General features: G+C 51.1%; 48 protein-coding genes (1 of these 48 running past the window's edge). 35 read left to right on the forward strand and 13 right to left on the reverse strand.

Going from position 1 to position 57,671, the window contains the following annotated elements:
- The 12 genes from ACJHWR_RS17595 to ACJHWR_RS17650 form a co-directional block, all read left to right on the forward strand.
- The coding region (locus ACJHWR_RS17595) for a hypothetical protein (protein ID WP_223963258.1) at window positions 1–96 on the forward strand (96 nt) is incomplete at its 5' end.
- A gap of 135 nt (window positions 97–231) precedes the next feature.
- The gene (ycaL, locus tag ACJHWR_RS17600; RefSeq protein ID WP_001353317.1) at window positions 232–996 is read left to right on the forward strand and encodes a metallopeptidase YcaL; all 765 of its coding nucleotides are present in this window, start codon (window positions 232–234) and stop codon (window positions 994–996) included.
- A gap of 172 nt (window positions 997–1,168) precedes the next feature.
- Window positions 1,169–1,852 (forward strand): (d)CMP kinase, encoded by a 684-nt coding sequence (gene cmk, locus ACJHWR_RS17605; protein WP_000125016.1) that lies wholly within the window; start codon window positions 1,169–1,171, stop codon window positions 1,850–1,852.
- A 110-nt stretch (window positions 1,853–1,962) separates the two neighbouring features.
- The gene (rpsA, locus tag ACJHWR_RS17610; protein WP_000140327.1) at window positions 1,963–3,636 is read left to right on the forward strand and encodes a 30S ribosomal protein S1; all 1,674 of its coding nucleotides are present in this window, start codon (window positions 1,963–1,965) and stop codon (window positions 3,634–3,636) included.
- A gap of 159 nt (window positions 3,637–3,795) precedes the next feature.
- A complete protein-coding gene (gene ihfB / locus ACJHWR_RS17615; protein WP_000167336.1) occupies window positions 3,796–4,080 on the forward strand; it encodes an integration host factor subunit beta in 285 nt (94 codons plus the stop codon).
- A 205-nt stretch (window positions 4,081–4,285) separates the two neighbouring features.
- The gene (locus ACJHWR_RS17620; RefSeq protein WP_000705733.1) at window positions 4,286–6,550 is read left to right on the forward strand and encodes a ComEC family protein; all 2,265 of its coding nucleotides are present in this window, start codon (window positions 4,286–4,288) and stop codon (window positions 6,548–6,550) included.
- Between the two features lie 36 nt (window positions 6,551–6,586).
- Entirely contained in the window at window positions 6,587–8,335 is a 1,749-nt protein-coding gene (gene msbA, locus ACJHWR_RS17625; protein WP_000551270.1) for a lipid A ABC transporter ATP-binding protein/permease MsbA, read from the forward strand.
- Window positions 8,332–9,318: a tetraacyldisaccharide 4'-kinase gene (lpxK, locus tag ACJHWR_RS17630; protein ID WP_000570523.1), complete on the forward strand. Its 987-nt coding sequence runs from the start codon at window positions 8,332–8,334 to the stop codon at window positions 9,316–9,318. Before msbA ends, lpxK begins: the two co-directional genes overlap by 4 nt.
- Before the next feature lie 36 nt (window positions 9,319–9,354).
- Window positions 9,355–10,587 (forward strand): crosslink repair DNA glycosylase YcaQ, encoded by a 1,233-nt coding sequence (ycaQ, locus tag ACJHWR_RS17635; protein ID WP_000056547.1) that lies wholly within the window; start codon window positions 9,355–9,357, stop codon window positions 10,585–10,587.
- A 51-nt stretch (window positions 10,588–10,638) separates the two neighbouring features.
- Window positions 10,639–10,821: a protein YcaR gene (gene ycaR / locus ACJHWR_RS17640; RefSeq protein ID WP_000350058.1), complete on the forward strand. Its 183-nt coding sequence runs from the start codon at window positions 10,639–10,641 to the stop codon at window positions 10,819–10,821.
- On the forward strand, window positions 10,818–11,564 hold the full coding sequence (gene kdsB, locus ACJHWR_RS17645; protein WP_000011612.1) for a 3-deoxy-manno-octulosonate cytidylyltransferase: 747 nt from the start codon (window positions 10,818–10,820) through the stop codon (window positions 11,562–11,564). Before ycaR ends, kdsB begins: the two co-directional genes overlap by 4 nt.
- A 153-nt stretch (window positions 11,565–11,717) precedes the next feature.
- Window positions 11,718–12,611, forward strand: a complete 894-nt coding sequence (locus tag ACJHWR_RS17650; protein WP_000436922.1) for a YcbJ family phosphotransferase — start codon at window positions 11,718–11,720, stop codon at window positions 12,609–12,611.
- Here ACJHWR_RS17650 and elyC read toward each other — a convergent pair.
- The gene (gene elyC / locus ACJHWR_RS17655) at window positions 12,588–13,367 is read right to left on the reverse strand and encodes an envelope biogenesis factor ElyC (protein ID WP_000899600.1); all 780 of its coding nucleotides are present in this window, start codon (window positions 13,365–13,367) and stop codon (window positions 12,588–12,590) included. The genes ACJHWR_RS17650 and elyC overlap by 24 nt on opposite strands.
- 135 nt (window positions 13,368–13,502) lie before the next feature.
- Here elyC and cmoM point away from each other — a divergent pair, with 135 nt between their 5' ends.
- The 7 genes from cmoM to gloC all read left to right on the forward strand — a co-directional run bounded on the left by cmoM (window position 13,503) and on the right by gloC (window position 24,263).
- A complete protein-coding gene (gene cmoM / locus ACJHWR_RS17660; RefSeq protein WP_001298300.1) occupies window positions 13,503–14,288 on the forward strand; it encodes a tRNA uridine 5-oxyacetic acid(34) methyltransferase CmoM in 786 nt (261 codons plus the stop codon).
- Window positions 14,285–15,607, forward strand: coding sequence for a chromosome partition protein MukF (gene mukF / locus ACJHWR_RS17665; RefSeq protein ID WP_001288850.1), 1,323 nt, complete (start codon window positions 14,285–14,287; stop codon window positions 15,605–15,607). The genes cmoM and mukF overlap by 4 nt, the downstream gene beginning before the upstream one ends.
- Entirely contained in the window at window positions 15,588–16,292 is a 705-nt protein-coding gene (gene mukE, locus ACJHWR_RS17670; protein ID WP_001295347.1) for a chromosome partition protein MukE, read from the forward strand. Before mukF ends, mukE begins: the two co-directional genes overlap by 20 nt.
- Window positions 16,292–20,752 carry a chromosome partition protein MukB gene (mukB, locus tag ACJHWR_RS17675; RefSeq protein ID WP_000572762.1) on the forward strand — a complete coding sequence of 1,487 codons (4,461 nt, stop codon included), beginning with the start codon at window positions 16,292–16,294 and terminating at the stop codon, window positions 20,750–20,752. Before mukE ends, mukB begins: the two co-directional genes overlap by 1 nt.
- Before the next feature lie 260 nt (window positions 20,753–21,012).
- Window positions 21,013–22,860 (forward strand): L,D-transpeptidase, encoded by a 1,848-nt coding sequence (gene ldtD, locus ACJHWR_RS17680; protein WP_000926039.1) that lies wholly within the window; start codon window positions 21,013–21,015, stop codon window positions 22,858–22,860.
- A gap of 180 nt (window positions 22,861–23,040) precedes the next feature.
- Window positions 23,041–23,589 carry a YcbK family protein gene (locus ACJHWR_RS17685; protein WP_001295932.1) on the forward strand — a complete coding sequence of 183 codons (549 nt, stop codon included), beginning with the start codon at window positions 23,041–23,043 and terminating at the stop codon, window positions 23,587–23,589.
- A 26-nt stretch (window positions 23,590–23,615) separates the two neighbouring features.
- Window positions 23,616–24,263 carry a hydroxyacylglutathione hydrolase GloC gene (gloC, locus tag ACJHWR_RS17690; protein ID WP_001109455.1) on the forward strand — a complete coding sequence of 216 codons (648 nt, stop codon included), beginning with the start codon at window positions 23,616–23,618 and terminating at the stop codon, window positions 24,261–24,263.
- Window positions 24,264–24,312: 49 nt separating this feature from the next.
- Here the strand turns inward: gloC and aspC are convergent, their stop codons facing one another.
- The 4 genes from aspC to pncB form a co-directional block, all read right to left on the reverse strand.
- Window positions 24,313–25,503, reverse strand: a complete 1,191-nt coding sequence (gene aspC, locus ACJHWR_RS17695; protein ID WP_000462687.1) for an aspartate transaminase — start codon at window positions 25,501–25,503, stop codon at window positions 24,313–24,315.
- Between the two features lie 184 nt (window positions 25,504–25,687).
- Window positions 25,688–26,761: a porin OmpF gene (ompF, locus tag ACJHWR_RS17700; protein ID WP_000977905.1), complete on the reverse strand. Its 1,074-nt coding sequence runs from the start codon at window positions 26,759–26,761 to the stop codon at window positions 25,688–25,690.
- A gap of 601 nt (window positions 26,762–27,362) precedes the next feature.
- A complete protein-coding gene (gene asnS, locus ACJHWR_RS17705) occupies window positions 27,363–28,763 on the reverse strand; it encodes an asparagine--tRNA ligase (protein ID WP_000117881.1) in 1,401 nt (466 codons plus the stop codon).
- 167 nt (window positions 28,764–28,930) lie between these two features.
- Complete coding sequence (gene pncB, locus ACJHWR_RS17710; protein WP_001330062.1) at window positions 28,931–30,133, reverse strand: nicotinate phosphoribosyltransferase; 1,203 nt, start codon at window positions 30,131–30,133, stop codon at window positions 28,931–28,933.
- Window positions 30,134–30,398: 265 nt separating this feature from the next.
- Here pncB and pepN point away from each other — a divergent pair, with 265 nt between their 5' ends.
- Window positions 30,399–33,011 carry an aminopeptidase N gene (gene pepN / locus ACJHWR_RS17715; protein ID WP_000193817.1) on the forward strand — a complete coding sequence of 871 codons (2,613 nt, stop codon included), beginning with the start codon at window positions 30,399–30,401 and terminating at the stop codon, window positions 33,009–33,011.
- A gap of 42 nt (window positions 33,012–33,053) precedes the next feature.
- On the opposite strand, the gene ssuB is transcribed toward pepN, so the two are convergent.
- From ssuB to ssuE, 5 genes are read right to left on the reverse strand one after another with little or no spacing between them, the layout of a single operon-like run.
- Window positions 33,054–33,821: an aliphatic sulfonates ABC transporter ATP-binding protein gene (gene ssuB, locus ACJHWR_RS17720; RefSeq protein ID WP_001090491.1), complete on the reverse strand. Its 768-nt coding sequence runs from the start codon at window positions 33,819–33,821 to the stop codon at window positions 33,054–33,056.
- Window positions 33,818–34,609, reverse strand: coding sequence for an aliphatic sulfonate ABC transporter permease SsuC (ssuC, locus tag ACJHWR_RS17725; RefSeq protein ID WP_000235189.1), 792 nt, complete (start codon window positions 34,607–34,609; stop codon window positions 33,818–33,820). Before ssuC ends, ssuB begins: the two co-directional genes overlap by 4 nt.
- 11 nt (window positions 34,610–34,620) lie before the next feature.
- Complete coding sequence (gene ssuD / locus ACJHWR_RS17730; RefSeq protein ID WP_000055984.1) at window positions 34,621–35,766, reverse strand: FMNH2-dependent alkanesulfonate monooxygenase; 1,146 nt, start codon at window positions 35,764–35,766, stop codon at window positions 34,621–34,623.
- Complete coding sequence (ssuA, locus tag ACJHWR_RS17735) at window positions 35,763–36,722, reverse strand: aliphatic sulfonate ABC transporter substrate-binding protein SsuA (RefSeq protein ID WP_001228572.1); 960 nt, start codon at window positions 36,720–36,722, stop codon at window positions 35,763–35,765. Before ssuA ends, ssuD begins: the two co-directional genes overlap by 4 nt.
- Entirely contained in the window at window positions 36,715–37,290 is a 576-nt protein-coding gene (ssuE, locus tag ACJHWR_RS17740; protein WP_001263917.1) for an NADPH-dependent FMN reductase, read from the reverse strand. Before ssuE ends, ssuA begins: the two co-directional genes overlap by 8 nt.
- A gap of 354 nt (window positions 37,291–37,644) precedes the next feature.
- On the opposite strand from ssuE, the gene ACJHWR_RS17745 reads away from it, so the two are divergent.
- The 9 genes from ACJHWR_RS17745 (at window position 37,645) to zapC (ending at window position 46,269) form a co-directional block, all read left to right on the forward strand.
- The gene (locus ACJHWR_RS17745; protein ID WP_000742542.1) at window positions 37,645–38,184 is read left to right on the forward strand and encodes a fimbrial protein; all 540 of its coding nucleotides are present in this window, start codon (window positions 37,645–37,647) and stop codon (window positions 38,182–38,184) included.
- Between the two features lie 80 nt (window positions 38,185–38,264).
- Entirely contained in the window at window positions 38,265–38,966 is a 702-nt protein-coding gene (locus ACJHWR_RS17750; protein WP_001330060.1) for a molecular chaperone, read from the forward strand.
- Between the two features lie 24 nt (window positions 38,967–38,990).
- Window positions 38,991–41,591: a fimbrial biogenesis usher protein gene (locus ACJHWR_RS17755; RefSeq protein ID WP_012311799.1), complete on the forward strand. Its 2,601-nt coding sequence runs from the start codon at window positions 38,991–38,993 to the stop codon at window positions 41,589–41,591.
- Entirely contained in the window at window positions 41,582–42,652 is a 1,071-nt protein-coding gene (locus tag ACJHWR_RS17760) for a fimbrial protein (protein ID WP_001220303.1), read from the forward strand. The genes ACJHWR_RS17755 and ACJHWR_RS17760 overlap by 10 nt, the downstream gene beginning before the upstream one ends.
- 11 nt (window positions 42,653–42,663) lie before the next feature.
- Window positions 42,664–43,206 carry a fimbrial protein gene (locus tag ACJHWR_RS17765; RefSeq protein WP_001330057.1) on the forward strand — a complete coding sequence of 181 codons (543 nt, stop codon included), beginning with the start codon at window positions 42,664–42,666 and terminating at the stop codon, window positions 43,204–43,206.
- Between the two features lie 7 nt (window positions 43,207–43,213).
- Window positions 43,214–43,729, forward strand: coding sequence for a fimbrial protein (locus ACJHWR_RS17770; RefSeq protein WP_000917661.1), 516 nt, complete (start codon window positions 43,214–43,216; stop codon window positions 43,727–43,729).
- Entirely contained in the window at window positions 43,695–44,432 is a 738-nt protein-coding gene (locus ACJHWR_RS17775) for a fimbrial chaperone (RefSeq protein ID WP_001111476.1), read from the forward strand. The genes ACJHWR_RS17770 and ACJHWR_RS17775 overlap by 35 nt, the downstream gene beginning before the upstream one ends.
- 110 nt (window positions 44,433–44,542) lie before the next feature.
- Entirely contained in the window at window positions 44,543–45,553 is a 1,011-nt protein-coding gene (gene pyrD, locus ACJHWR_RS17780; RefSeq protein WP_001305914.1) for a quinone-dependent dihydroorotate dehydrogenase, read from the forward strand.
- A 173-nt stretch (window positions 45,554–45,726) separates the two neighbouring features.
- Window positions 45,727–46,269, forward strand: coding sequence for a cell division protein ZapC (zapC, locus tag ACJHWR_RS17785; protein ID WP_001295353.1), 543 nt, complete (start codon window positions 45,727–45,729; stop codon window positions 46,267–46,269).
- Here the strand turns inward: zapC and ycbX are convergent.
- Window positions 46,266–47,375, reverse strand: coding sequence for a 6-N-hydroxylaminopurine resistance protein YcbX (ycbX, locus tag ACJHWR_RS17790; protein WP_000224301.1), 1,110 nt, complete (start codon window positions 47,373–47,375; stop codon window positions 46,266–46,268). The genes zapC and ycbX overlap by 4 nt on opposite strands.
- 97 nt (window positions 47,376–47,472) lie before the next feature.
- Between ycbX and rlmKL the strand changes: the two genes are divergently transcribed.
- The 6 genes from rlmKL to rmf all read left to right on the forward strand — a co-directional run bounded on the left by rlmKL (window position 47,473) and on the right by rmf (window position 55,511).
- A complete protein-coding gene (gene rlmKL / locus ACJHWR_RS17795; RefSeq protein WP_001086509.1) occupies window positions 47,473–49,581 on the forward strand; it encodes a bifunctional 23S rRNA (guanine(2069)-N(7))-methyltransferase RlmK/23S rRNA (guanine(2445)-N(2))-methyltransferase RlmL in 2,109 nt (702 codons plus the stop codon).
- Window positions 49,582–49,592: 11 nt separating this feature from the next.
- Window positions 49,593–51,500, forward strand: coding sequence for an ABC transporter ATP-binding protein (locus ACJHWR_RS17800; protein WP_000053127.1), 1,908 nt, complete (start codon window positions 49,593–49,595; stop codon window positions 51,498–51,500).
- Between the two features lie 129 nt (window positions 51,501–51,629).
- Window positions 51,630–52,883 (forward strand): membrane integrity-associated transporter subunit PqiA, encoded by a 1,254-nt coding sequence (gene pqiA / locus ACJHWR_RS17805; protein WP_000333170.1) that lies wholly within the window; start codon window positions 51,630–51,632, stop codon window positions 52,881–52,883.
- Window positions 52,884–52,887: 4 nt separating this feature from the next.
- On the forward strand, window positions 52,888–54,528 hold the full coding sequence (gene pqiB / locus ACJHWR_RS17810) for an intermembrane transport protein PqiB (RefSeq protein WP_000445541.1): 1,641 nt from the start codon (window positions 52,888–52,890) through the stop codon (window positions 54,526–54,528).
- The gene (pqiC, locus tag ACJHWR_RS17815; protein ID WP_000759094.1) at window positions 54,525–55,088 is read left to right on the forward strand and encodes a membrane integrity-associated transporter subunit PqiC; all 564 of its coding nucleotides are present in this window, start codon (window positions 54,525–54,527) and stop codon (window positions 55,086–55,088) included. The genes pqiB and pqiC overlap by 4 nt, the downstream gene beginning before the upstream one ends.
- A 255-nt stretch (window positions 55,089–55,343) precedes the next feature.
- Window positions 55,344–55,511, forward strand: a complete 168-nt coding sequence (rmf, locus tag ACJHWR_RS17820; protein WP_000828648.1) for a ribosome modulation factor — start codon at window positions 55,344–55,346, stop codon at window positions 55,509–55,511.
- Between the two features lie 69 nt (window positions 55,512–55,580).
- On the opposite strand, the gene fabA is transcribed toward rmf, so the two are convergent.
- Together fabA and ACJHWR_RS17830 are read right to left on the reverse strand one after the other, a co-directional pair.
- Window positions 55,581–56,099: a bifunctional 3-hydroxydecanoyl-ACP dehydratase/trans-2-decenoyl-ACP isomerase gene (fabA, locus tag ACJHWR_RS17825; protein ID WP_000227927.1), complete on the reverse strand. Its 519-nt coding sequence runs from the start codon at window positions 56,097–56,099 to the stop codon at window positions 55,581–55,583.
- A 68-nt stretch (window positions 56,100–56,167) separates the two neighbouring features.
- Window positions 56,168–57,671, reverse strand: the 3' portion of a protein-coding gene (locus ACJHWR_RS17830) for a Lon protease family protein (RefSeq protein WP_000156473.1). The gene runs 257 nt beyond the window's last position; the window shows 1,504 of its 1,761 coding nt (coding positions 258–1,761); the start codon falls outside the window, past its right edge; it ends in the stop codon at window positions 56,168–56,170.

Below are 57,671 nucleotides of genomic sequence, written 5' to 3' on the forward strand. Positions count from 1 at the left end.
TTACCGACAAGAAGGGAAAGGGCCTTCCCGAGAGTGGTAAAGGAGAGGCCCTGGAAATACCCCACAGCCCCGAAAAAGAGCCAGTCAGTTGCTTAACTGACTGGCATTACGGCACATTGCCGGCGTTTTTTTTCGGACCTTGTGAGTCATTTTGATTAATGGTAGCGTCGTTTGTCAATGTAAGTTATTGATACATAATATTTATATATGATTAATCAACGGATGATTCACATGAAGAATACTAAATTACTGCTGGCGATTGCGGCCTCTGCAGCTTTACTGACAGGGTGTCAGAATACCCACGGTATTGATACCAATATGGCTATCAGCTCAGGTTTAAATGCCTATAAAGCAGCAACGTTAAGCGATGCTGATGCAAAAGCGATTGCCAATCAGGGCTGTGCCGAAATGGACAGCGGCAATCAAGTCGCAAGTAAATCCAGCAAGTACGGTAAACGTCTGGCAAAAATCGCCAAAGCATTGGGTAACAATATTAATGGCACGCCGGTCAACTATAAGGTTTATATGACCAGCGACGTCAACGCATGGGCGATGGCGAACGGCTGTGTTCGTGTCTACAGTGGCCTGATGGACATGATGAACGACAACGAAATTGAAGGCGTTCTGGGTCATGAACTGGGCCACGTCGCGTTGGGTCACTCGCTGGCTGAAATGAAAGCTTCTTATGCGATCGTTGCCGCACGTGATGCGATTTCCGCTACCAGCGGTGTGGCTTCCCAGCTTTCTCGCTCACAATTAGGTGATATCGCAGAAGGCGCTATCAATGCGAAATACTCCCGCGATAAAGAGTCCGAAGCAGATGATTTCTCCTTTGATCTGTTGAAGAAACGTGGCATCAGCACCCAGGGGCTGGTTGGCAGCTTTGAAAAATTGGCCAGCCTGGATGGCGGTCGCACCCAGTCCATGTTTGACTCTCACCCACCATCAACAGAGCGTGCGCAACACATCCGTGATCGTATCGCCTCTGGTAAGTAAATCATTGTCATCTTTCGGGCTGGTCTTCTGCCAGCCCGCTATAATTGCGCAATAAATCCCCATCTGAATACAGACAAAACTGGTTTTTGCACACAACGTTAACGATTTGTGGCGTCGGCGCGTATAATGCGCGCGGTTATGTTAACGGTACGCCTGTTTTAAGGAGATAAAGATGACGGCAATTGCCCCGGTTATTACCATTGATGGCCCAAGCGGTGCAGGGAAAGGCACCTTGTGTAAGGCTATGGCGGAAGCGTTGCAATGGCATCTGCTGGACTCGGGTGCAATTTATCGCGTACTGGCACTGGCGGCATTACATCACCATGTTGATGTTGCATCGGAAGATGCGCTGGTGCCGCTGGCATCCCATCTGGATGTACGTTTTGTGTCGACCAATGGCAATCTGGAAGTGATCCTCGAAGGGGAAGATGTCAGCGGCGAAATTCGTACTCAGGAAGTGGCGAATGCTGCCTCACAAGTCGCGGCATTCCCACGCGTTCGTGAAGCATTATTGCGTCGCCAACGCGCGTTTCGCGAATTACCAGGCCTGATTGCCGATGGCCGCGACATGGGAACGGTGGTATTCCCTGATGCGCCAGTGAAAATTTTCCTTGACGCCTCCTCGGAAGAACGTGCGCATCGCCGCATGCTACAGTTGCAGGAGAAGGGCTTTAGTGTTAACTTTGAGCGCCTTTTGGCCGAGATCAAAGAACGCGACGACCGCGATCGTAACCGAGCGGTAGCGCCACTGGTTCCGGCAGCCGATGCTTTAGTGTTGGATTCCACCACCTTAAGCATTGAGCAAGTGATTGAAAAAGCGCTACAATACGCGCGCCAGAAATTGGCTCTCGCATAAGCGACCGAATTTGCAGTACCCCCGTTGCAATGGAATGACAGCGGGTATGTTAAACAACCCCATCCGGCATGGAGCTAGGTGGACGTTAAATATAAACCTGAAGATTAAACATGACTGAATCTTTTGCTCAACTCTTTGAAGAGTCCTTAAAAGAAATCGAAACCCGCCCGGGTTCTATCGTTCGTGGCGTTGTTGTTGCTATCGACAAAGACGTAGTACTGGTTGACGCTGGTCTGAAATCTGAGTCCGCCATCCCGGCTGAGCAGTTCAAAAACGCCCAGGGCGAGCTGGAAATCCAGGTAGGTGACGAAGTTGACGTTGCTCTGGACGCAGTAGAAGACGGCTTCGGTGAAACTCTGCTGTCCCGTGAGAAAGCTAAACGTCACGAAGCCTGGATCACGCTGGAAAAAGCTTACGAAGATGCTGAAACTGTTACCGGTGTTATCAACGGCAAAGTTAAGGGCGGCTTCACTGTTGAGCTGAACGGTATTCGTGCGTTCCTGCCAGGTTCTCTGGTAGACGTTCGTCCGGTGCGTGACACTCTGCACCTGGAAGGCAAAGAGCTTGAATTCAAAGTAATCAAGCTGGATCAGAAGCGCAACAACGTTGTTGTTTCTCGTCGTGCCGTTATCGAATCCGAAAACAGCGCAGAGCGCGATCAGCTGCTGGAAAACCTGCAGGAAGGCATGGAAGTTAAAGGTATCGTTAAGAACCTCACTGACTACGGTGCATTCGTTGATCTGGGCGGCGTTGACGGCCTGCTGCACATCACTGATATGGCCTGGAAACGCGTTAAGCATCCGAGCGAAATCGTCAACGTGGGCGACGAAATCACTGTTAAAGTGCTGAAGTTCGACCGCGAACGTACCCGTGTATCCCTGGGCCTGAAACAGCTGGGCGAAGATCCGTGGGTAGCTATCGCTAAACGTTATCCGGAAGGTACCAAACTGACTGGTCGCGTGACCAACCTGACCGACTACGGCTGCTTCGTTGAAATCGAAGAAGGCGTTGAAGGCCTGGTACACGTTTCCGAAATGGATTGGACCAACAAAAACATCCACCCGTCCAAAGTTGTTAACGTTGGCGATGTAGTGGAAGTTATGGTTCTGGATATCGACGAAGAACGTCGTCGTATCTCCCTGGGTCTGAAACAGTGCAAAGCTAACCCGTGGCAGCAGTTCGCGGAAACCCACAACAAGGGTGACCGTGTTGAAGGTAAAATCAAGTCTATCACTGACTTCGGTATCTTCATCGGCCTGGACGGCGGCATCGACGGCCTGGTTCACCTGTCTGACATCTCCTGGAACGTTGCAGGCGAAGAAGCAGTTCGTGAATACAAAAAAGGCGACGAAATCGCTGCAGTTGTTCTGCAGGTTGACGCAGAACGTGAACGTATCTCCCTGGGCGTTAAACAGCTCGCAGAAGATCCGTTCAACAACTGGGTTGCTCTGAACAAGAAAGGCGCTATCGTAACCGGTAAAGTAACTGCAGTTGACGCTAAAGGCGCAACCGTAGAACTGGCTGACGGCGTTGAAGGTTACCTGCGTGCTTCTGAAGCATCCCGTGACCGCGTTGAAGACGCTACCCTGGTTCTGAGCGTTGGCGACGAAGTTGAAGCTAAATTCACCGGCGTTGATCGTAAAAACCGCGCAATCAGCCTGTCTGTTCGTGCGAAAGACGAAGCTGACGAGAAAGATGCAATCGCAACTGTTAACAAACAGGAAGATGCAAACTTCTCCAACAACGCAATGGCTGAAGCTTTCAAAGCAGCTAAAGGCGAGTAATTCTCTGACTCTTCGGGATTTTTATTCCGAAGTTTGTTGAGTTTACTTGACAGATTGCAGGTTTCGTCCTGTAATCAAGCACTAAGGGCGGCTACGGCCGCCCTTAATCAATGCAGCAACAGCAGCCGCTTAATTTGCCTTTAAGGAACCGGAGGAATCATGACCAAGTCAGAATTGATAGAAAGACTTGCCACCCAGCAATCGCACATTCCCGCCAAGACGGTTGAAGATGCAGTAAAAGAGATGCTGGAGCATATGGCCTCGACTCTTGCGCAGGGCGAGCGTATTGAAATCCGCGGTTTCGGCAGTTTCTCTTTGCACTACCGCGCACCACGTACCGGACGTAATCCGAAGACTGGCGATAAAGTAGAACTGGAAGGAAAATACGTTCCTCACTTTAAACCAGGTAAAGAACTGCGCGATCGCGCCAATATTTACGGTTAAGTTTTTACTCAAACTTGAACGCGAGAAAAGCACCTGTCGGGTGCTTTTTTCATTTCTCTAATCTGGAACTGGAAGCTGCCTCGCAGAGTTTTGAGCAGTTTTCACCCTATCGTTAAATTCTTCTGAACGTGCCTCGGGGAACGCAAAACACCCACCAGACAACCGTTCAACAAAGTTGCACACTTTCTATAAACAGGGAGGGTGCATGAAAATAACGACAGTCGGCGTATGCATAATTTGCGGAATTTTTCCGTTGCTGATTTTGCCCCAATTGCCAGGGACAGTAACCCTTGCGTTTCTGACTCTCTTCGCCTGTGTACTGGCATTTATCCCTGTTAAAACCGTCCGTTATATCGCGCTGACGTTGCTGTTTTTCGTTTGGGGCATATTAGCAGCAAAGCAAATTTTGTGGGCAGGAGAAACCTTAACTGGCGCGACGCAGGATGCAATAGTTGAGATCACTGCTACTGACGGCATGACCACTCATTACGGTCAAATCACTCATCTACAAAGTCGACGTATATTCCCTGCGCCAGGCCTCGTACTGTATGGCGAATATCTTCCGCAAGCGGTTTGTGCCGGACAAGTATGGTCAATGAAACTCAAAGTTCGTGCAGTTCATGGTCAACTTAATGATGGCGGCTTTGATAGCCAGCGTTATGCCATTGCCCAGCATCAACCGCTCACCGGCCGTTTTCTGCAGGCAAGTGTCATTGAACCGAATTGTAGCCTGCGTGCACAGTATCTGGCGTCATTACAAACAACGCTGCAACCCTATCCGTGGAATGCGGTTATTCTTGGTTTAGGTATGGGGGAACGGTTATCCGTTCCCAAAGAAATCAAAAATATCATGCGCGATACTGGAACGGCGCATTTAATGGCGATATCGGGATTGCATATCGCTTTTGCGGCGTTGCTGGCTGCCGGACTCATTCGCGGTGGGCAAGTTTTTCTGCCTGGGCGCTGGATCCACTGGCAAATGCCATTAATTGGCGGAATCTGCTGTGCTGCTTTTTATGCCTGGCTGACTGGGATGCAACCTCCTGCATTGCGTACCGTGGTGGCGCTTGCTACGTGGGGAATGCTTAAGTTAAGTGGGCGACAATGGAGTGGCTGGGATGTATGGATATGTTGTCTGGCGGCAATTTTGCTGATGGATCCTGTTGCCATTCTCTCGCAAAGTTTATGGCTCTCTGCCGCTGCGGTCGCGGCACTGATTTTTTGGTATCAGTGGTTTCCCGGTCCTGAGTGGCAACTGCCGCCGGTATTGCGTGCACTTGTTTCCCTCATCCATCTGCAACTGGGAATCACACTCCTGCTTATGCCCGTGCAAATCGTCATATTTCATGGCATTAGTCTGACCTCGTTTATTGCAAATCTATTTGCAATTCCCCTGGTGACATTTATCACGGTTCCGTTGATCCTCGCCGCTATGGTTGTGCATTTAAGCGGGCCGTTAATCCTGGAAGAGGGATTATGGTTTCTTGCCGACCGGTCTTTGGCTTTACTTTTCTGGGGGTTAAAGAGTTTGCCGGAAGGGTGGATCAACATTGCTGAACGTTGGCAATGGCTATCATTTTCCCCATGGTTCTTACTGGTGGTATGGCGATTAAACGCCTGGCGAACGTTGCCAGCAATGTGTGTGGCTGGAGGCTTGCTGATGTGCTGGCCGCTGTGGCAAAAACCTCGACCTGACGAGTGGCAAGTGTACATGCTTGATGTCGGGCAAGGGCTGGCAATGGTGATAGCCAGAAACGGCAAAGCGATTCTCTATGACACGGGACTGGCCTGGCCTGAAGGGGATAGTGGGCAACAACTGATTATCCCCTGGCTCCACTGGCATAATCTTGAACCGGAAGGCGTTATTCTGAGTCATGAACATCTGGATCACCGGGGAGGGCTGGACTCAATATTGCATACATGGCCGATGTTATGGATCAGAAGTCCGTTAAACTGGGAACACCATCAGCCCTGTGTGCGTGGCGAAGCGTGGCAATGGCAAGGATTGCGTTTCAGCGTGCACTGGCCTTTACAAGCTAGCAACGATAAAGGAAATAACCATTCCTGTGTGGTTAAGGTTGATGACGGGACGAATAGCATTCTTCTAACCGGTGATATTGAAGCCCCCGCTGAACAAAAGATGCTAAGCCGTTACTGGCAGCAAGTGCAGGCAACATTGCTTCAGGTACCTCACCATGGCAGTAATACCTCATCATCGTTGCCATTAATTCAGCGAGTGAATGGAAAAGTGGCACTCGCATCGGCATCGCGCTATAACGCATGGCGACTGCCCTCAAGCAAAGTTAAACATCGCTATCAACAACAGGGTTATAAGTGGCTTGATACTCCACATCAGGGTCAAATAACGGTCGATTTTTCAGCGCAAGGCTGGCGGATTAGCAGCCTCAGAGAGCAAATTTTACCTCGTTGGTATCATCAGTGGTTTGGCGTGCCAGTGGATAACGGGTAGAATATGCGGCTATTTCAACAAATGCTGGTTTTTTGAATGCATAACGACAAAGATCTCTCTACGTGGCAGACGTTCCGCCGACTGTGGCCAACCATTGCGCCTTTTAAAGCGGGTCTGATCGTGGCGGGCGTAGCGTTAATCCTCAACGCAGCCAGCGATACCTTCATGTTATCGCTCCTTAAGCCACTTCTTGATGATGGCTTTGGTAAAACAGATCGCTCCGTGCTGGTGTGGATGCCGCTGGTGGTGATCGGGCTGATGATTTTGCGTGGTATCACCAGCTATGTCTCCAGCTACTGTATCTCCTGGGTATCAGGAAAGGTGGTAATGACCATGCGTCGCCGCCTGTTTGGTCACATGATGGGAATGCCGGTTTCATTCTTTGACAAACAGTCAACGGGTACGCTGTTGTCACGTATCACCTACGATTCCGAACAGGTTGCTTCTTCCTCTTCCGGCGCACTGATTACTGTTGTGCGTGAAGGTGCGTCGATCATCGGCCTGTTCATCATGATGTTCTATTACAGTTGGCAACTGTCGATCATTTTGATTGTGCTGGCACCGATTGTTTCGATTGCGATTCGCGTTGTATCGAAGCGTTTTCGCAATATCAGTAAAAACATGCAGAACACCATGGGGCAGGTGACCACCAGCGCCGAACAAATGCTGAAAGGCCATAAAGAAGTATTGATTTTCGGTGGTCAGGAAGTGGAAACGAAACGCTTCGATAAAGTCAGCAACCGAATGCGTCTTCAGGGGATGAAAATGGTTTCAGCCTCTTCCATCTCTGATCCGATCATTCAGCTGATCGCCTCTTTGGCGCTGGCGTTTGTTCTGTATGCGGCAAGCTTCCCAAGTGTCATGGATAGCCTGACTGCCGGTACGATTACCGTTGTTTTCTCTTCAATGATTGCACTTATGCGTCCGCTGAAATCGCTGACCAACGTTAACGCCCAGTTCCAGCGCGGTATGGCGGCTTGTCAGACGCTGTTTACCATTCTGGACAGTGAGCAGGAGAAAGACGAAGGTAAGCGCGTGATCGAGCGTGCGACTGGCGACGTGGAATTCCGCAATGTCACCTTTACTTATCCGGGACGTGACGTACCCGCATTGCGTAACATCAACCTGAAAATTCCGGCAGGGAAGACGGTTGCTCTAGTTGGACGCTCTGGTTCAGGTAAATCAACCATCGCCAGCCTGATCACGCGTTTTTACGATATTGATGAAGGCGAAATCCTGATGGATGGTCACGATCTGCGCGAGTATACCCTGGCGTCGTTACGTAACCAGGTTGCTCTGGTGTCGCAGAATGTCCATCTGTTTAACGATACGGTTGCCAACAACATTGCTTACGCACGGACTGAACAGTACAGCCGTGAGCAAATTGAAGAAGCGGCGCGTATGGCCTACGCCATGGACTTCATCAATAAGATGGATAACGGTCTCGATACAGTGATTGGTGAAAACGGCGTGCTGCTCTCTGGCGGTCAGCGTCAGCGTATTGCTATCGCTCGAGCCTTGTTGCGTGATAGCCCGATTCTGATTCTGGACGAAGCTACCTCGGCGTTGGATACCGAATCCGAACGTGCGATTCAGGCGGCACTGGATGAGTTGCAGAAAAACCGTACCTCTCTGGTGATTGCCCACCGCTTGTCTACCATTGAAAAGGCAGACGAAATCGTGGTCGTCGAGGATGGTGTCATTGTGGAACGCGGTACGCATAACGATTTGCTTGAGCACCGTGGCGTTTACGCGCAACTTCACAAAATGCAGTTTGGCCAATGATCGAAAAAATCTGGTCTGGTGAATCCCCTTTGTGGCGGCTATTGCTGCCACTCTCCTGGTTGTATGGCCTGGTGAGTGGCGCGATCCGTCTTTGCTATAAACTAAAACTGAAGCGCGCCTGGCGTGCCCCCGTACCGGTTGTCGTGGTTGGTAATCTCACCGCAGGCGGCAACGGAAAAACCCCGGTCGTTGTCTGGCTGGTGGAACAGTTGCAACAGCGCGGTATTTGCGTGGGGGTCGTATCGCGGGGATATGGTGGTAAGGCTGAATCTTATCCGCTGTTATTGTCGGCAGATACCACCACAGCACAGGCGGGTGATGAACCTGTGTTGATTTATCAACGCACTGATGCGCCTGTTGCGGTTTCTCCCGTGCGTTCTGATGCGATAAAAGCCATTCTGGCGCAACACCCTGATGTGCAGATCATCGTAACCGACGACGGTTTACAGCATTACCGTCTGGCGCGTGATGTGGAAATTGTCGTTATTGATGGTGTGCGTCGCTTTGGCAATGGCTGGTGGTTGCCGGCGGGGCCAATGCGTGAGCGAGCGGGGCGCTTAAAGTCGGTTGATGCGGTAATCGTCAACGGTGGTGTCCCCCGCAGCGGTGAAATCCCCATGCATCTGCTGCCGGGTCAGGCGGTGAATTTACGTACCGGTACGCGTTGTGACGTTGCTCAGCTTGAACATGTGGTGGCGATGGCAGGGATTGGTCATCCGCCGCGCTTTTTTGCCACGCTGAAGATGTGTGGCGTACAACCGGAAAAATGTGTACCGCTGGCCGATCATCAGTCTTTGAATCATGCGGATGTCAGCGCGTTGGTCAGCGCCGGGCAAACGCTGGTAATGACAGAAAAAGATGCGGTGAAATGCCGGGCCTTTGCAGAAGAAAATTGGTGGTATTTGCCTGTAGACGCACAGCTTTCAGGTGATGAACCAGCGAAACTGCTTGCGCAACTAACCTCGCTGGCTTCTGGCAACTAGTTACGCCGCGGCAGCGTTCGATTGATGGAGTCATGAATGTCGCTGCCGCACCTCTCTCTTGCTGATGCGCGTAATCTTCACCTCGCCGCGCAAGGCCTGTTAAACAAACCCCGCCGTCGAGCGTCGTTGGAGGATATTCCGGCAACGATCTCCCGCATGTCCTTGCTGCAAATCGATACCATCAATATTGTTGCCCGTAGCCCATATCTGGTGCTTTTCAGTCGTCTGGGAAATTATCCTGCCCAGTGGCTGGATGAGTCTCTGGCGCGTGGCGAATTAATGGAATACTGGGCGCATGAAGCCTGCTTTATGCCACGTAGCGATTTTCGTCTTATTCGCCACCGCATGCTGGCACCTGAAAAAATGGGCTGGAAATACAAAGACGCCTGGATGCAGGAACATGAGGTGGAAATTGCACAGTTAATTCAGCATATTCATGATAAGGGGCCGGTACGTTCAGCCGATTTTGAGCATCCTCGTAAAGGGGCAAGCGGCTGGTGGGAGTGGAAGCCGCATAAACGACATCTGGAAGGTTTATTTACTGCCGGAAAGGTGATGGTGATTGAACGGCGCAACTTCCAGCGCGTTTATGATTTAACCCACCGTGTCATGCCTGACTGGGATGATGAGCGCGATCTCGTTTCGCAAACAGAAGCAGAAATCATCATGCTGGATAACAGTGCGCGTAGCCTGGGCATATTCCGCGAACAGTGGCTGGCAGATTACTATCGGCTGAAACGTCCGGCACTGGCGGCTTGGCGCGAAGCGAGGGCTGAACTGCAGCAAATCATTGCTGTGCATGTTGAAAAATTGGGCAATCTTTGGTTGCATGCTGATTTGCTGCCGCTACTCGAGCGTGCGCTGGCCGGAAAGCTCACTGCAACGCACAGCGCGGTACTTTCGCCTTTTGATCCTGTTGTCTGGGATCGCAAACGCGCAGAGCAGCTTTTTGATTTTAGCTACCGGCTGGAGTGCTATACCCCTGCGCCGAAACGCCAGTATGGCTATTTTGTTCTGCCGTTATTACATCGTGGGCAATTAGTTGGGCGAATGGATGCCAAAATGCATCGCCAGACAGGCATCCTTGAAGTTATCTCTCTGTGGTTACAGGAAGGCATTAAACCAACGACAACGCTGCAAAAAGGGTTACGTCAGGCGATTACTGATTTCGCTAACTGGCAGCAGGCAACGCGGGTGACATTAGGACGCTGCCCGCAAGGCCTCTTTACTGATTGCCGCACCGGCTGGGAAATAGACCCCGTCGCATAAATGATTATGATAAGATTTATGCATTCATAACCCGATCCATCTGGAGGAACTATGGATCATCGTCTGCTTGAAATCATTGCCTGCCCGGTTTGCAACGGAAAACTTTGGTATAACCAGGAAAAACAAGAACTTATTTGCAAACTGGACAACCTGGCTTTCCCGCTGCGCGATGGCATTCCAGTGTTGCTGGAAACGGAAGCCCGCGTGCTGACTGCTGATGAGAGTAAATCATGAGTTTTGTGGTCATTATTCCCGCGCGCTACGCGTCCACGCGTCTGCCCGGTAAACCATTGGTTGATATTAACGGTAAACCCATGATTGTTCATGTTCTTGAACGCGCGCGCGAATCAGGTGCCGAGCGCATCATCGTGGCAACCGATCATGAGGATGTTGCCCGCGCTGTTGAAGCCGCTGGCGGTGAAGTATGTATGACGCGCGCCGATCATCAGTCAGGAACAGAACGTCTGGCGGAAGTTGTCGAAAAATGCGCATTCAGCGACGACACGGTGATCGTTAATGTGCAGGGGGATGAACCGATGATCCCTGCGACAATCATTCGTCAGGTTGCTGATAATCTCGCCCAGCGTCAGGTGGGTATGGCGACTCTGGCGGTGCCAATCCACAATGCGGAGGAAGCGTTTAACCCGAATGCGGTGAAAGTGGTCCTCGACGCTGAAGGGTATGCACTGTACTTCTCTCGCGCCACCATTCCTTGGGATCGTGATCGTTTTGCAAAAGGCCTTGAAACCGTTGGCGATAACTTCCTGCGTCATCTTGGTATTTATGGCTACCGTGCAGGATTTATCCGTCGTTACGTCAACTGGCAGCCAAGTCCGTTAGAACACATCGAAATGTTAGAGCAGCTTCGTGTTCTGTGGTACGGCGAAAAAATCCATGTTGCTGTCGCCCAGGAAGTTCCTGGCACAGGTGTGGATACCCCTGAAGATCTCGAGCGCGTTCGCGCTGAAATGCGCTAATTTCACTTCACGACACTCCAGCCAATTTTGGGAGGAGTGTCGTACCGTTACGATTTTCCTCAATTTTTCTTTTCAACAATTGATCTCATTCAGGTGACATCTTTTATATTGGCGCTCATTATGAAAGCAGTAGCTTTTATGAGGGTAATCTGAATGGAACAGCTGCGTGCCGAATTAAGCCATTTACTGGGCGAAAAACTCAGTCGTATTGAGTGCGTCAATGAAAAAGCGGATACGGCGTTGTGGGCTTTGTATGACAGCCAGGGAAACCCAATGCCGTTAATGGCAAGAAGCTTTAGTACGCCCGGAAAAGCCCGACAACTGGCATGGAAAACCACCATGCTGGCAAGAAGTGGGACTGTCCGTATGCCGACTATTTATGGTGTGATGACGCATGAAGAACACCCCGGCCCCGATGTCCTGCTACTGGAGCGGATGCGTGGTGTTTCGGTGGAGGCACCAGCCCGAACACCAGAACGCTGGGAACAACTCAAAGATCAAATCGTTGAAGCCTTACTGGCCTGGCACCGTCAGGACAGTCGCGGTTGCGTCGGCGCGGTCGACAATACTCAGGAAAATTTCTGGCCCTCATGGTACCGGCAACATGTTGAAGTGCTATGGACCACGCTCAATCAGTTCAATAACACCGGTCTGACGATGCAGGATAAGCGGATCCTGTTTCGCACTCGCGAATGTCTCCCGGCATTATTTGAAGGCTTTAACGACAATTGTGTACTGATTCACGGTAACTTCTGTTTACGCAGCATGCTGAAAGATTCGCGCAGCGATCAGTTACTGGCGATGGTCGGACCGGGACTAATGCTTTGGGCACCGCGAGAATACGAACTGTTCCGACTAATGGATAATTCTCTGGCGGAAGATTTGCTCTGGAGTTATCTGCAACGCGCGCCAGTGGCGGAGTCGTTCATCTGGCGGCGTTGGTTGTATGTGTTATGGGATGAAGTTGCGCAACTGGTCAACACCGGACGATTTAGTCGGCGTAACTTCGATCTGGCATCAAAATCACTCTTGCCGTGGCTCGCCTGACGAACCTTTCAGCCATTGCCAGATCCGGCCAAGCGTTTCATAGCCAACGCGGTCGCTATGCATCAACCAAACCGGAGAAGGGATTGCCCGTTCCCACGGATTAAGCGGCGAGTCGATGGCCAACTGATTCGCCGGGGCTGGTAGCGGATTTAACCCTTCCTGCTGAAAAAAGATCATCGCCCGCGGCAGATGTGATGCGGAGGTCACCAGCAGGAAAGGGGCGTCACCAATCGCCTGTTTCACTGCCGCAGCTTCTTCTTCGGTATCTTTTGGCAAATCCAGGGTGATAATTTGCTCGCGCGGTACGCCCAGCGATTGCGCAACTCTGGCACCTACTTCCGCTGTACTCACCGTATTGGTTTTTGCTACGCCTCCCGTGAAGATCAGTTTTGATCCCGGATTTTCGCGCCATAAGCGAATACCTTCATTCAGGCGTGGCAGACTGTTATTGATTAAATTCGAACTCGGTGCCCACTGTGGGTTCCAGGTATAACCGCCTCCGAGCACCACGATATAGTCCACTTTTTGCGAATTATTCCATGTCGGATAGGTGCTTTCGATGGGACGCAGCAGGCGGTCGGCTACCGGTTGCAAACTCAATAACAAGAGCGCCAGCCACCCAATGCTAATAAAAATCTTCCCGGTTTTTTGAAAACGGCTAAACCACAGCAGCGCCAGGCCAGCGCCAATAATCAACAACATCAGCGGAAGTGGCAGCAACATATTGCCAATCACTTTTTTCAGTGTAAAAAGCATCCTTTCTGGTTCCTTTTTTAACCATATAGCAAGGGATCGCCAGCGATATTACACCAGACGGGTTCATTCTCGCCGTGGCTGTGACAAAATAGCGTCTTTATCAGAAAACGTCTTAGCCAACCGGTGGAGAAAGCAATGCAGGATCGCAATTTTGATGATATTGCGGAAAAGTTTTCCCGTAACATTTACGGCACCACCAAAGGGCAGCTTCGACAGGCTATTCTGTGGCAGGATCTCGATCGCGTGCTGGCGGAAATGGGCCCGCAAAAACTGCGTGTGCTGGATGCTGGCGGTGGAGAAGGGCAGACCGCAATCAAAATGGCTGAGCGCGGGCATCAGGTCATTTTATGCGATCTTTCTGCGCAGATGATCGACCGCGCAAAACAGGCGGCAGAAGCAAAAGGTGTGAGCGACAACATGCAATTTATACATTGCGCCGCTCAGGATGTTGCTTCGCATTTGGAAACGCCCGTTGATCTGATATTGTTCCATGCGGTGCTCGAGTGGGTGGCCGATCCCCGCAGCGTATTACAGACCCTGTGGTCAGTGTTGCGTCCAGGCGGCGTGTTGTCGTTAATGTTCTACAATGCGCACGGCTTGCTGATGCATAACATGGTCGCCGGGAATTTTGATTACGTGCAGGCGGGAATGCCGAAAAAGAAAAAACGGACGCTTTCGCCAGATTATCCACGCGACCCGGCGCAGGTTTATCTGTGGCTGGAAGAAGCTGGTTGGCAAATTATGGGTAAGACAGGCGTTCGTGTGTTTCATGATTATCTGCGCGAGAAGCACCAGCAGCGCGACTGCTATGAAGCATTACTTGAATTAGAAACGCGTTATTGCCGTCAGGAACCGTATATTACCCTGGGGCGTTATATTCATGTCACCGCGCGCAAACCGCAGAGCAAGGATAAAGTATGAGTGAATTTTCCCAGACAGTCCCCGAACTGGTTGCCTGGGCCAGAAAAAATGACTTCTCCATCTCGCTGCCGGTAGACCGACTCTCTTTTCTGCTGGCGGTTGCCACGCTGAACGGCGAGCGTCTGGATGGTGAGATGAGTGAAGGCGAGCTGGTGGATGCATTCCGCCATGTGAGTGATGCGTTTGAGCAAACCAGCGAAACCATCGGCGTGCGTGCCAACAACGCGATCAACGACATGGTGCGTCAACGTCTGCTGAACCGCTTTACCAGCGAGCAGGCGGAAGGGAACGCAATTTACCGTCTGACGCCGCTCGGCATCGGCATTACTGACTATTACATCCGTCAGCGCGAGTTTTCTACGCTGCGCCTTTCTATGCAGTTGTCGATTGTGGCGGGTGAGCTCAAACGCGCGGCAGATGCCGCCGAAGAGGGCGGTGATGAATTTCACTGGCACCGTAATGTTTATGCGCCACTGAAATATTCGGTAGCAGAAATTTTCGACAGTATCGACCTGACGCAACGTCTGATGGACGAACAGCAGCAGCAGGTGAAGGACGATATCGCCCAGTTGCTGAACAAAGACTGGCGGGCGGCGATCTCCAGCTGTGAATTGTTGCTTTCGGAAACTTCCGGAACGCTGCGTGAATTGCAGGATACGCTGGAAGCGGCAGGCGACAAATTGCAGGCTAATCTGTTGCGCATTCAGGATGCGACGATGACCCATGACGATCTGCATTTTGTCGATCGTCTGGTGTTCGATCTGCAGAGCAAACTTGACCGTATTATCAGTTGGGGCCAGCAATCCATCGACTTGTGGATTGGCTACGACCGCCACGTACACAAATTTATCCGTACCGCAATCGATATGGATAAAAACCGCGTCTTTGCTCAGCGGTTACGTCAGTCGGTACAAACCTATTTTGATGAGCCGTGGGCGCTAACTTATGCCAATGCCGATCGTCTGCTGGATATGCGTGACGAAGAGATGGCACTGCGCGATGAAGAAGTGACTGGGGAACTTCCTGAGGATCTGGAGTACGAAGAGTTTAACGAGATCCGCGAACAGCTGGCGGCGATCATTGAAGAACAACTTGCCGTGTACAAAACCAGACAAGTGCCGCTGGATCTTGGTCTGGTGGTACGCGAATATCTGTCACAGTATCCGCGTGCACGTCACTTTGACGTTGCGCGCATTGTTATTGATCAGGCGGTACGTCTTGGCGTAGCGCAAGCAGATTTCACCGGACTGCCAGCGAAATGGCAGCCGATTAATGATTACGGAGCCAAGGTACAGGCGCATGTCATCGACAAATATTGAACAAGTGATGCCGGTTAAGCTGGCGCAGGCGCTGGCGAATCCGTTATTTCCGGCGCTGGATAGCGCCTTACGTTCAGGCCGCCATATTGGCCTCGACGAACTGGATAATCATGCATTCCTGATGGATTTTCAGGAATATCTGGAAGAGTTTTACGCGCGTTATAACGTTGAGCTTATTCGCGCACCGGAAGGGTTCTTCTATTTACGCCCACGTTCCACCACTCTTATCCCGCGTTCCGTCTTGTCGGAACTGGATATGATGGTCGGGAAAATCCTCTGTTATCTCTATCTCAGCCCGGAACGGCTGGCGAACGAGGGGATTTTCACCCAGCAGGAACTGTACGACGAACTGCTCACCCTGGCCGATGAAGCGAAACTGCTGAAACTGGTGAACAACCGTTCAACCGGTTCAGACGTTGACCGCCAGAAGTTGCAGGAGAAAGTACGTTCTTCGCTCAACCGTCTGCGTCGTTTGGGTATGGTGTGGTTTATGGGCCACGACAGCAGCAAGTTCCGCATTACCGAATCGGTGTTCCGCTTCGGAGCCGATGTGCGTGCTGGCGACGATCCCCGTGAAGCACAGCGTCGCCTGATTCGTGATGGCGAAGCAATGCCGATTGAAAATCATCTGCAACTCAACGATGAAACCGAAGAGAATCAGCCAGATAGCGGAGAGGAAGAATAATGATTGAACGCGGTAAATTTCGCTCACTGACGCTGATTAACTGGAACGGCTTTTTTGCCCGAACTTTTGACCTTGACGAGCTGGTCACGACGCTTTCTGGCGGTAACGGGGCGGGTAAATCCACCACCATGGCGGCGTTCGTTACGGCGCTGATCCCCGACCTGACCCTGCTGCATTTCCGTAACACCACGGAAGCCGGGGCCACCAGCGGTTCGCGCGATAAAGGTCTGCACGGTAAGCTGAAAGCGGGTGTCTGTTATTCGATGCTCGACACCATTAACTCGCGCCACCAGCGCGTGGTGGTCGGTGTGCGTCTGCAACAGGTTGCCGGACGCGATCGTAAAGTGGATATCAAACCGTTTGCCATTCAGGGTTTACCGATGTCGGTGCAGCCGACACAACTGGTGACCGAAACCCTGAGCGAACGTCAGGCGCGCGTGCTGCCGCTTAACGAGCTGAAAGACAAGCTCGAGGCGATGGAAGGCGTGCAGTTTAAACAGTTCAACTCCATTACCGATTACCACTCGCTGATGTTCGATCTGGGCATCATCGCGCGTCGTCTGCGCTCAGCGTCTGACCGTAGTAAATTCTATCGTCTGATCGAAGCTTCGCTGTACGGCGGGATCTCCAGCGCCATTACGCGCTCTCTGCGCGACTACCTGTTGCCGGAAAACAGCGGCGTGCGGAAAGCGTTCCAGGACATGGAAGCGGCGCTGCGCGAAAACCGCATGACGCTGGAAGCGATTCGTGTCACCCAGTCGGACCGCGACCTGTTTAAGCATCTGATTAGCGAAGCCACCAACTACGTGGCGGCGGACTACATGCGTCACGCCAACGAGCGCCGTGTCCATCTCGACAAAGCCCTGGAGTTTCGTCGCGAGCTACACACTTCGCGTCAGCAACTGGCGGCTGAGCAGTACAAACACGTCGATATGGCGCGTGAGCTGGCAGAGCACAACGGTGCCGAAGGCGATCTGGAAGCAGATTATCAGGCGGCCAGCGATCACCTGAACCTGGTGCAAACCGCACTGCGTCAGCAGGAGAAGATCGAACGCTACGAAGCGGATCTCGATGAGCTGCAGATCCGTCTGGAAGAGCAAAACGAAGTGGTGGCAGAAGCCATCGAACGCCAGGAAGAGAACGAGGCTCGTGCGGAAGCTGCCGAACTGGAAGTGGACGAGCTGAAAAGCCAGCTTGCTGACTACCAGCAGGCGCTGGACGTCCAGCAAACGCGCGCGATCCAGTATAACCAGGCGATTGCTGCGCTTAATCGTGCCAAAGAACTGTGCCATCTGCCGGACTTAACCGCCGACAGCGCCGCCGAATGGCTGGAAACCTTCCAGGCGAAAGAGCTGGAAGCGACCGAAAAAATGCTCTCTCTTGAGCAGAAAATGAGCATGGCGCAAACCGCGCACAGCCAGTTTGAGCAGGCTTATCAGCTGGTGGTGGCAATCAACGGCCCGCTGGCGCGTAACGAGGCGTGGGATGTCGCTCGCGAACTATTGCGCGAAGGGGTCGATCAGCGTCACCTGGCAGAGCAGGTTCAGCCGTTGCGGATGCGCTTAAGCGAACTGGAACAGCGTCTGCGTGAGCAGCAAGAAGCTGAGCGTCTGCTGGCAGATTTCTGCAAACGTCAGGGCAAGAATTTTGACATTGACGAGCTGGAAGCTCTGCATCAGGAGCTGGAAGCACGCATTGCCTCTCTTTCCGATAGCGTGTCTAACGCCCGTGAAGAGCGGATGACACTGCGCCAGGAGCAGGAACAGCTGCAGTCTCGCATTCAGAGTTTGATGCGGCGTGCGCCGGTTTGGCTGGCTGCGCAAAACAGTCTCAACCAGTTGAGCGAACAGTGCGGCGAAGAGTTCTCCTCCAGCCAGGATGTCACCGAATATCTGCAACAGTTGCTGGAGCGTGAGCGCGAAGCCATTGTTGAACGCGATGAAGTAGGCGCGCGCAAAAACGCCGTCGATGAAGAGATCGAACGTTTAAGCCAGCCAGGTGGTTCTGAAGACCAGCGTCTGAATGCGCTGGCGGAGCGTTTTGGCGGCGTGCTGCTGTCAGAAATTTATGACGACGTTAGCCTGGAAGATGCGCCGTACTTCTCAGCGCTGTATGGCCCGTCACGCCACGCCATCGTGGTGCCAGATCTGTCACAGGTAACCGAACACCTGGAAGGCTTGACCGATTGCCCGGAAGATCTCTATCTGATCGAAGGGGATCCGCAGTCATTCGATGACAGCGTGTTCAGCGTTGATGAGCTGGAAAAAGCGGTGGTGGTGAAAATCGCCGATCGTCAGTGGCGTTATTCACGTTTCCCGGAAGTGCCGCTGTTTGGTCGTGCTGCGCGTGAAAGCCGTATTGAAAGCCTCCATGCCGAGCGTGAAGTGCTTTCCGAACGCTTCGCCACGCTCTCCTTTGATGTACAGAAAACCCAGCGTCTGCATCAGGCGTTCAGCCGCTTTATCGGCAGCCACCTGGCGGTGGCGTTTGAGTCTGATCCGGAAGCCGAAATCCGTCAACTGAACAGCCGTCGCGTCGAACTGGAGCGGGCGTTGAGTAATCATGAAAATGATAACCAGCAGCAGCGTATTCAGTTTGAGCAGGCGAAAGAGGGTGTTACGGCGCTGAACCGCATTCTGCCGCGTCTCAACTTGTTGGCTGATGACAGCCTGGCGGATCGCGTCGATGAAATCCGCGAACGTCTGGATGAAGCCCAGGAAGCCGCGCGTTTTGTTCAGCAGTTCGGTAATCAACTGGCGAAACTGGAACCGATCGTTTCGGTATTGCAGAGTGACCCGGAACAGTTCGAACAATTAAAAGAAGATTACGCGTACTCTCAGCAGATGCAGCGCGATGCCCGTCAGCAGGCGTTTGCCCTGACGGAAGTGGTGCAGCGTCGTGCGCACTTTAGCTACTCTGACTCGGCAGAAATGCTTAGCGGTAACAGCGATCTCAACGAAAAACTGCGTGAACGTCTGGAACAGGCGGAAGCGGAGCGTACCCGCGCGCGTGAAGCGTTGCGCGGACACGCAGCGCAGTTGAGTCAGTACAACCAGGTGCTGGCTTCGCTGAAAAGTTCTTACGACACCAAAAAAGAGCTACTCAACGATCTGCAACGTGAATTGCAGGATATCGGCGTGCGTGCTGATAGCGGGGCAGAAGAGCGGGCGCGTATTCGCCGTGACGAGTTGCACGCGCAACTGAGCAATAACCGTTCACGCCGCAATCAACTGGAAAAAGCGCTTACCTTCTGCGAAGCAGAGATGGACAACCTGACCCGCAAACTGCGCAAGCTGGAGCGGGATTACTTTGAGATGCGCGAGCAGGTAGTGACCGCGAAAGCGGGCTGGTGTGCAGTCATGCGCATGGTGAAAGATAACGGTGTTGAGCGCCGCTTACACCGTCGTGAGCTGGCTTATCTCTCCGCTGATGATTTGCGTTCCATGTCGGATAAGGCGTTAGGTGCGCTGCGTCTGGCGGTGGCGGATAACGAACATCTGCGCGACGTGCTGCGGATGTCGGAAGATCCGAAACGTCCGGAGCGTAAAATTCAGTTCTTCGTGGCGGTTTATCAGCATCTGCGCGAGCGTATTCGTCAGGATATTATTCGTACCGATGATCCGGTTGAAGCTATCGAGCAGATGGAGATCGAACTTAGTCGTCTGACTGAAGAGTTAACGTCCCGCGAACAGAAACTGGCGATCAGTTCCCGCAGCGTGGCGAACATCATCCGTAAAACCATTCAGCGCGAGCAGAACCGTATCCGTATGCTCAACCAGGGCTTGCAGAACGTATCGTTCGGTCAGGTGAACAGCGTGCGCCTCAACGTGAACGTGCGTGAAACGCATGCCATGCTGCTGGATGTGCTCTCTGAACAGCACGAGCAACATCAGGATCTGTTTAACAGCAACCGTCTGACCTTCTCGGAAGCGCTGGCGAAACTGTATCAACGTCTTAACCCGCAGATTGATATGGGGCAGCGCACGCCGCAGACCATCGGTGAAGAACTGCTGGATTACCGCAACTATCTGGAAATGGAAGTTGAGGTTAACCGTGGTTCCGATGGCTGGCTGCGCGCAGAATCTGGCGCTCTGTCGACCGGTGAGGCGATTGGTACCGGTATGTCGATTCTGGTGATGGTGGTACAAAGCTGGGAAGATGAATCTCGCCGCCTGCGCGGTAAAGATATCTCTCCTTGCCGCCTGCTGTTCCTCGATGAAGCAGCGCGACTGGATGCTCGTTCCATCGCCACGCTGTTTGAATTGTGTGAGCGTTTGCAAATGCAGCTCATCATCGCAGCGCCGGAAAATATCAGCCCGGAAAAAGGCACCACCTATAAACTGGTGCGTAAAGTCTTCCAGAATACCGAACACGTTCACGTAGTCGGTCTGCGTGGTTTTGCACCGCAACTCCCTGAAACGCTTCCAGGAAGTGACGAAGCGCCTTCCCAGGCGAGCTAAGATTGAGGCGGCAGCGATGCCGCCTTTTCTATTTCTGAAAACTCCGTTTCTGCACTAAAAAAATGCCACATTCTGGCGCGCTTTTCTTTAAACTTCTTTACATTAGGTTATGTAAAAACGTATCGGCGTTTATATACTGAAGATAAGCCTGATGAGTAACAGGCTTGCTCGTCATACTTTCGTGAGTATTGGCGTTGTACAGGCAAGTCGTAAAATAACAGCCTGGCTATTCAGAGTATGATAAAAACAGGGGGCAAGGGATGTTGCTTAATATGATGTGTGGTCGTCGGCTGTCGGCAATCAGTTTGTGCGTGGCCGTAACATTCGCTCCACTGTTCAATGCGCAGGCCGATGAGCCTGAAGTAATCCCTGGCGACAGCCCGGTGGCTGTCAGTGAACAGGGCGAGGCACTGCCGCAGGCGCAAGCCACGGCAATTATGGCGGGGATCCAGCCATTGCCTGAAGGTGCGGCAGAAAAAGCCCGCACGCAAATCGAATCTCAATTACCCGCAGGTTATAAGCCGGTTTATCTTAACCAGCTTCAACTGTTGTATGCCGCACGCGATATGCAACCCATGTGGGAAAACCGTGATGCTGTTAAAGCCTTCCAGCAACAGCTGGCAGAGGTGGCGATTGCCGGTTTCCAGCCGCAGTTTAATAAATGGGTAGAGTTACTGACCGATCCTGGTGTTAACGGGATGGCACGCGACGTCGTGCTCTCTGATGCGATGATGGGCTATCTCCATTTCATTGCAAATATTCCGGTCAAAGGCACTCGCTGGCTATATAGCAGTAAACCTTATGCGCTTTCAACGCCGCCGCTTTCGGTGATTAACCAATGGCAGCTGGCGCTGGATAAAGGTCAATTGCCGACGTTTGTTGCAGGTCTGGCACCGCAGCATCCGCAATATGCAGCGATGCATGAATCGTTACTGGCCTTACTCAGTGACACCAAACCGTGGCCCCAACTGACCGGCAAAGCAACGTTGCGCCCAGGGCAGTGGAGTAACGACGTACCGGCGTTGCGCGAAATATTGCAACGCACAGGCATGCTGGACGGGGGGCCGAAAATTACTCTACCTGGCGATGACACGCCAACTGACGCGGTAGTCAGCCCATCCGCTGTTACTGTTGAAACAGCAGAAACTAAGCCGATGGACAAGCAAACGACGTCTCGTAGTAAACCTGCGCCTGCCGTTCGTGCCGCCTACGATAATGAACTGGTGGAAGCCGTTAAACGTTTTCAGGCATGGCAAGGATTGGGAGCAGATGGCGCTATTGGCCCGGCAACGCGTGACTGGTTAAACGTAACGCCCGCCCAGCGTGCTGGCGTGTTGGCACTCAACATCCAGCGATTGCGCTTGCTGCCAACAGAGCTTTCTACCGGGATCATGGTTAACATTCCGGCCTATTCGCTGGTCTACTATCAGAACGGCAATCAGGTGCTGGATTCGCGAGTCATTGTCGGTCGCCCCGATCGCAAAACGCCGATGATGAGCAGTGCACTTAACAACGTAGTGGTAAACCCGCCGTGGAACGTACCACCAACTCTGGCACGCAAAGATATTCTGCCGAAAGTGCGCAACGATCCGGGATATCTCGAAAGCCATGGCTATACGGTGATGCGCGGCTGGAACAGCAGAGAAGCGATTGACCCATGGCAGGTTGACTGGTCTACAATCACGGCCTCGAATTTACCGTTCCGCTTCCAGCAGGCTCCAGGCCCACGGAACTCGCTGGGGCGCTATAAATTCAATATGCCGAGTTCAGAGGCCATTTATTTGCATGACACGCCGAACCACAATCTGTTCAAACGTGATACACGCGCATTGAGCTCAGGCTGTGTGCGAGTGAATAAAGCTTCCGATCTGGCGAATATGCTGTTGCAGGATGCAGGATGGAATGACAAACGTATTTCTGATGCGCTGAAGCAGGGCGATACGCGTTACGTCAATATTCGGCAGTCGATTCCGGTGAATCTCTACTACCTGACGGCCTTTGTTGGTGCAGATGGTCGTACCCAGTATCGTACAGATATTTACAATTATGATCTGCCTGCGCGATCCAGCTCGCAAATCGTATCGAAAGCGGAACAATTAATCAGGTAAATGAAGTAGTTCGGGGAAATCAGTTGTCGTAATAATTAGCATGATCGGGGGCGATTCTCTGCAGCCCCCGTCACTGCTGGGGTTGAGTCATCTTGACGTCAGCTTTACTGACGGTTAAGGTGCCTCTTGTGCGCCAGAAGTGCATATAAACGATAACATTGACCTGTAGACTTGATTATCATGGACAAATTCGACGCTAATCGCCGCAAACTGCTGGCGCTTGGTGGCGTTGCACTCGGTGCCGCCATCCTGCCGACCCCGGCGTTTGCAACACTCTCTACCCCACGCCCGCGCATTTTGACACTCAATAATCTTCATACCGGAGAGTCAATCAAAGCGGAGTTTTTCGATGGCAGAGGCTATATTCAGGAAGAATTGGCAAAACTTAACCATTTTTTCCGCGATTACCGCGCGAACAAAATAAAGTCCATCGACCCAGGATTGTTCGATCAGTTGTATCGCCTGCAAGGGTTATTAGGTACCCGCAAACCGGTGCAACTCATTTCCGGTTATCGTTCCATTGATACCAACAATGAACTACGCGCCCGCAGCCGTGGAGTAGCGAAGAAAAGCTATCACACGAAAGGGCAGGCGATGGATTTCCATATTGAAGGTATCGCGTTAAGCAATATTCGCAAAGCCGCGTTATCTATGCGCGCAGGTGGTGTAGGATATTACCCACGTAGTAACTTTGTGCATATTGATACCGGGCCAGCACGGCACTGGTAGTAATCGCTTAACGAAACAGGGGCAGTATGAACTATCGTATTATTCCGGTCACCGCATTCTCCCAGAACTGTTCATTGATCTGGTGTGAACAAACCCGACTGGCCGCACTGGTCGATCCTGGCGGCGATGCGGAAAAAATCAAACAGGAAGTTGATGCCAGCGGCCTGACACTGATGCAGATCCTGCTGACTCATGGTCATCTGGACCACGTTGGCGCAGCGGCGGAACTGGCGCAACATTACGGCGTGCCGGTTTTTGGCCCGGAAAAAGAAGATGAGTTCTGGCTGCAAGGCTTGCCTGCGCAAAGTCGTATGTTTGGTCTGGAAGAGTGCCAGCCGCTGACGCCAGATCGTTGGCTGAACGAAGGCGATACCATCAGCATAGGGAATGTGACTTTACAGGTGTTACATTGCCCTGGGCATACGCCGGGTCATGTCGTGTTTTTTGATGAGCGGGCAAGGCTGCTGATTTCTGGCGACGTTATTTTCAAAGGCGGAGTAGGGCGCAGTGACTTTCCGCGTGGCGATCATAATCAACTGATTTCTTCAATCAAAGATAAATTGCTGCCCCTGGGGGATGACGTGACATTTATTCCGGGTCACGGACCATTATCAACTCTTGGTTACGAACGCCTGCATAATCCCTTCCTGCAAGACGAAATGCCCGTCTGGTAAAGACGTATAAAAAAGCCCGCTTTCACAGCGGGCTTCGTTTAACTAGCCTTTACAGCACGGCCACAATCGCTTCGCACAGCGGAGCCATGTTATCTGGCGTCATCCCGGCCACGTTCACACGACCAGAAGCCACTGCATACACGCCAAACTCTTCACGCAGACGCAGTACCTGTTCTTTCGTCAGGCCACTGAAGGAGAACATACCGTTCTGTTTGATGATAAAGCTGAAGTCGCGGTTTGCCCCTTTTTCCTGCAGCGTATTGACGAACAACTGACGCATACGCTGAATACGCTGGCGCATATCAGTCAGCTCTTGTTCCCAAATCGCACGTAACGCATCGTTGCTCAGGATGGTGGCAACAACAGAAGCGCCGTGTGCTGGTGGGTTAGAGTAGTTAGCGCGAATCGCCGCTTTCATTTGGCTGAATGCGCGATCAACGGTCTCACTGTCAGCAGCAACCAGAGTACAAGCGCCAACACGCTCGTTGTACAGGCCAAAGTTTTTAGAGTAGGAACTGGCAACAATCAGCTCTTTATGCATAGCAGCGAAAGCGCGCAGTCCTTCAGCATCTTCTTCCAGACCACGGGCAAAACCCTGGTAAGCGAAGTCAAACAGCGGTAACCAGCCTTTCTCAACGGAAAGTTGTGCCAGTGTCTGCCATTGTTCCAGCGTAGGGTCGATACCGGTTGGGTTATGGCAGCAGCCATGGAACAGCACTACGTCGCCAGCCTGAGCTTCGTTCAGGCTGTTAATCAGTGCATCGAAGTCAAGGGTGTGATTTTCCGCATCATAATAAGCGTATTCACGAACTTCCAGACCTGCAGAGTTAAAGACGCTCTTATGGTTCGGCCAGCTTGGGTTGCTCACCCACACACGCTTAACGCTGGTATTTTTTGCCAGGAAATCGGCAGCCACGCGTAGTGCGCCAGTGCCACCCGGAGTCTGTGCCGTGCGAGCACGTTTGTCATTGATCAGGGCGCTACCTTTACCAAACAGCAGTTCCTGAGTGCAGCGACCAAATTCAGGGATGCCGTCAATGCCGAGGTAATTTTTGGTGGTTTCATTTTCGAGCAAATACTGTTCAGCCTTTTTCACGCTGGTCAGTACCGGGGTTTTGCCCGTCTCATCTTTATAGACACCAATCCCGAGGTTAATTTTGCCGGGACGTTCATCGGCACGAAACAGATCGGCCAGGCCCAGAATCGGGTCGGCAGGAGCGGCGGTAATGTTCTCAAACATGACGAGGTTCCATTATGGTTACAGAAGGGAAGTCCGCTATCAGGGTAACGGGAGATTTACAAAATTCCAACTATTACTGATGAAAACGCAGGCTGTTTTTGCAAGACGTGAGATTGCTCTGGAAGGCATAAAAAAAACAGGACCAACGTCCTGTTTTTTCGGCATTTAACAAAGAGGTGTGCTATTAGAACTGGTAAACGATACCCACAGCAACGGTGTCGTCTGAACCTACGCCCAGTTTGTTGTCAGAATCGATCTGGTTGATGATGTAGTCAACATAGGTGGACATGTTTTTGTTGAAGTAGTAGGTTGCGCCCACTTCAAAGTAGTTCACCAGATCAACATCACCGATACCTTCTACGTCTTTCGCTTTAGATTTGGTGTAAGCGATGGACGGACGCAGACCGAAATCGAACTGGTATTGCGCAACTAACAGAACGTCTTGCGTTTTGTTGGCGAAGCCGCCTTCAATTGGCGTAGCGTTACGGGTTTCACCGTAGTTCGCTGCCAGGTAGATGTTGTTCGCGTCATACTTCAGACCAGTTGCCCACTGTTCAGCTTTTTTACCCTGACCGCGGAATTCGGCTTCCTGGGCGTCGGTACGGTCTGCTGCACCGTAAGCACCTACGATACCAAAGCCTTCGAATTCGTAGCTGATAGAGCCACCGACGCCGTCGCCGTTGGAACGCTCAGGAATACCAGCACGTTCGTTTTTGCCCAGGTACTGAACGGCAAAGTTCAGGCCGTCAACCAGACCGAAGAAGTTGGAGTTACGATAGGTAGCAACGCCGCCTACACGACCAACGAAGAAGTCATCGCTGTATGCCGTGTCACCGCCAAACTCAGGCAGCATATCGGTGTAACCCAGTGCGTCGTAAACCACACCGTAGTTACGACCGTAGTCGATAGAACCCGCATCAGCGAATTTCAGACCTGCGAATGCCAGACGAGTTTTGTTACCTTTCTGGGCATCAGCGCCTTCAGAGTTGTTACCCTGGAAGTTATATTCCCACTGACCGTAGCCGGTCAGATCGGAATTGATTTGTGTTTCCCCTTTAAAACCAAGACGGGCATAAGTTTTGTCGCCGTTTCCGCCGTAACTGTTTACACCATTGTCTTTAGAAAAATAATGCAGACCGACAGCTTTACCGTACAGATCTACTTTGTTGCCATCTTTGTTATAGATTTCTGCAGCGTTTGCAGTACCTGCTACTAACAGAGCAGGGACGATCACTGCCAGAATATTGCGCTTCATCATTATTTATTACCCTCATGGTTTTTTTATGACACCTGCCACTGCCGTCAATAAGTTCTGTCAATAAAAATTTACGGAACTATTGATGAGAGTTTGGTGTCTTTATGTGTCTGCAGGCATCTTTCCATTCAAACTAACGTTTCGCTACCGTGAAAGTGCTACAAAGATAAAGATTTGGTTTCAAAAAGAAAAAATATGTAACCAAAAGTAAAATTTAAGGAACTTTGTGAACACCGTCATATTTCCATAGAAGCGTGATGATATTTACAGCAATTTTTATCTATTTATATGATTTCCTTATATTTAAATTAACTAAAAGGAAATTTTGTTTCTGATGGAAACTTTATCGACCTGGCACTAAATCCTCGTTCAGACATCCAGAACGCCAAAAAATAGTATGAAAATTGTGCTATCAGCTAAGAAAAAACTAATCCGCAATAAGAATGCGGATTATTTTTTGTGCGCAAATGTTGCAGTGTAATATTTCGTAACAGGATGATCGTTATGGCGGGGTTGCAAATAGATTGCTTGACTTAACAAACAGATAACTTGACAGAAAGGATAAAAAAAGAGCCAGCGGGCGCTGGCTCTTGAAGACGCTAAATTAGAAGCTGGCGTTACGCGGAGTACGTGGGAACGGAATCACATCACGCACGTTTTGCACACCAGTTACGTAAGCAATCAGGCGTTCAAAACCAAGACCGAAACCTGAATGCGGAACAGTACCGTAGCGACGCAGATCGCGATACCACCAGTAATCTTCTTTATTCAGGCCCATTTCCAGCATACGCTCGTCCAGCACGTCCAGACGTTCTTCACGCTGGGAGCCACCAATGATCTCACCGATGCCCGGAGCCAGAACGTCCATAGCCGCAACGGTTTTACCGTCTTCGTTAAGGCGCATATAGAACGCTTTAATATCTTTCGGATAGTTTTTAACCACTACCGGTGCTTTAAAGTGTTCTTCCGCCAGATAACGCTCATGCTCAGAAGAGAGATCAACGCCCCAGTAAACCGGGTTTTCAAACTTCCTGCCGCAGTTTTCGAGAATGGTCACTGCGTCGGTGTAATCCACCTGCGCAAAATCGGCTTCAATGAAGCGTTCCAGACGTGAAACGGCATCTTTATCTACGCGTTCAGCGAAGAATTTCATGTCGTCAGCGCGTTCTTCGAGAACCGCTTTGAAGACATATTTCAGCATGGCTTCAGCCAGACCCGCGATATCGTTCAGGTTAGCAAACGCCACTTCCGGCTCCAGCATCCAGAATTCCGCCAGGTGACGGCTGGTGTTGGAGTTTTCAGCACGGAAAGTCGGGCCGAAGGTATAAATTTTGGATAATGCGCAAGCGTAGGTTTCGCCGTTCAACTGGCCAGATACGGTCAGGAAAGACTCTTTACCAAAGAAGTCTTTGTCGAAATCCACTTTGCCCTGATCGTTACGCGGCAGGTTTTCCAGATCCAGCGTAGAAACGCGGAACATTTCGCCAGCCCCTTCGGTATCAGACGCAGTAATCAGTGGCGTTGAAACCCAGAAGAATCCCTGCTCGTTAAAGAAGCGATGCAGCGCCTGCGCCAGCGTATGGCGAACGCGCGCGACGGCACCAATCAGGTTTGTGCGCGGACGCAGGTGAGCGACTTCACGCAGATACTCAATGCTGTGGCGTTTTGCCGCCATCGGGTAAGTGTCTGGATCTTCAACCCAACCAGCAACTTCAACCTTGCTGGCCTGAATTTCAAATTGTTGCCCCTGGCCCGGCGACGCCACGACTTTACCCGTCACAATGACCGAGCAGCCGGTGGTCAGACGCAGGACGTCTTCATTGTAGTTGGGCAGAGAATTATTGATGACAGCCTGTACAGGATCAAAGCAGGAACCGTCATAAACGGCGAGGAAGGAGATGCCAGCTTTTGAATCTCGGCGGGTACGTACCCATCCGCGCACGGTGACTTCGCTGTCAACGGCTACGCGGCCCTGGAGTACGTCGGCTACAGGCACAACGCTCATAATATTCTCTCTGTTAATAGTCGGAAAAAATAAACACTTGTCCACCCGTAAATGGGGGGATACCTATGTTACCTGGCATCTGCAATCAGACAAGCAGAATTCGCAAATGCAGCGAAAGATTTCGGAATTAAAGGTAAAAAAGGGAGCCGATTAGCTCCCTGATGATATTAACTGGCTTTTTTAATATGCGGAAGGTCGAATGCTTTGCGCAGTGCCCGAACAAACGCTTTATCGTGGCAGATAGTTTTGCCAGGGCTGTCAGAAAGTTTCGCCACCGGTTTACCGTTACACTCAACCAACTTAATGACAATATTCAGGGGTTTTACCTGGGGGATATCGCAGGTCAGGCGAGTCCCAATACCAAAACTTAATTGCACGCGGGAAGAGAAATGGCGGTATAGCTCAACCGCTTTGCGTAAATCCAGATTGTCAGAGAAAACCAGCGTTTTACTCTGTGGATCAATTCCCAGCTTCTCATAATGTGCAATGGCTTTTTCACCCCATTCAACCGGGTCGCCAGAGTCATGACGCAGGCCCTGATAGCGACTGGCGAACTCGACACCGAAATCACGCAGGAAAGCATCCATAGTGATGCAGTCGGTTAATGCAATGCCAAGTTGGTCGGGATACTCTTCCAGCCAGGCAGCAAGTGCAGCTCGCTGGCTGTTGGCTAGATCCGGGCTGATTTGCTGATGCGCCTGGAACCATTCGTGTGCCTGTGTTCCCATCGGCGTGAGGGAAAGCCGGCGCGCCAGATCATAGTTGCTGGTGCCCACGAACCAGGATTCCTGTTGCAGACGCTTAACGATGGTTTCTTGTACTTCGCGAGAAAAACGGCGGCGGGTGCCAAAATCCATCAGATGGAAGCGCGACATATCAAGACCGGCGGTTAATGCCGAGAAGTCGACTAATTTGCTTTCCAGCGTGTCGAGGGCTTGCGCAACGTCGGTCTGCGGTGAGCGATAGCGATGTACCATTTCACTGATAACCGCCAGCAAAGGAACTTCCCAGAGGATGACTTCACGCCACGGGCCGCTTAAACGAATATCCAGCTTGCCATTATCGTTGGATACGGTGACTTGTTCCGGGTTAAAGCGGAACTCGCGTAACCAGTTAAGATAGTCGGCCTGAAAGAAAGGCAGGGCAGAGAGCCACTGATATTCATCATCCTGCAGGCGCAGGTGCTGCATCGCCTGAACCTGTTCACGAATAGCATCGGCATAAATACCCAGCAGATCGTCACCTCGGCAACGAAACTCCGCCGCGACATGCACATCGTAATAGTGATGAAACACGGCTTGCTGCATATGCAACTTATAAGCATCTGTATCCAGCAACGAGTGCAGAACAGGAGAAGCGAATTGTGTCATAGGTGCGCAGTAGCGTCCTCGTACAGGAGCGTTTAGTACAATAAACATCTTCAGGAACTGCTGGAGTATACCTTGTTTCGCAATTTATTGAACCCCGATCACACCATATGCCACCTTTCTGGTCGATGGCATTACGCGGTGTATGTTATAAAAATGTAGCAATAAAGGCGTTTGTACCTGAAAAGATGAAGATTCTGCATAGCGCGATTTACGCAACAGGAATAGACTGAACACCAGACTCTATAAAAGATGCTAAAGGTTATTTATGACTCAACAGCCACAAGCCAAATACCGTCACGATTATCGTGCGCCGGATTACCAGATTACTGATATTGACTTGACCTTTGACCTGGACGCGCAAAAGACGGTCGTTACCGCGGTCAGCCAGGCTGTCCGTCATGGTGCATCAGATGCTCCGCTTCGTCTTGATGGCGAAGATCTTAAACTGGTTTCTGTTCATATTAATGATGAGCCGTGGACCGCCTGGAAAGAAGAAGAGGGCGCACTGGTCATCAGTAATTTGCCGGAGCGTTTTACGCTTAAGATCGTTAATGAAATTAGCCCGGCGACGAATACCGCGCTGGAAGGGCTTTATCAGTCAGGCGATGCGCTTTGCACCCAGTGTGAAGCCGAAGGTTTCCGCCATATTACGTATTATCTCGACCGCCCGGACGTGCTGGCGCGTTTTACCACCAAAATTATTGCCGATAAAACCCAATATCCCTTCCTGCTTTCCAACGGTAACCGCGTTGCGCAAGGCGAACTGGAAAACGGACGTCACTGGGTACAGTGGCAGGACCCGTTCCCTAAACCGTGCTACCTGTTTGCGCTGGTGGCAGGCGACTTCGACGTGCTGCGCGACACCTTCACCACGCGTTCTGGTCGCGAAGTTGCGCTGGAGCTGTACGTCGATCGCGGCAACCTTGATCGTGCGCCGTGGGCGATGACCTCGCTGAAAAACTCCATGAAATGGGATGAAGAGCGCTTCGGCCTGGAGTATGACCTCGACATCTATATGATCGTCGCGGTGGATTTCTTCAATATGGGCGCAATGGAGAATAAGGGTCTGAATATCTTTAACTCCAAATATGTGCTGGCCCGCACCGATACCGCCACCGACAAAGATTACCTCGATATTGAACGCGTTATCGGCCATGAATATTTCCATAACTGGACCGGTAACCGAGTGACCTGCCGCGACTGGTTCCAGCTCAGCCTGAAAGAAGGTTTAACCGTCTTCCGCGATCAGGAGTTCAGCTCTGACCTTGGTTCTCGCGCGGTAAACCGTATCAACAACGTGCGCACCATGCGCGGATTGCAGTTTGCGGAAGACGCCAGCCCGATGGCGCACCCGATCCGCCCGGATATGGTCATTGAGATGAACAACTTCTACACCCTGACCGTTTACGAGAAGGGCGCGGAAGTCATTCGCATGATCCACACCCTGCTGGGCGAAGAAAACTTCCAGAAAGGGATGCAGCTCTATTTCGAGCGCCATGATGGCAGCGCGGCAACCTGCGACGACTTTGTTCAGGCGATGGAAGATGCGTCGAATGTCGATCTCTCTCATTTCCGCCGTTGGTACAGCCAGTCCGGTACGCCGGTTGTGACCGTCAAAGACGACTATAATCCGGAAACCGAGCAGTACACCCTGACCATCAGCCAGCGTACGCCTGCTACGCCGGATCAGGCAGAAAAACAGCCGCTGCATATTCCGTTTGCCATCGAACTGTATGACAACGAAGGCAAAGTGATCCCGTTGCAAAAAGGCGGTCATCCGGTGAATTCGGTGCTGAACGTCACCCAGGCGGAACAGACCTTTGTCTTTGATAATGTCTACTTTCAGCCGGTGCCTGCGCTGCTGTGCGAATTCTCTGCGCCAGTGAAACTGGAATATAAGTGGAGCGATCAGCAACTGACCTTCCTGATGCGCCATGCGCGTAATGATTTCTCCCGCTGGGATGCGGCGCAAAGCCTGCTGGCAACCTACATCAAGCTAAACGTCGCCCGTCATCAGCAAGGGCAGCCGCTGTCTCTGCCGGTGCATGTGGCTGACGCTTTCCGCGCGGTGCTGCTCGATGAGAAGATTGATCCGGCGCTGGCGGCAGAAATCCTGACGCTGCCTTCTGTCAATGAAATGGCTGAACTGTTCGATATCATCGACCCGATTGCTATTGCCGAAGTACGCGAAGCACTCACTCGTACTCTGGCGACTGAACTGGCGGATGAGCTGCTGGCTATTTACAACGCGAATTACCAGAGCGAGTACCGTGTTGAGCATGAAGATATTGCGAAACGCACTCTGCGTAATGCCTGCCTGCGCTTCCTTGCTTTTGGTGAAACGCATCTGGCTGACGTGCTGGTGAGCAAGCAGTTCCACGAAGCGAACAATATGACCGATGCGCTGGCGGCGCTTTCTGCGGCGGTTGCCGCACAACTGCCATGCCGTGATGCGCTGATGCAGGAATACGACGATAAGTGGCATCTGGACGGTCTGGTGATGGATAAATGGTTTATCCTGCAAGCCACCAGCCCGGCGGCGAATGTGCTGGAGACGGTGCGCGGTCTGTTGCAGCATCGCTCATTTACCATGAGCAACCCGAACCGCATTCGTTCGTTGATTGGCGCGTTTGCGGGCAGCAACCCGGCAGCGTTCCATGCCGAAGATGGCAGCGGTTATCAGTTCCTTGTGGAAATGCTTACCGACCTCAACAGCCGTAACCCGCAGGTGGCATCGCGCCTGATTGAGCCGCTGATTCGCCTGAAACGTTACGATGCCAAACGTCAGGAGAAAATGCGCGCGGCGCTGGAGCAGTTGAAAGGGCTGGAAAATCTCTCTGGCGATCTGTACGAGAAGATCACCAAAGCACTGGCTTGATAAATAACCGAATGGCGGCAATAGCGCCGCCATTCGGGGAATTTACCCCTGTTTTCTCAGGCGAATTTCAGATTCACCACGCTGCATCACCCTTTGCAACACTTCCGATTCCAGCTCCGCTAATCGCACCGACCCTAATCGACGCGGACGGGGGATATCCACTGTCAAATCCAGACCAATTTTTCCCTCTTCAATTAATAACACCCGGTCAGCCATTGCTACCGCTTCGCTCACATCATGCGTCACCAGCAAAACGGTAAAACCGTGCTTCTGCCAAAGCGACACAATCAAATCCTGCATCTCGAGTCGCGTTAAAGCGTCCAGCGCACCGAGTGGTTCATCAAGTAACAATAAACCCGGTCGATGAATCAGCGCCCTTGCCAGCGCCACACGTTGTTTCTGCCCGCCAGAAAGTGCGGCAGGCCATTCCCCGGCGCGATTCTCCAGTCCTACCGCAGCCAGAGCCTGACGCGCCGCATCGCGCCACTGGCCTTTAAGGCCTAACCCAACGTTATCAATCACCGATTTCCACGGCAGCAGACGCGCGTCCTGAAACATCATTCGCGTATCATCCTGAATCTCAGCCAGCGGTGTGGTGCCCGCTAACACGTCGCCTGCGGTTGGCGTTTCCAGACCTGCCAGCAGGCGCAGCAGGGTACTTTTGCCACCACCGCTGCGGCCCACCACCGCCACAAACTGACCTGCCGGAATATGTAAATCCAGTTGGTTCAGGACGATATTTTCCGCGTAATGTTTGCTTACTGCATTGAGCAACAATGGTGTGCCCTGGTTCAGACGAGCAGTATTCATACCGTGGCCTCCTTCAAATGATAAGCCGGGTTCCAGCGCAACCAGAGACGCTCTAACAGCTGCGCGCTGACGTCAGCAAGTTTGCCGAGCAGGGCGTAAAGAATAATAGCGACTACCACCACGTCCGTTTGCAGAAACTCCCGCGCATTCATCGCCAGATAACCAATGCCGGAATTGGCAGAAATAGTTTCGGCAACGATCAGCGTCAGCCACATCAGGCCCAAAGCAAAACGCACACCGACCATAATTGAGGGCAGGGCACCAGGCAGGATCACATGGATAAACAGCGGTATGCCGGATAATCCATAGCTACGTGCCATCTCCACCAGCCCACGGTCGATATTACGGATGCCATGCCAGGTGTTGATATAAATGGGGAATAGCGTACCGAGCGCCACCAGAAAGATTTTTGCGGATTCATCAATGCCAAACCACAAAATCACCAGCGGGATCAGCGCCAGATGCGGCACGTTGCGCAACATCTGAATGGAGGTATCCAGCAGCCGTTCTCCCCAGCGCGACAGCCCGCTAATCAGTCCCAGAATCAACCCCAGCGATCCGCCAATTGAAAAGCCAATCAACGCCCGCCAGGAGCTGATCGCCAGATGCTGCCACAATTCGCCGCTGGCAGAGAGCGTCCAGAACGCCATCACCACTCCTTCCGGTGAGGGCAAAATACGCGTCGATAGCCAGCCAACCGAGGAGGCCAGTTGCCACACCGCCACGATGCCCACCGGTAAAAACCAGGGGGCAACGCGCAATAACCACTTCTTCACTGGCGTTGCCATCATCGTGTTCCTTAGCTTTGCGCGACGTTACGGGGGATAAAATCATTCGCCACCGCTTCGCCTTGCGGATTCAGCGGTTGTGGCTGGGGAATTTCCGGGATGGCGACATCCAGATGTGGGAACAGTAACTCGCCGACCCGATACGCTTCTTCCAGATGCGGGTAGCCCGAAAGCACAAAACTGTCGATGCCAAGTGCAGCGTATTCGTTGATTCGCGCGGCGACCGTAGGACCATCGCCCACCAGCGCCGTCCCGGCACCGCCGCGCACTAAGCCAACACCCGCCCATAAATTGGGGCTAATCTCCAGATTGTCGCGCTTGCCGTTATGTAGCGCCGCCATTCGCTGTTGTCCTACGGAATCCGTTCGGGCGAATGCGGCCTGTGCTTTGGCGATAGTTTCATCATCAAGATGCGAGATTAACCGCTCGGCGGCCTGCCACGCTTCGCCGTTGGTTTCACGAACAATCACATGCAGACGAATACCGAAACGAATTTTGCGTCCATGCGCGGCAGCTTTCGCCCGCACTTGTTCGATTTTCTCTTTTACCAGTTCCGGTGGTTCGCCCCAGGTGAGGTAGAGATCAACTTGTTCTGCCGCCAGCTCCTGGGCGACATCTGACGATCCGCCAAAGTAAAGCGGAGGATACGGCTGTTGAATCGGCGGGAAGAGCAGTTTGGCTCCGCGTACATGAATATGTTTGCCGTTGAAATCCACTGTCTCGCCAAGCAACAACCGCCGCCAGACTTGGGTAAATTCTGCCGAGGCTTCGTAACGCTCGCTATGATCAAGGAACACGCCGTCGCCTGCCAGTTCTTGGGGATCGCTGCCTGTGACCAGGTTAAACAACGCACGTCCGTTAGAGAGACGGTCAAGCGTGGCGGCCTGGCGGGCGGCAACGGTAGGCGATGTCACACTGGGGCGCAGGGCGACAAGAAACTTCAGCCGTTGTGTCACCGGGATCATCGACGCCGCCACCAGCCACGCATCTTCACACGATCGCCCCGTCGGGATCAGCACACCGGTATAGCCCAGACGATCCGCCGCTTGCGCAATTTGTTGCAGATAACCGTGATCAACCGGACGTGAACCTTCTTCCGTTCCCAGATAATGCCCGTCACCGTGGGTCGGTAAAAACCAGAACATATTCAGACTCATAATTGTTTTCCTTCCAGTTGAGTGGGTTGCCAGATGCGCTGGCGAATATCGACTTTTTTCGGCACCAGACGGTTTTCATAAAACAGATCTGCCGTTTGCTGCTGTAAGGCGGCAACTTCAGCGCTCAACGGTTTGATGGTGGTGGGAGGACGATGATCCAGATACGAGGCAATAACCGGTGCCGGTAAGCCCATCGTTTTTGCCAGTAAAGCGATGCTTTGTTCGCGCTGGCTGCGGGTTAACGCATCGGCCTCACTAAAGGTTGCCAGTACGCCCTGAATAAAAGCGCCGTTTTTTTCTGCATACGGACGGGCTGCCAGATAAAACGATCCGGTTTGATTGAGATCGGTGCCGTCTTTCAACACCCGCACGCCGCCCTGTAATAATGCAGCGGAGTAGTAGGGATCCCAGATAGCCCAGGCGTCAACGTTACCTTGCTGGAACGCGGCGCGGGCATCGGCAGGCGTCAGGTAAGTGGGCTGGATATCCGTGAATTTAAGCCCGGCCTGGCGTAGTGCGCGTAGTAAAAGATTGTGCGAGCTGGAACCTTTCTGAAAGGCAACTTTATGACCTTTAAGATCGGCTACGGTTTTGATTGGGCTGTTATCTGCCACCAGAATCACTTCGGCTTTGGGCTTCGGCGGCTCGACGCCCACGTACACCAAATCAGCCCCGGCAGCCTGGGCAAAGATTGGCGGAATATCCCCGGTACTGCCGAGATCAATACTGCCAACGTTTAACGCCTCCAGCATCTGTGGGCCAGCCGGGAACTCCACCCAGGAGATTTTTGTTTGCGGATAGCGTTTTTCCAGTAATTGGTGGCTTTTTGCCAGCACCATACCAATACTGCCTTTCTGATAGCCAATTCGTAACGCCTCTGGCGAAGACTCCGCGGCAACAGCAAGTGTAGAGACGCTAAGTAAACCCGCCAGCACCAGTTTAATGAGCTTACGCATGGGCATTACCTCGCAGAGACAGTAGGTCAGGAACCTGAACATCGCGGCGGTGCAACGCCTGACAGAAAGTTTCTAGCGCGGTATCAAGACGGGTTTGCAGATTTGGCGTGAATAGCGGCTTGTGCTGGTAATCAATCACCTGCGAGTCATCGGCAAACACGCCGTGCAGGATCTCCTGGGCTTTCAACGCACTTAAAACTGGATTTAGGGCATAATCGACCGCCAGTAGATGAGCCACGGTGCCGCCCGTCGCCAGCGGCAACACGACTTTGCCTTGCAGCGCGCGTTCTGGCAGCAGGTCGAGGAGCGTTTTCAGTGCACCGGAATAGGCTGCTTTATACACAGGCGTGGCGACAATCAGCCCATCAGCCTGTTGCAGCTGTTCGGTGAAGGTCTTGAGTGCCGGACTATCGAAACGGGCATAAAGCAGATCTTCCGGGGCGAAGTTTTGCAGATTCCAGTGATAAATCTCTACATCCAGGCCATTTAGTTTTTCCCGCGCATATTCCAGCAAGGAGCTGGAGCGAGAAGGAAAGCGAGGACTTCCTGCCAGGGTGATGACACGCATACTCTCTCCTTATAACCAATTGTTCTTGTTTTGTTAACATTGATAACAATTCGGTCAGTCTGTCGGAGAGACAAGAGAATGCCAAATATAAATTTTGTGTATCTTTTTCTGAAAATGAACTAAGGATTGAGGGATATATATCACGTGTATTTATTTATTGGATATTCAATAGATGTTGAATCAATGAATTACTCGTTCAGGTAATAAAGAAAGATTCATGGAATCTATAAATAAAAGATTTGTCACGTATTGAGTAAACACTACTGGTTTAAATGGCGGTCATTTGTTGTTATTATTAAGTCCAATGTCATTTGCAGGCATTATCATATTTACGAAAAAATCAGGATGATAACGATGAAAAAAAATGTATTGGCGGCGTTTATAACTGTGATATGTACAACTTCAAGTGTTATGGCGGCTGATGATAATGCCATCACGGATGGCTCGGTTACGTTTAATGGTAAAGTCATTGCTCCTGCCTGTACGCTGGTTGCTGCGACGAAAGATTCCGTGGTGACTTTACCAGATGTTAGTGCAACGAAGTTGCAAAGTAATGGTCAGGTTTCTGGGGTGCAAACTGATGTGCCAATTGCATTAGAAGATTGTGATATTACCGTAACAAAAAATGCAACGTTCACTTTTAATGGCACAGCGGATACTACGCAGATTACAGCGTTTGCTAACCAGGCCTCATCTGAGGCTGCTACAAACGTGGCCCTGCAAATGTATATGAATGATGGTACAACGGTCATTACGCCAGACACAGAAACCGGGAATATTTTGTTGCAGAGTGGAAATCAAACGCTAACTTTTAAAGTAGATTATATCGCTACGGGTAAAGCGACGTCAGGTAATGTCAATGCGGTAACAAATTTCCATATTAATTATTATTAATATCAGCCATTAATTTTTAATTAATTAATACCCTTCCAGTGTCCTGGAGGGGATATTCATTTTTTTAAGAGTGACTATTTATGAAAACTTGCATAACAAAGGGAATTGTGACCGTAAGTTTAACGGCAATATTACTCAGCTGTTCGTTCACATGGGCGGCAGGTAAAGGTGGGGTCGGACTTGCAGCAACACGTCTTGTTTATTCGGAAGGTGAAGAGCAAATTTCACTGGGTGTACGTAACACCAGTCCGGATGTTCCTTATCTGATTCAGTCATGGGTGATGACACCAGATAATAAAAAGTCAGCGGACTTTATTATTACACCACCGCTATTTGTGCTGAATCCGGCAAACGAGAACCTGCTACGCATTATGTACATTGGCGCGCCGTTGGCGAAAGACAGAGAAACTCTTTTCTTCACCAGCGTACGGGCAGTCCCTTCAACAACGAAGCGGGAAGAAGGCAATACCCTGAAGATTGCCACACAAAGCGTCATCAAACTTTTCTGGCGACCAAAAGGTTTAGCGTATCCCTTAGCCGAGGCTCCGGCGAAACTACGTTGCACTTCGTCAGCTGACATGGTTACGGTCAGTAACCCAACACCTTATTTCATTACCCTGACAGACCTGAAAATAGGTGGAAAAGTAGTTAAAAATCAAATGATTTCCCCCTTTGATAAATACCAATTCTCTCTGCCAATGGGTGCCAAAAACAGCAGCGTAACGTACCGAACTATCAATGACTACGGGGCGGAAACGCCGCAACTCAACTGTAAATCGTAATTCGTCTTCATTTAAGAGAGCGAGATGTATAGAACTCAACGACAACACAGCCTGTTAAGCTCTGGTGGAGTGCCATCGTTTATTGGTGGGCTGGTGGTGTTTGTGTCGGCAGCGTTCAATGCACAAGCTGAAACCTGGTTCGATCCAGCCTTTTTCAAAGATGATCCCTCAATGGTGGCTGATTTGTCTCGTTTCGAAAAAGGGCAAAAAATAACGCCAGGGGTTTATCGAGTCGATATTGTTCTGAATCAGACAATTGTAGATACGCGCAACGTCAATTTTGTTGAGATAACGCCAGAGAAGGGGATTGCCGCCTGTTTGACGACTGAAAGCCTGGATGCAATGGGCGTGAATACTGATGCGTTTCCGGCTTTTAAACAACTGGATAAACAAGCGTGTGCGCCATTGGCGGAAATTATTCCGGATGCCAGCGTAACTTTTAATGTGAATAAACTCCGTCTGGAAATTTCAGTACCGCAAATCGCCATCAAAAGTAACGCTCGTGGTTATGTCCCCCCTGAACGTTGGGATGAAGGGATCAACGCGCTATTACTGGGATATTCATTTAGCGGGGCTAACAGTATTCATAGCAGCGCAGGTAGTGATTCTGGCGACAGCTATTTTCTGAATTTAAACAGTGGCGTTAATTTAGGCCCATGGAGATTGCGCAACAATTCAACATGGAGTCGCAGTAGTGGCCAAACCGCAGAATGGAAGAATCTCAGCAGCTATTTGCAGCGGGCGGTGATTCCATTAAAAGGCGAACTGACCGTCGGTGATGATTATACGGCAGGCGATTTTTTTGATAGCGTCAGCTTTCGTGGCGTGCAGCTGGCGTCAGATGACAACATGCTGCCAGACAGCTTGAAAGGGTTTGCGCCAGTGGTGCGTGGTATCGCCAAAAGCAATGCACAGGTAACGATTAAGCAAAATGGTTACACCATCTATCAAACTTATGTTTCGCCTGGCGCTTTTGAGATTAGTGATCTCTACTCTACGTCGTCGAGTGGTGATTTGTTGGTTGAAATCAAAGAAGCTGACGGTAGTGTCAATAGTTACAGTGTGCCCTTTTCCAGCGTGCCATTACTCCAGCGTCAGGGACGCATCAAATATGCGGTGACGCTGGCGAAATACAGAACCAATAGTAATGACCAGCAAGAAAGTAAATTTGCTCAGGCCACGCTGCAATGGGGTGGGCCGAGGGGAACGACCTGGTATGGCGGAGGGCAATATGCTGAATATTACCGTGCCGCTATGTTTGGTCTGGGTTTTAACCTCGGCGATTTCGGAGCAATTTCGTTCGACGCGACCCAGGCTAAAAGTACGCTGGCAGACCAAAGTGAACATAAAGGGCAGTCATATCGTTTTCTGTATGCCAAAACGCTCAACCAATTGGGCACCAACTTTCAATTGATGGGCTACCGCTATTCGACGTCGGGTTTCTACACCCTTTCCGACACTATGTATAAACACATGGATGGCTACGAATTTAATGACGGTGATGATGAAGATACGCCAATGTGGTCGCGTTATTACAATTTGTTTTACACAAAACGTGGCAAACTGCAGGTCAACATCTCCCAGCAATTAGGCGAGTACGGTTCGTTTTATTTAAGCGGTAGCCAGCAAACTTACTGGCATACCGATCAACAGGATCGGCTATTACAGTTTGGCTACAACACGCAAATTAAAGATCTCTCGCTGGGGGTTTCCTGGAACTACAGTAAGTCCCGTGGTCAACCTGACGCTGACCAGGTGTTTGCACTTAATTTTTCCCTGCCGCTCAATCTGTTGCTCCCCAAAAGTAATGATAGCTATACCAGGAAAAAAAATTACGCCTGGATGACCTCTAATACCAGTATCGATAACGAAGGGCACACTACACAAAACCTGGGTTTAACGGAGACACTACTCGATGACGGTAATCTGAGCTACAGCGTGCAACAGGGATATAACAGCGAGGGGAAAACGGCTAATGGTAGCGCCAGCATGGACTACAAAGGGGCGTTTGCAGATGCTCGAGTGGGCTACAACTACAGCGATAACGGCAGTCAACAACAACTGAACTACGCTCTTTCAGGCAGTTTAGTTGCCCATTCGCAGGGTATTACGTTGGGTCAATCATTGGGTGAAACTAATGTCCTGATTGCCGCGCCAGGCGCCGAAAATACTCGTGTGGCGAACAGCACCGGGCTGAAAACTGACTGGCGTGGATATACCGTTGTGCCTTATGCCACTTCTTATCGGGAAAATCGAATTGCACTTGATGCGGCGTCGTTAAAACGTAACGTGGATCTTGAAAATGCCGTAGTAAACGTGGTTCCCACCAAAGGGGCATTGGTTCTGGCGGAGTTCAATGCCCATGCGGGGGCTAGGGTATTAATGAAAACATCAAAGCAGGGTATGCCGCTGAGATTTGGTGCAATGGCAACACTGGATGGCGCACAAACAATTAGCGGTATCATTGATGATGATGGTTCGCTCTATATGTCTGGTTTGCCGGCGAAGGGAACGATAACTGTACGCTGGGGCGACGCTCCCGATCAAATTTGTCATATCAGTTACGAGCTTACCGAACAACAAATTAACGCTGCGATTACGCGGATGGATTCAGTATGCGAATAATTTCAGGGGATAGTAGTGTGTTAAGACTCCGGCTTCTTTTGACTGCTGTTTTAATGCTGTGGGGATTTCATGCCGCCGCTTATACCGGGCAGTGTCATACCACTCAGGGGAATCCGTATATTGGCGTCAATTTTGGCGTTAAAACCCTGGAGGAGGAAGAGAATACGGCTGGAAAAGTCAAAGATGAATTTTATCAGTGGAGTGAATCGAATGATTATTATGTTTCCTGCGATTGCGATAAAGACAATGTCAGAAGTGGTCTATGGGCATTCGCTGCGGATTCTCCGTTAGTTTATTTGGGCGACAACTGGTACAAAATTAACGATTATCTTGCCGCAAAGGTGCTATTAGGAGTGAAAGGTAACACACCTTCGGCCGTACCTTTTGAAAATCTCGGTACAGGAAGTGATACCCGATGGCATATTTGCGATCCCGGTGGTCAACGTTTGGGCGGCAAGGGGGCAAGCGGCAATAGCGGAAGTTTTTCACTGAAAATATTGCAGCCGTTTGTCGGTTCGGTCGTCATTCCTCCTATGGCGCTGGCGCGACTATATGAGTGTTACAACATACCCGCAAGTGATTCCTGCACGACTACAGGTACACCGGTTTTAGTGTATTACCTGTCTGGTACGATTAATTCACTTGGCTCATGTTCTGTCAATTCTGGAGAGACAATAGAGGTTGATTTGGGGGATGTATTTGCTGCCAATTTCCGTGTTGTAGGGCATAAACCGCTTGGATCCAGAACGGCAGAACTCTCAATTCCAGTCAGGTGTAATACCGGAAACGCAGAGCTGGTTAATGTTAATTTGAGTCTGACGGCAACCAGTGATCCCGATTATCCTCAGGCAATCAAGACATCACGACCAGGTGTCGGTGTTGTGGTCACCGACAGCCAAAACAACATTATTTCGCCTGCCGGTGGCACACTGCCGCTATCCATCCCTGACGACGCGGACAGCTTCGCTCGAATGAATGTTTATCCGGTCAGCACGACAGGTGTACCACCGGAAACCGGGAGCTTTGAAGCCACAGCAACGGTGAGAATAAACTTTGACTGATATGTGAACGTATGAAAAAGAACACAATATTTCAAGTCGTTATCTTATCATTCACTTTGCTTTATATGCATGTCGGGATAGCTGGACCTGAACAAGTCAGTATGCATATTTATGGTAATGTGGTCGATCAGGGCTGTGATGTTGCCACCAAAAGTGCATTACAAAATATTCATATTGGTGATTTTAATATCAGTGATTTTCAGACCGCGAATACCGTAAGCACTGCTGCTGATTTGAATATCGATATCACCGGTTGTGCCGCTGGTATTACTGGCGCGGACGTCCTTTTTAGCGGCGAGGCTGACACCCTTGTGCCGACACTGCTCAAATTAACTGACACAGGCGGAAGCGGTGGTATGGCAACGGGGATTGCTGTGCAAATTCTTGATGCGCAAAGTCAGCAAGAAATCCCGCTCAATCAGGTCCTACCTCTTACGCCCTTAAAAGCCGGGGATAACACACTCAAATATCAACTTCGTTATAAGTCCACAAAGGCGGGAGCAACGGGCGGTAATGCGACGGCGGTTCTCTATTTTGATCTGGTTTACCAGTGAAGGAGTGATGTTGAAACAGATAATCTGGATTCTGTTCTTACTGGGATTAACGGGGGGCTGTGAGCTATTTGCCCATGATGGCACGGTCAACATTAGCGGATCGTTTCGCCGTAATACATGCGTGCTGGCACAGGATAGCAAGCAAATCAATGTGCAGTTAGGCGACGTCTCGCTGACACGTTTTTCTCATGGGAATTATGGCCCGGAGAAATCGTTCATCATTAATTTGCAGGATTGCGGAACAGATGTCAGCACGGTTGACGTCACCTTTTCAGGAACCCCCGACGGAGTACAGAGCGAAATGCTGTCCATTGAAAGTGGTACGGATGCAGCCAGTGGGCTGGCAATTGCAATTCTGGATGATGCGAAGATATTGATTCCGCTTAACCAGGCGAGTAAAGACTACAGCCTACATAGCGGTAAGGTGCCATTAACTTTTTACGCGCAATTGCGACCTGTCAATAGCGATGTGCAGTCGGGTAAAGTGAATGCCAGCGCGACATTTGTACTTCATTATGACTAATACGTGGAACAGATTGGCGCTCTTGATTTTCGCCGTTTTATCGCTGCTGGTGGCGAGTGAATTGCAGGCAGGAGTGGTGGTCGGCGGAACGCGATTTATCTTTCCGGCAGACAGAGATTCGATATCTATTTTATTGACTAATACCAGTCAGGAATCCTGGCTTATTAACAGTAAAATCAATCGCCCAACGCGTTGGGCTGGGGGTGAAGCGTCGACAGTACCAGCACCATTACTGGCCGCTCCGCCACTTATTCTCCTGAAGCCCGGTACTACAGGCACATTGCGCTTGCTGAGAACGGAAAGCGACATCTTGCCCGTGGATCGCGAAACGCTATTTGAGTTAAGCATTGCCAGCGTGCCATCCGGCAAAGTTGAAAATCAGAGCGTAAAAGTGGCGATGCGCTCGGTATTTAAACTGTTCTGGCGACCCGAAGGTTTGCCGGGCGACCCGCTGGAAGCTTATCAACAATTACGCTGGACACGGAATTCGCAGGGTGTACAACTCACTAACCCAACGCCTTACTACATTAACCTGATTCAGGTGAGCGTAAATGGTAAAGCGTTAAGTAATGCGGGAGTTGTGCCACCTAAAAGCCAGCGTCAGACAAGCTGGTGTCAGGCTATAACACCGTGTCATGTCTCCTGGCGGACGATAAATGATTACGGCGGGTTGAGTGCAAAGAAGGAGCAAAATCTGCCCTGAAACAGGCTCGGAAAACGTTTGCGCTTTTTTTGCCACAGGTCAATTCCCTTTTGGTCCGAACTCGCACATAATACGCCCCCGGTTTGCACACCGGGAATCCAGGAGAGTTCATGTACTACCCCTTCGTTCGTAAAGCCCTTTTCCAGCTCGATCCAGAGCGCGCTCATGAGTTTACTTTTCAGCAATTACGCCGTATTACCGGAACGCCGTTTGAAGCACTGGTGCGGCAGAAAGTGCCTGCGAAACCTGTTAACTGCATGGGCCTGACGTTTAAAAATCCGCTTGGTCTGGCAGCCGGTCTTGATAAAGACGGGGAGTGCATTGACGCGTTAGGCGCGATGGGTTTTGGATCTATCGAGATCGGTACCGTCACGCCACGTCCACAGCCAGGTAATGACAAGCCGCGTCTCTTTCGTCTGGTAGATGCCGAAGGTTTGATCAACCGTATGGGCTTTAATAATCTTGGCGTTGATAACCTCGTAGAGAACGTAAAAAAAGCCCATTATGATGGCGTCCTGGGTATTAACATCGGCAAAAATAAAGATACGCCGGTGGAGCAGGGTAAAGATGACTATCTGATTTGTATGGAAAAAATCTATGCTTATGCGGGATATATCGCCATCAATATTTCATCGCCGAATACCCCAGGACTACGCACACTGCAATATGGCGAAGCGCTGGATGATCTCTTAACCGCGATTAAAAATAAGCAAAATGATTTGCAAGCGATGCACCATAAATATGTGCCGATCGCAGTGAAGATCGCGCCGGATCTTTCTGAAGAAGAATTGATCCAGGTTGCCGATAGTTTAGTTCGCCATAATATTGATGGCGTTATTGCAACCAATACCACGCTCGATCGTTCTCTGGTTCAGGGAATGAAAAATTGTGATCAAACCGGTGGCTTAAGTGGTCGTCCGCTTCAGTTAAAAAGCACAGAAATTATTCGCCGCTTGTCACAGGAATTAAACGGTCGCTTACCGATCATCGGTGTTGGCGGCATTGACTCGGTTATCGCTGCGCGTGAAAAGATTGCTGCGGGGGCCTCACTGGTGCAAATTTATTCTGGTTTTATTTTTAAAGGTCCGCCGCTGATTAAAGAAATCGTTACCCATATCTAATTATTTCTTCGAATTCCTCTTTATAAGATAATCAGGGCTTTATTTTAAGCCCTGGTTGTTTTATATTCATCACTGTTGCTTATTTAGACATTTTGTACTTTTATTGTTGAGGTTATTAAGCGAAGCGACAATGGATTGTGTTGCTGCGGTTTTATAGGGTAGGGGAGAGGCAAATGCGAATTAAACCAGACGATAACTGGCGTTGGTATTACGATGAAGAGCACGATCGAATGATGCTCGATTTAGCCAATGGTATGCTATTTCGCTCACGTTTTGCGCGCAAAATGTTGACTCCAGATGCCTTTTCTCCCGCAGGCTTTTGCGTTGACGACGCCGCGCTCTATTTCTCATTTGAAGAAAAATGCCGCGATTTTAATTTATCTAAAGAACAAAAAGCCGAACTGGTGCTTAATGCGCTGGTAGCAATTCGTTATCTCAAACCGCAAATGCCGAAAAGCTGGCATTTTGTTTCCCATGGTGAAATGTGGGTGCCCATGCCGGGCGATGCGGCCTGCGTTTGGTTGAGCGACACTCACGAGCAAGTCAATTTGCTGGTCGTTGAATCTGGCGAAAATGCCGCACTATGCCTGCTGGCACAACCCTGCGTTGTTATAGCGGGTCGCGCGATGCAGCTGGGCGACGCCATCAAAATCATGAACGACAGGCTGAAACCGCAGGTTAATGTTGACAGCTTCAGCCTCGAACAGGCAGTTTAACGCGTCAGCTTAAGTGCAGTCTTCGGTACACAACTACAGCAAAGAATAGTGCCATCATCACCCATTGCTGATTTTTTCAGCGGCGTGACTTCGCCTTCTAAAAGCTGAACACGGCAACTTCCACAAATGCCCGCGCGGCAAGAATAAGGGATACGAATTCCCTGATTTTCTAATTGCTCCAGCAGCACCTGTTGGTTATTTCCACGAAATGCCTGTCCCTGCCAGTCAATATCTACGTTTGCGTCCGGTTGTTGCGTGATGTTGGCAGTATCATCGGCGGCACCTGCGCCGTAAATTTTAGCTGGAGCCGTTGCCAGAATTTCCACCTCATCGCCAACGCGAATCACGCCGCTATTACGGGCAATTAAATTCTGACCAAAATCGACATCGCCGTTATCCTGGGCAGTACGGAAAGATTGCAGCGTTTTTAATGGTTCGCCTGCCGGATGTTTTTGCCCTTTTTCTGGGCTGACGGTGGTGAAAATACAGCGGCTACAAGGCTTAACCACATCAAACACGACATCACCAATGCGAATCACTTTCCAGCTATCTTCTTCCCAGGCCGATGCACCGGAAACCACCAGATTGGGGCGGAATTGCTCCATTTTTACACTGGCCGGACAACGTTGTTGGAGATCACGTAACGAGGCCTCGTTAGCAAGAAGGTAAGGATAACCATCAGCAAATGACAGGGGTACAGTGTTGTGGCGTTTCACGCGCCGGGTCATTTGTGGCCCCACCCAGCGTAATTGCACTTCGCGGGAGAAAAATCCACTTAGCCATTTGTTGATCGCGTCTGGCGCAATTCGCGCGGTAAAATGTGTGCCCCAAACTTCGGTTGGTGCGTCTTGTGTGGCGAAATCAGCAAAACGAACATATGCACTACTGCCATCTGGTGCGGTGAGATGCAAGCCATCATGCACGGGTGAAGGAGTAAACCGTACCATTAGCGGAAACTGGCGAGCGGTAATAAACGTACCGTCAGGTTCCGTGATCATAAAGATGCGATCGAAGGCCAGACCACTGACATCTGCCAGGGTATGTGTAAGACCAATGCCGCGCATCGATTTAACAGGATGAATAAAAAGCCGGGTTAATGTCGCCACGGTGCGGTCCTCAAATGAAAATAAGCCCTCAACTTTATGACATGACGCGCTTATTAGCTATAATGCGCAACAATTTTCTTAGAGTAAAAGTGACGATATGAATTCTCTGTTTGCCAGTACGGCCCGTGGGCTGGAAGAGCTGTTAAAAACTGAACTGGAAAACCTGGGGGCCGTTGAATGCCAGGTGGTTCAGGGTGGGGTCCATTTCAAGGGCGACACACGGCTTGTTTACCAGAGCCTGATGTGGAGCCGCCTGGCCTCGCGTATTATGTTGCCGCTGGGCGAGTGTAAGGTTTACAGCGATTTAGACCTCTATCTCGGTGTTCAGGCGATCAACTGGACAGAGATGTTTAATCCTGGCGCGACCTTCGCTGTCCACTTCAGTGGTTTGAATGACACCATACGCAACAGTCAGTACGGTGCGATGAAAGTGAAAGACGCGATCGTCGATGCTTTCACGCGGAAAAATCTGCCGCGTCCAAATGTTGATCGCGATGCGCCGGATATCCGCGTTAACGTCTGGCTGCATAAAGAAACTGCCAGTATCGCCCTTGATCTCAGTGGTGATGGTTTACATCTGCGTGGCTATCGCGATCGTGCTGGTATTGCGCCGATCAAAGAAACCCTGGCAGCCGCGATTGTTATGCGATCCGGCTGGCAGCCAGGAACACCGCTGCTCGATCCGATGTGTGGTTCCGGTACGTTGCTGATTGAAGCGGCGATGCTGGCGACCGATCGCGCACCAGGCTTGCACCGTGGACGTTGGGGCTTTAGCGGCTGGGCACAGCATGATGAAGCCATCTGGCAGGAAGTGAAAGCAGAAGCGCAAACTCGCGCCCGTAAAGGCCTGGCGGAGTACAGCTCCCATTTCTACGGTTCGGACAGCGACGCACGGGTGATTCAACGTGCGCGCACTAACGCCCGTCTTGCGGGGATTGGTGAACTGATCACCTTTGAGGTGAAAGATGTCGCGCAACTGGCCAATCCGCTGCCGAAAGGGCCGTACGGTACAGTGTTGAGCAACCCGCCATACGGTGAACGTCTGGACAGCGAACCGGCGCTGATTGCGCTGCATAGTCTGCTGGGCCGAATCATGAAAAACCAGTTCGGTGGCTGGAATCTCTCTTTGTTTAGTGCCTCGCCGGATCTGCTCAGCTGCCTGCAGCTGCGTGCAGACAAACAGTACAAGGCGAAAAACGGCCCGCTGGACTGCGTACAGAAAAACTACCATGTTGCCGAAAGCACACCAGACAGCAAACCGGCGATGGCAGCGGAGGACTACGCCAACCGTCTGCGTAAGAACCTCAAAAAATTCGAGAAGTGGGCTCGTCAGGAAGGAATTGAATGTTACCGCCTGTATGACGCCGATCTGCCGGAATATAACGTTGCCGTTGACCGTTATGCCGACTGGGTGGTGGTGCAGGAGTATGCGCCGCCAAAAACTATTGATGCGCACAAAGCGCGTCAGCGTCTGTTCGATATTATCGCTGCAACCATTTCGGTACTGGGGATTGCGCCAAACAAACTGGTACTGAAAACCCGTGAACGCCAGAAGGGCAAAAATCAGTACCAGAAACTGGGCGAGAAGGGCGAGTTTCTCGAAGTCACCGAATATAACGCTCACTTGTGGGTGAACCTGACGGATTACCTCGATACCGGTCTGTTCCTCGATCACCGTATCGCCCGTCGTATGCTCGGTCAGATGAGCAAAGGCAAAGATTTCCTCAACCTGTTCTCTTATACCGGCAGCGCCACCGTGCACGCGGGATTAGGCGGTGCACGCAGCACCACCACCGTGGATATGTCGCGTACTTATCTGGAGTGGGCAGAACGCAACCTGCGTCTGAATGGCTTAACCGGGCGTGCGCATCGCCTGATTCAGGCCGATTGCCTGGCGTGGTTGCGTGAGGCAAATGAACAGTTCGATCTGATCTTTATCGATCCGCCAACCTTTTCTAACTCAAAACGAATGGAAGATGCGTTTGATGTTCAGCGCGATCATCTGGTGCTGATGAAAGATTTGAAACGTCTGCTGCGTGCAGGTGGGACGATCATGTTCTCGAACAACAAACGCGGCTTCCGTATGGATCTCGACGGCCTGGCGAAACTGGGACTGAAAGCACAAGAAATTACGCAAAAAACGCTCTCCCAGGATTTCGCCCGTAACCGCCAGATCCACAACTGCTGGCTGATTACCGCAGCCTGAAAGGAATAGTAATGTCATTAATCAGTATGCATGGCGCATGGCTGTCGTTCAGCGACGCGCCGCTTCTCGATAACGCAGAACTGCATATCGAAGATAACGAACGTGTTTGTCTGGTAGGTCGTAACGGCGCAGGCAAATCGACGTTAATGAAGATCCTCAACCGTGAACAGGGGCTGGATGACGGTCGCATTATTTATGAGCAAGATTTGATTGTAGCTCGTCTGCAACAGGATCCGCCGCGTAACGTTGAGGGTAGCGTTTATGATTTCGTTGCCGAAGGCATTGAAGAACAAGCGGAATATCTGAAACGCTATCACGATCTTTCGCGCCTGGTGATGAACGACCCGAGCGAGAAAAATCTCAACGAACTGGCGAAGGTTCAGGAACAGCTGGATCACCACAACCTGTGGCAGCTGGAAAACCGCATCAACGAAGTGCTGGCGCAACTGGGATTAGATCCTAATGTTGCGCTGTCGTCGCTTTCCGGCGGCTGGTTGCGTAAAGCGGCATTAGGACGCGCGCTGGTGAGCAATCCGCGTGTATTGCTGCTCGACGAACCGACTAACCACCTGGATATTGAAACCATCGACTGGCTGGAAGGGTTCCTCAAAACCTTCAATGGGACAATTATTTTCATTTCCCACGACCGTTCGTTTATCCGCAATATGGCGACGCGCATTGTTGATCTCGATCGCGGCAAGCTGGTGACCTATCCAGGGAATTACGACCAGTACCTGCTGGAAAAAGAAGAAGCCCTGCGCGTGGAAGAATTACAAAATGCCGAGTTCGATCGCAAACTGGCGCAGGAAGAGGTGTGGATCCGCCAGGGGATCAAAGCGCGCCGTACCCGTAATGAAGGCCGCGTACGCGCCCTGAAAGCAATGCGCCGTGAACGTAGCCAGCGCCGTGAGGTCATGGGGACGGCAAAGATGCAGGTGGAAGAAGCCAGCCGCTCCGGAAAGATCGTTTTCGAAATGGAAGACGTTTGCTACCAGGTTGACGGTAAGCAACTGGTGAAAGATTTTTCTGCCCAGGTTCTACGTGGCGACAAAATTGCCCTGATTGGCCCGAATGGGTGCGGCAAAACCACGCTGCTGAAACTGATGCTCGGTCAGCTTCAGGCGGACAGCGGGCGTATTCACGTTGGCACCAAACTGGAAGTGGCTTATTTCGATCAGCACCGTGCGGAACTGGATCCCGATAAAACGGTGATGGATAACCTTGCCGAAGGTAAGCAAGAGGTGATGGTTAACGGCAAGCCACGCCACGTATTGGGCTATTTGCAGGACTTCCTGTTCCATCCGAAACGGGCGATGACGCCGGTACGTGCGCTTTCTGGCGGTGAGCGGAACCGCTTGCTGCTGGCGCGTTTGTTCCTCAAACCAAGCAACTTATTGATTCTTGACGAACCGACCAACGATCTTGATGTCGAAACGCTGGAACTGCTGGAAGAACTGATCGACAGCTACCAGGGCACGGTATTGCTGGTAAGCCACGATCGTCAGTTTGTCGATAACACCGTTACAGAATGCTGGATCTTCGAAGGCGGCGGTAAAATTGGTCGTTATGTCGGCGGTTATCATGATGCCCGTGGTCAGCAAGAGCAGTATGTGGCGCTCAAACAGCCTGCGGTGAAAAAAACCGAAGAAGCCGCCGCGGCAAAAGCAGAAACTGTAAAACGCAGCAGTAGCAAACTAAGCTATAAATTGCAGCGCGAACTGGAGCAGCTACCGCAATTGCTTGAAGATCTGGAGGCGAAGCTGGAAGCCCTACAGACGCAGGTGGCGGATGCTTCCTTCTTCAGTCAGCCCCATGAGCAGACACAAAAAGTGCTCGCTGATATGGCTGCTGCAGAGCAGGAGCTGGAGCAAGCCTTTGAACGCTGGGAGTATCTTGAAGCGTTAAAAAATGGTGGCTGATCGCAAAATAGTCGATTTAAACAGAGACAGCTGACAACGGTAAAATTGCCTGATGAACTGGGTTTATCAGGCATGAAAACCAACACTTTGTTCGTCATCTGTAAAATAGCGCATCATTAAGGAGTACCAATGTGCGAACATCATCATGCCGCGAAGCACATCCTGTGCTCGCAGTGTGACATGCTGGTGGCGTTACCGCGCCTTGAGCATGGTCAGAAAGCGGCATGTCCCCGGTGTGGCACAACGTTAACCGTGGCGTGGGATGCCCCTCGGCAGCGTCCCACCGCCTATGCGTTGGCTGCACTGTTCATGCTGTTGCTGTCCAACTTGTTTCCTTTTGTGAATATGAACGTTGCGGGAGTCACCAGTGAAATTACATTACTGGAAATTCCCGGCGTGCTTTTTTCTGAGGACTACGCCAGCCTCGGCACCTTTTTCCTGTTGTTTGTGCAACTGGTTCCCGCGTTTTGTCTGATAACCATTCTGTTACTGGTGAATCGCGCGGAATTACCGGTCCGTTTAAAAGAGCAACTGGCACGGGTGCTTTTTCAACTCAAAACCTGGGGAATGGCGGAAATTTTCCTCGCGGGAGTGCTGGTCAGTTTCGTTAAACTGATGGCCTACGGCAGCATTGGTGTCGGCAGTAGCTTTCTCCCCTGGTGTTTATTTTGTGTCCTGCAACTGCGCGCCTTTCAGTGCGTTGATCGTCGCTGGTTATGGGACGATATCGCCCCGATGCCAGAACTGCGCCAGCCGCTAAAACCTGGCGTCACGGGGATACGTCAGGGGCTGCGTTCTTGCTCCTGTTGTACGGCAATCCTTCCTGCTGATGAACCCGTATGCCCGCGCTGTGGTACTAAAGGGTACGTTCGGCGTAGAAACAGCCTGCAGTGGACACTCGCGCTGCTTGTAACGTCCATCATGCTGTACCTTCCGGCTAATATTTTGCCCATCATGGTGACGGATTTATTAGGCTCGAAGATGCCATCGACGATTCTCGCTGGGGTCATCCTGTTATGGAGCGAAGGATCTTATCCCGTCGCTGCGGTTATCTTTCTGGCCAGTATTATGGTGCCAACGTTAAAGATGATCGCCATAGCGTGGTTGTGTTGGGATGCCAAAGGGCATGGCAAGCGCGACAGTGAAAGAATGCATTTGATTTATGAAGTTGTTGAGTTTGTAGGCCGCTGGTCGATGATTGACGTTTTCGTTATCGCGGTGCTCTCGGCGCTGGTGCGTATGGGAGGTTTAATGAGTATTTATCCGGCAATGGGTGCATTAATGTTTGCTTTAGTCGTCATAATGACAATGTTTTCTGCTATGACGTTTGACCCGCGTTTGTCGTGGGATCGTCAACCTGAATCAGAGCATGAGGAGTCCTGACAGTATGGAATCTAATAATGGGGAAGCCAAAATCCAGAAAGTGAAGAACTGGTCTCCCGTGTGGATATTTCCTATCGTCACGGCGCTCATTGGGGCCTGGGTTCTTTTTTATCATTACAGCCATCAGGGGCCGGAAGTGACCCTGATCACCGCGAATGCGGAAGGAATAGAAGGTGGTAAAACCACCATTAAAAGCCGTAGCGTTGACGTCGGCGTGGTTGAAAGCGCCACACTGGCTGATGATTTGACGCACGTTGAAATCAAAGCGCGGCTGAATTCCGGTATGGAAAAATTGCTGCATAAAGATACCGTCTTTTGGGTGGTGAAACCGCAGATTGGTCGAGAAGGGATTAGCGGCCTGGGAACGCTGCTGTCTGGGGTTTATATCGAACTGCAGCCAGGCGCAAAAGGCAGCAAAATGGATAAATACGATTTGCTGGACTCGCCACCGTTGGCCCCGCCTGATGCGAAAGGTATCCGTGTGATTCTCGATAGCAAAAAAGCCGGGCAGCTCTCGCCAGGAGATCCCGTGCTGTTCCGTGGCTATCGGGTAGGTTCGGTTGAAACCAGCACCTTCGATACGCAAAAACGCAATATCAGCTATCAACTGTTCATCAATGCACCTTATGACCGACTGGTGACCAGCAATGTTCGCTTCTGGAAAGATAGTGGCATTGCGGTTGATTTGACGTCAGCGGGAATGCGTGTGGAGATGGGCTCATTGACAACGCTGCTTAGTGGCGGTGTCAGCTTTGATGTGCCGGAAGGTCTGGATTTAGGGCAGCCAGTGGCACCGAAAACAGCTTTCGTTTTGTATGATGATCAGAAGAGCATTCAGGATTCGTTGTACACCGATCACATTGATTATCTGATGTTCTTTAAAGATTCGGTACGCGGTCTGCAACCGGGAGCTCCGGTAGAATTCCGGGGTATTCGCCTGGGTACCGTAAGCAAAGTGCCATTCTTTGCGCCGAATATGCGTCAGACATTTAACGATGATTACCGTATTCCGGTACTGATTCGTATCGAGCCAGAGCGGCTGAAAATGCAGCTTGGAGAAAATGCGGATGTTGTTGAGCACCTTGGCGAATTGTTGAAACGTGGTTTACGCGGATCGCTGAAAACCGGAAACCTGGTCACTGGCGCACTGTATGTTGATCTCGATTTCTATCCAAATACGCCTGCAATAACCGGTATTCGTGAATTTAATGGTTATCAGATTATCCCGACCGTTAGCGGCGGTCTGGCGCAAATCCAGCAACGACTGATGGAAGCGTTGGATAAGATCAACAAACTGCCATTGAATCCGATGATTGAACAGGCAACCAGTACGCTTTCTGAAAGTCAGCGCACAATGAAAAACCTGCAAACGACGCTGGATAGCATGAACAAGATCCTCGCCAGCCAGTCGATGCAGCAGTTACCGACGGATATGCAGTCAACGTTGCGTGAATTGAATCGCAGTATGCAGGGCTTCCAGCCTGGCTCCGCAGCCTACAACAAGATGGTGGCGGATATGCAGCGACTTGATCAGGTGTTGCGAGAACTGCAACCGGTGCTGAAAACGCTCAACGAGAAGAGTAACGCGCTGGTATTTGAAGCGAAGGACAAAAAAGATCCAGAGCCGAAGAGGGCGAAACAATGAAAAAGTGGCTAGTGACGATTGCAGCACTGTGGCTGGCCGGATGCAGCTCCGGCGAAATTAATAAAAACTATTACCAGTTACCTGTGGTGCAGGGCGGTACACAAAGTACCGCCAGCCAGGGTAATCGCCTGTTATGGGTAGAGCAGGTCGCTGTTCCTGACTATCTGGCGGGAAATGGTGTGGTTTATCAAACCAGTGATGTGAAGTATGTGATTGCCAACAACAACTTGTGGGCCAGCCCGTTGGATCAACAGTTGCGCAACACTCTGGTTGCCAACCTGAGCACGCAACTGCCCGGCTGGGTGGTTGCCTCCCAGCCTCTGGGAAGCGCCCAGGATACGCTCAATGTTACCGTAACGGAGTTTAACGGGCGATATGATGGCAAGGTCATTGTCAGTGGTGAATGGCTGTTGAACCACCAGGGACAACTGATCAAACGTCCGTTCCGTCTGGAAGGGGTGCAAACTCAGGATGGTTACGATGAGATGGTTAAAGTACTGGCCAGTGTCTGGAGTCAGGAAGCCGCTTCTATTGCGCAAGAGATAAAGCGTCTACCTTAATTATAAAGATTTGTAAATATAACCGCCTCCGGTATGTTGCCTGAGGCGGTTTTTTTGTCTCTAACGTGCGGAAAAAGTTGTTCCTCTTCACATTTTTTGTACAACTGACATGCCCGTGTAGCTCACAAATATGACAGTGGCGTGAATTTTGCGCATTGACGGCAGTTATGATTCGCGGTATTGCTTAACTGTGATTGCACATTTAGTAATCACTGTTTTCTTTTCCACCAGAAACCAGTATGAGGGAAACGAGGCATGAAGAGACAAAAACGAGATCGCCTGGAACGGGCACATCAACGTGGTTATCAGGCCGGCATCGCCGGACGCTCAAAAGAAATGTGTCCCTATCAGACGCTGAATCAAAGGTCACAATGGCTGGGAGGCTGGCGAGAAGCCATGGCGGACAGGGTAGTAATGGCCTGATTCTGTCTCTTTAAAAAGAAACCTCCGCATTGCGGAGGTTTCGCCTTTTTATACTCTGTCTGATTATTATCAGAAGGCAGACGTATCCTGGAACAGACCGACTTTCAGGTCGCTGGCGGTATAGATCAGACGACCATCAACCAGCACTTCGCCATCTGCCAGACCCATAATCAGACGACGATTAACAATGCGTTTAAAGTGAATACGGTAGGTTACTTTTTTCGCTGTCGGCAGTACCTGACCAGTGAATTTCACTTCGCCAACGCCCAGCGCGCGGCCTTTACCTTCGCCGCCCAGCCAGCCGAGGTAGAACCCTACCAGCTGCCACATTGCGTCCAGGCCCAGGCATCCCGGCATAACCGGATCGCCAATGAAGTGGCATCCGAAGAACCACAGATCCGGATTGATATCCAGCTCTGCTTCAACATACCCTTTGTCGAAGTTACCACCCGTTTCGGTCATTTTGACCACACGGTCCATCATCAGCATGTTCGGTGCTGGCAATTGCGGGCCTTTAGCGCCAAACAGTTCACCGCGACCAGAGGCAAGAAGGTCTTCTTTTGTATAGGATTCGCGTTTATCTACCATGTTCTCTGTAAGCCTTATTTTATTGAAGCACGCAGGATAGCTAACACGTGTACGCTGAACAAGTCCGATCAGTTCGGAATAAACCAGTTCAGCCAACGTAATGGCCATGGAAAACGGTGACGTCCTTCCTGTTGCGATGCTTGTGCGATACGTTCCTGGATGGTTTGCATCAGCGTCGTTTGGCCTTCGCCATCCCACACCAGATTTAATAATAACGGCAGTGCGTCAGTCACATCGTCTACTGCCCAGATGGTGAATTTGCCTTCTTCTACCGCTTTCACCAGTTCACTGTGAAGACTTAAATGGCGAACGTTAGCAGTGGGGATAATGACACCTTGTTTCCCCGTTAACTCACGTTGCTGGCAAATAGCAAAGAAGCCTTCGATTTTCTCATTTAAACCACCGACTGGCTGGGCGCGACCGAACTGATCGACTGAACCTGTGATAGCGATACTCTGATTCACCGGCACATCGGCGAGGGCGCTGATCAGGGCGCAGAGTTCAGCCATCGAGGCACTATCGCCATCCACTTCACTGTATGACTGCTCAAATGTCAGCGATGCTGAGAAGGGGATCTGTTGCTCAAGCTGTAGTTCCGACATCAGGAACGCTTGCATGATCATCATCCCTTTCGCATGGATATTGCCGCCAAGCTCCGCTTTGCGTTCGATGTCGGTGAATTCACCATCGCCAATATGCACAACGCAGCTAATGCGAGAAGGTTCGCCAAAAGCGCGTGGATGACCCGGAAATTCAATGACCGAAAGGGCGTTAATTTGCCCGATGCGTTCGCCTTCGGTTTCAATCAGGATTTGCTCCTGAAGGATCTCATCCTGCATGCGTTCAGCGAGGAAACCTTCACGCCATTCACGCTGCTGCAGCATTAAGTTTAGCTGCTCGCCGGAGAAGGTGTCGCCATCGCACAGGGAGGCGACCTCTTTACACTGGCGGAGGATCCACTGCGGGCTAAGCGGAAGTGTTTCTTGTTCACCGGTGTAGCGGGCTGCTTCGCGGATAAGTACTGGCCAGGCATCCGCTCCCGGTGCAGGTAAGTGATTATGTCTTGCGGTCAATGTTACCCAGCGACACCACTGGCTTACTGACTCCGCATCGACAATCTGCAGAGTATCTTCAAATTCGCTATAAATAGCCTGCTCTGAAAGCTCTGGTTCCATCTCCTGGAAATCAGCCAATGATTCACGTTCGCCTACCAGAATGACTTTCAGCTTCAATGGCATCGAAGGCACAGAGACGGGGAGAGGGCGCGACTCATCAAACGCAACCCAGTCAAAACGCTCGCGGTTAACGATATTTTTCAGCCGCATCCACAGCAGAGGTTGCGCCAGCAGTGTACGCAAAGAGATGATGAGAATACCGCCATTTGCCTGATGCACCAGACCAGGCTGCAGGGTAATGTCGCCATTAAACTGGCGCAGGCAGCCAAAGAGTTGTTCCGCTTCTACCCAGTCGGCAGCGACAACTTGCGTTAAAGTCGCAAAATTATCATCTGCACTCACTGCGTTACGTAAGCGGATGGTGTGCCCGGAAACCTCATAGTGACAGCCCACCAGT

Source organism: Escherichia sp. WS568 (assembly GCF_046486085.1).
In the GTDB taxonomy this organism is placed as follows: Bacteria; Pseudomonadota; Gammaproteobacteria; order Enterobacterales; family Enterobacteriaceae; genus Escherichia; species Escherichia coli.

Excerpts from the sequence above, each read along its gene's own strand:
- aspC (WP_000462687.1), bottom strand. The coding sequence starts at position 25,503 with ATGTTTGAGAACATTACCGCCGCTCCTGCCGACCCGATTCTGGGCCTG.
- ACJHWR_RS17620 (WP_000705733.1), top strand. The coding sequence starts at position 4,286 with ATGAAAATAACGACAGTCGGCGTATGCATAATTTGCGGAATTTTTCCG.
- mukF (WP_001288850.1), top strand. The coding sequence starts at position 14,285 with ATGAGTGAATTTTCCCAGACAGTCCCCGAACTGGTTGCCTGGGCCAGA.
- zapC (WP_001295353.1), top strand. The coding sequence starts at position 45,727 with ATGCGAATTAAACCAGACGATAACTGGCGTTGGTATTACGATGAAGAG.
- ssuD (WP_000055984.1), bottom strand. The coding sequence starts at position 35,766 with ATGAGTCTGAATATGTTCTGGTTTTTACCGACCCACGGTGACGGGCAT.
- cmk (WP_000125016.1), top strand. The coding sequence starts at position 1,169 with ATGACGGCAATTGCCCCGGTTATTACCATTGATGGCCCAAGCGGTGCA.
- pqiB (WP_000445541.1), top strand. The coding sequence starts at position 52,888 with ATGGAATCTAATAATGGGGAAGCCAAAATCCAGAAAGTGAAGAACTGG.
- rlmKL (WP_001086509.1), top strand. The coding sequence starts at position 47,473 with ATGAATTCTCTGTTTGCCAGTACGGCCCGTGGGCTGGAAGAGCTGTTA.
- rmf (WP_000828648.1), top strand. The coding sequence starts at position 55,344 with ATGAAGAGACAAAAACGAGATCGCCTGGAACGGGCACATCAACGTGGT.
- ssuB (WP_001090491.1), bottom strand. The coding sequence starts at position 33,821 with ATGAATACTGCTCGTCTGAACCAGGGCACACCATTGTTGCTCAATGCA.
- ycaL (WP_001353317.1), top strand. The coding sequence starts at position 232 with ATGAAGAATACTAAATTACTGCTGGCGATTGCGGCCTCTGCAGCTTTA.
- gloC (WP_001109455.1), top strand. The coding sequence starts at position 23,616 with ATGAACTATCGTATTATTCCGGTCACCGCATTCTCCCAGAACTGTTCA.
- mukB (WP_000572762.1), top strand. The coding sequence starts at position 16,292 with ATGATTGAACGCGGTAAATTTCGCTCACTGACGCTGATTAACTGGAAC.
- pqiA (WP_000333170.1), top strand. The coding sequence starts at position 51,630 with ATGTGCGAACATCATCATGCCGCGAAGCACATCCTGTGCTCGCAGTGT.
- ACJHWR_RS17800 (WP_000053127.1), top strand. The coding sequence starts at position 49,593 with ATGTCATTAATCAGTATGCATGGCGCATGGCTGTCGTTCAGCGACGCG.
- pqiC (WP_000759094.1), top strand. The coding sequence starts at position 54,525 with ATGAAAAAGTGGCTAGTGACGATTGCAGCACTGTGGCTGGCCGGATGC.
- rpsA (WP_000140327.1), top strand. The coding sequence starts at position 1,963 with ATGACTGAATCTTTTGCTCAACTCTTTGAAGAGTCCTTAAAAGAAATC.
- ssuA (WP_001228572.1), bottom strand. The coding sequence starts at position 36,722 with ATGCGTAAGCTCATTAAACTGGTGCTGGCGGGTTTACTTAGCGTCTCT.
- ACJHWR_RS17770 (WP_000917661.1), top strand. The coding sequence starts at position 43,214 with ATGTTGAAACAGATAATCTGGATTCTGTTCTTACTGGGATTAACGGGG.
- ACJHWR_RS17775 (WP_001111476.1), top strand. The coding sequence starts at position 43,695 with ATGCCAGCGCGACATTTGTACTTCATTATGACTAATACGTGGAACAGA.
- pncB (WP_001330062.1), bottom strand. The coding sequence starts at position 30,133 with ATGACACAATTCGCTTCTCCTGTTCTGCACTCGTTGCTGGATACAGAT.
- ACJHWR_RS17650 (WP_000436922.1), top strand. The coding sequence starts at position 11,718 with ATGGAACAGCTGCGTGCCGAATTAAGCCATTTACTGGGCGAAAAACTC.
- ACJHWR_RS17685 (WP_001295932.1), top strand. The coding sequence starts at position 23,041 with ATGGACAAATTCGACGCTAATCGCCGCAAACTGCTGGCGCTTGGTGGC.
- kdsB (WP_000011612.1), top strand. The coding sequence starts at position 10,818 with ATGAGTTTTGTGGTCATTATTCCCGCGCGCTACGCGTCCACGCGTCTG.
- ACJHWR_RS17765 (WP_001330057.1), top strand. The coding sequence starts at position 42,664 with ATGAAAAAGAACACAATATTTCAAGTCGTTATCTTATCATTCACTTTG.
- ihfB (WP_000167336.1), top strand. The coding sequence starts at position 3,796 with ATGACCAAGTCAGAATTGATAGAAAGACTTGCCACCCAGCAATCGCAC.
- asnS (WP_000117881.1), bottom strand. The coding sequence starts at position 28,763 with ATGAGCGTTGTGCCTGTAGCCGACGTACTCCAGGGCCGCGTAGCCGTT.
- ACJHWR_RS17745 (WP_000742542.1), top strand. The coding sequence starts at position 37,645 with ATGAAAAAAAATGTATTGGCGGCGTTTATAACTGTGATATGTACAACT.
- cmoM (WP_001298300.1), top strand. The coding sequence starts at position 13,503 with ATGCAGGATCGCAATTTTGATGATATTGCGGAAAAGTTTTCCCGTAAC.
- msbA (WP_000551270.1), top strand. The coding sequence starts at position 6,587 with ATGCATAACGACAAAGATCTCTCTACGTGGCAGACGTTCCGCCGACTG.
- ldtD (WP_000926039.1), top strand. The coding sequence starts at position 21,013 with ATGTTGCTTAATATGATGTGTGGTCGTCGGCTGTCGGCAATCAGTTTG.
- mukE (WP_001295347.1), top strand. The coding sequence starts at position 15,588 with ATGTCATCGACAAATATTGAACAAGTGATGCCGGTTAAGCTGGCGCAG.
- pepN (WP_000193817.1), top strand. The coding sequence starts at position 30,399 with ATGACTCAACAGCCACAAGCCAAATACCGTCACGATTATCGTGCGCCG.
- ycaR (WP_000350058.1), top strand. The coding sequence starts at position 10,639 with ATGGATCATCGTCTGCTTGAAATCATTGCCTGCCCGGTTTGCAACGGA.
- pyrD (WP_001305914.1), top strand. The coding sequence starts at position 44,543 with ATGTACTACCCCTTCGTTCGTAAAGCCCTTTTCCAGCTCGATCCAGAG.
- ssuC (WP_000235189.1), bottom strand. The coding sequence starts at position 34,609 with ATGGCAACGCCAGTGAAGAAGTGGTTATTGCGCGTTGCCCCCTGGTTT.
- lpxK (WP_000570523.1), top strand. The coding sequence starts at position 8,332 with ATGATCGAAAAAATCTGGTCTGGTGAATCCCCTTTGTGGCGGCTATTG.
- ACJHWR_RS17755 (WP_012311799.1), top strand. The coding sequence starts at position 38,991 with ATGTATAGAACTCAACGACAACACAGCCTGTTAAGCTCTGGTGGAGTG.
- ACJHWR_RS17750 (WP_001330060.1), top strand. The coding sequence starts at position 38,265 with ATGAAAACTTGCATAACAAAGGGAATTGTGACCGTAAGTTTAACGGCA.
- ycaQ (WP_000056547.1), top strand. The coding sequence starts at position 9,355 with ATGTCGCTGCCGCACCTCTCTCTTGCTGATGCGCGTAATCTTCACCTC.
- ompF (WP_000977905.1), bottom strand. The coding sequence starts at position 26,761 with ATGATGAAGCGCAATATTCTGGCAGTGATCGTCCCTGCTCTGTTAGTA.
- ssuE (WP_001263917.1), bottom strand. The coding sequence starts at position 37,290 with ATGCGTGTCATCACCCTGGCAGGAAGTCCTCGCTTTCCTTCTCGCTCC.
- elyC (WP_000899600.1), bottom strand. The coding sequence starts at position 13,367 with ATGCTTTTTACACTGAAAAAAGTGATTGGCAATATGTTGCTGCCACTT.
- fabA (WP_000227927.1), bottom strand. The coding sequence starts at position 56,099 with ATGGTAGATAAACGCGAATCCTATACAAAAGAAGACCTTCTTGCCTCT.
- ACJHWR_RS17760 (WP_001220303.1), top strand. The coding sequence starts at position 41,582 with ATGCGAATAATTTCAGGGGATAGTAGTGTGTTAAGACTCCGGCTTCTT.